Raw genomic sequence first — 56,225 nt, 5'->3', positions numbered from 1 at the left:
ACTGCGCCAAACACAATATTGAACTTTTCGGACTGGATGATCCGCGCCAGGGCATCGTGCATGTCGTCGGACCGGAACAGGGACTTACCCTTCCCGGCCTGACACTCGTCTGCGGCGACAGTCACACCTCGACACACGGCGCTTTCGGCGCGATTGCGTTCGGCATCGGCGCCTCCGAGGCGGCGCATGTCCTCATGACGCAGACGCTGTGGCAGATGAAGCCTAAACAGATGCGCGTCACAGTGGATGGCGCGTTGCCCGAAGGCGTTTCGGCGAAGGATATCGCGCTCAACATCATCGCCAAGGTGGGCGCTGACGGCGCGCGTGGTCACGCGCTCGAATACGCCGGCTCGGCGATCCGCTCGCTATCCATGGAAGGTCGGCTCACACTCTGCAATCTCTCGATCGAGAGCGGCGCGCGCTGCGGCATGGTGGCGCCCGACGAGACAACCTTCGAATGGATCCGGTCTCGACCGCTCGCGCCGGCCGCAGCGCTGCTCGAAAACGCCACTGAACACTGGCGAACGCTCTATTCCGATCCGGACGCCGCGTTCGACAGCGAAGTCTCGCTCGATGCGTCCAGCCTCACTCCGACGGTCACCTGGGGCACGAGTCCGGAGGACGCCCTGCCGGTGACCGCCAGCCTGCCTGATCCCGCCAAAACGAGTGACCAGGCGAAAGCCCAGCATCAGCGCGAGGCCCTAGACTATATGGGACTGCGCCCCGGACAGCTGATAGAAGATATCGCCGTCGACCGTGTTTTCATCGGTTCTTGCACCAATTCGAGGATCGAGGATTTACGCGCGGCGGCGAAGGTTCTGGCCGGCCGCAAGGCCGTGGTGCCGGGCTTGGTCTCGCCAGGGTCGAGTCTGATCAAGGCTCGCGCCGAGCAGGAGGGTCTCGATCGTATTTTTGTCGACGCCGGGCTCGAATGGGTCGAAGCGGGCTGTTCGATGTGCGTCGGCATGAACGGCGATCTGGTGGGCCCCGGCGAGCGCTGCGCGTCGACGACCAACCGCAATTTCCGCGGTCGACAGGGTCCGGGCGCGCGCACGCATCTCATGTCGCCCGCCATGGCGGCGGCGGCGGCCGTCACCGGGCATCTGACCGATCTGCGCAAACTCGAAACCGGGACGGCCGCATGACGCCCTTCACCGCAATTGCTTCCGCCGCCGTCAGGCTTCCGCTCTCGAATGTCGATACGGACCAACTGCTGCCAGCGCGCTTCATGAGCCAACCGCGCTCCGATGGCTATGGCGACTTCCTGCTCCACGATCTTTCGCGCGATGATGACGGCAATCTGCGGCCGGACTTTGCGTTAAACGCCCCTGAGGCCAAAGGCGCACAGGTGTTGGTGGCGCGTCGTAATTTCGGCGGAGGATCCTCGCGCGAGGGCGCCGTCTACGCACTCGTCGACCATGGTTTTCGATGCGTGATCGCGCCGAGCTTTGGCGACATCTTTTCGAACAACGCCGCCAATAATGGACTCTTGACCGCCCAGGCGGCCGAAGACGATGTGGAGTTTCTGCTGGCGGCGGAGGGAGACGTCACTGTCGACCTTCGCGACTGCACGATCCATGCGGCCAGCCAGCGCATCGCCTTCGAGATCAACCCGGTGAAACGCGAAAAACTCCTCAATGGCTGGGAGGACGTCGACCTTACCCTGTCTCGCAAGACAATGATTGACGCATTTTCCGACCGGGACATGCACAGACGGCCCTGGCTCGTGCCCGCGCAGCGGTAGTGCTCAGCTGTCCCGTCTGTTGCCCTGGATGACGGTCAGATCCCGATCCATTGTCGACCATTGCTCGCCCCCTGTTTTTTCACGCTCCATCGTCATCCGGTACTGGTATCGATCCGGTCGATAGAGTGAACGCAGGTATTCGACCGGCGCGCCGTCGCGCCCGTAAACGGTTCGCGTGAGAGCAAGGAGGGGAGAACCGACCGGCAAATCAAGCGCCGCGCCGACCTGGGGATCGGCGAGCGCCGCGCTGAAACTCTGTCGCGCGCTACCAATTTTCACGCCATTCTTTTCCAGCAATCGCATGAGCGACGTCACGGCAAGATCCGCCTCGTCAAACGCCTTGCCGATATCGCCGGGTATGTAGCTGGTCAGATAGGAAAAGGGAGCGCCCTTGCTGCTGCGAACGCGGACCGCCCGCTGCACCATGTCGTTTGGCCCGACCTGCAGTTCGGACTGGACATCGGGGCTCGGCATGACAAAACCGAATTCCAGGACCCTGACTTCCGTACTCTCGCCGATCTCGTTCAGCGTCTCGATGAGATCGTCGATATCTGCGGAAATGGGTCCGGGAATGTTCTGCGGGATGATGCGCGTTCCGGCGCCGCGACGGCGCTGGACCAGGCCTTGAGAAACCAGTTCGCGAATGGCGCGCGACACCGTGATGCGCGACACATCGAACTCCCGGCTGAGATCCTGCTCACTCGGCAGGTTCCCGCTCCGCCCGTAATAGCCCTGCTCGATCCGCTCTCTGAGCACCAGCTGGATCTGGTGATAGAGAGGCGTCGGGATCTCGTGCAGGGAATGTCTGGCGGTGGCGTCCGCCGGATGATCTATCATCGCGTCCTGTCGCTTTTCATGCTCCGGCCGGAACGTCGAGGTTCAGAATCCGCACCGCGTTGGCGCCCAGCAGGCCTTCCATCGATTCTTCCGAAATATCGAGCGCCCTGACTTCGCTGATCGACTGGCCAAGTTCCTGCACCGGCCAGTCTGTTCCCCACATTACTTTCTTGATTCCGTCCTTGTTCGCAAGGGACGGTCGGGAAAGGTAGTCGACAAAATGCGGCGACCAGGAGGATGGCGGATGCGCGTCGGCGATGATGAAGACATTCTCGTAGGACATCGCCGCGCTCGTCATTTCGAAATCGAACGGAATGCCGATGTGCAGTCCGATCAACTTGAGTTCCGGAAATTCGAACGCCGCGTCCTCGATCCATACCGGACGACCGCAAAGCTTGCCGCCGGATCGCGGCGACTGCCGTCCGACCTGCAGCGTGATCGGCACATCCAGTTCGCAGCATTTGGCGTAGATCGGCCAGTAGGTGCGGTCGTTGATCGGCACACCGAACCAGTGCGGATAGACGTGTACGCCCTTAAAGCCCAGTTCCTTCACCGCGTATTCGATGTAGCGCAACGTATCCATGCCGCCGAGCGGATTGATGCCGCACCAGCCGAAGAAGCGATCCGGATATTTCTGCAGGACGGGATAGACCTCGTCGACATGGGTCGCCAGCAACTCTCCGTGCACGCCATTCTGCACCACGTTTGCGATAAGCCCCGCCATCGCCACGCCGTTTTCGTCCATCTTGGCGATGTAGCCTTCCGGATCGACCGGCATCATCGTATCGCGATCGATGCCCAGGACATCGTACAGCTTCAGTTCCTTGTGCGGCTTGAAATTCACGCTCACATCGATGATCGGAGCCATTGTCGACTTTCCTCGCTTGCTATTTCCGGTTGGCGACCGACTCGTGCCAGGGCGTGACGAACCGGCGGAGAAACACCACCAGGAAGTACAGGACGAGGCCGAGGACGGTCAGGATGAGAATGACGGCGAACATCGCCTTCACGTCGAAGGCGTTGAGCGTGGCGACGGCCATGTAGCCGAGGCCCTCGCTGCCGCCGAGATATTCGCCGACAATGGCGCCGATCGTGGCGAGCACGATGCCGACTTCCATGCCGGTGAGAATATACGGAAGGGCGTTTGGCAGTTCGACATTGCGGAACGTCGCCCAGGCGCCGGCGTTCAGGCACTTCATGACGTCGCGGTGACCAGGATCGACGGATTTGATGCCGAGAATCGTGTTGGTCATGATCGGGAAGAAGGCGATGACCGCGGCGAGAACGACCTTCGACGTCATGCCGAAACCAAACCAGACGATAAACAGCGGAATCAGCGCCACCTTCGGCATGACCTGAAGTCCGACGATCAGCGGATTGAGAGCCTGTTCGAGGACACGCACCTTGCCGAACACGCCGCCGAAGAACACGCCAAGAATGACCGCAATCACGAAGCCGGCGACCGTCTCGAAGAGCGTCACCCACATGTTCCAGTAGGTCTTGGGCTCACCGAGAAGGATGACGAGCGAATCCCACACCTCGCCCGGAGGCGGCAGAATGAAGGGGGAAACGTTGAACGCCACCACATAGGCTTCCCACAGGAGAACAAGACCCAGGAGAACACCAGGCGTGATCAGCCATTTCAACTTGCCGGTCATCACGATCCGCTCCCTTCGTCAGTGGTTTCACCAAACGTGTCGAGACGCCGGCGCAAATCCGTTTCGATTTCCTGGAATTCCGCCGTCGACTGGACGTAAATGTCGCGCGGTCGCGCGATCGGTATGTCGCGGATCGTGTCCATGCGCCCCGGACGCGGTGATAGAAGGAGCACGCGATCGGCGAGGAACACGGCTTCGCGGATGGAATGGGTGACCAGAATGACGGTGCAGCCGCTGTCCATCCAGATCCGCTGCAATTCGCTGTTCATCTGATCGCGCGTCATCGCGTCAAGCGCGCCGAAGGGTTCGTCCATCAGCAGGATCTTCGGCCGGCAACTCAGGGCGCGCGCTATGGCCGCGCGCTGCCGCATGCCGCCGGACAGTTCCCGCGGCCACCGCTTCTCGAAACCGGTTATGCCGACCATCTCGCACAATTCGCGCGCTCTCTTCCGGCGCTCCGACTTGCCGACGCCCCTGAGCTTCAGCGGCAATGCGATGTTGTCCTCGATAGTCATCCACGGAAACAGGTTCGCTTCCTGAAAGACCACGCCCAGCTCCGCCATAACCGCGTCATTGCGCGAGGCGTTGCGCCACAGCGAGTTTCCACCGACCTCAACCGAGCCGCTCGTCGGCTGCTGAAGGCCTGCGATGATGCGCAGCAGGGTTGTCTTGCCGCATCCGGACGGCCCCAACAGCACCAGAAACTCACCGGCCGAGATCGTGAGATCTATTTCGGTCAGCGCCAGAACTTCCTGATCCTTCGTCCGGAACAGTTGTTCGATACCGGAAAGAACGATTCCGTCGCCCGTTGCCGAACCCGCCGCGTCAGACATGACTTCCATCCCGTTCAAACGCCTCTGCGGCTGATCGGAAATCGATAATTTCTGCAAATCCGAAACCCATGGTCCCTATTGAATTTTCATGACGTTGTGTGTCGAAATCGGCGCAGGCGTCCTCGACCACGCGCACGTGATAATCTCTCTGACCGAGGTCACGCACCGTGCTCTCGACGCACATCGACGTTGTCACGCCTGCGACGAATATCTCATTTGTTTGCCGCGCCCGAAGCATGGCTTCAAGGGGGGTGGCGTAGTGCGCGGAAAACCGCGCCTTGTCGATGATTGCGTCTCCTGCAGCCTGCTCGACCAGTTGCGACAGCTCTTCATCGCCGCTGCCGCGTTTCAGCGCGCCGATCCTGGCCAGATTTGGCCGCAGGGCCGATATGAGGCGGCCGCCGTCGGAGTAATCCGGTTCGAACATCATGCGGGTCCACACCACCGGCGCGCCGGCCCGGCGCGCGAGCAACGCCAGTTCGTTGCAGCGACGCGCCGCATCGCTCAGACCGGCGATGTCCCAGCCTTGCCGCGCCATCGATCCGTCAGGATCGCAAAAGGATTTCTGCAGATCGATGAGCAGCAGCAAGGAGACAATTCCAGCCGTCAGGAGAAGGCCATCGAGCGCGCCGTATCGTCGTAGAAGTTCTTCTCGTCGAGCGGTTCGATCAGCTTTGCCCCGATCATGAGATTATAGGCTGACTCCCACTTCTCAGGCGTCGAGAACAATCTGTCTTCAAAGGGGGCCTGATAGTTGCTGATGCTGTTCTTCAGTGTCGAGAGGCCCTTGTCGGGGCGTTTGGCTTCAAAGATGTCGTATTTCTGGGACATCGACTCGATCACTGGCGCCAGGTCTTCGGTCTGCAGAAGAACGCCGAGACATTCGTGAACGCCCGCGATGAACTTGGCGATGGTTTCCTTGTTGTCCTCATACTGTGCCTTGGACGTCATGTAGACCTGTCCAGGGCAGAGCGCGACGTCGTCGGTCGACCAGGCGAAAACCGGCTGTTTGTCGACATTGAGCTGGAATAGCGTGTCGTTGGTGGCGATAAAGGCTGCGATGCGGCCCTGCTTGACGAGTTCGAACGCAGCCGGCGCGTTGCCGACCACTTCACGGCTGACTTCGTCCTTCGGCACGCCGGTGGTGGCGAGCATCATGTCGAGGATATTCTCGACGGCGCCGCCGGCTGAAACAATGCCGATGGTCTTGCCGGCCATGTCTCCGGGCGTCTTGATCGGCGCGTCTTCGGCGCTGATCACGAAGAACAGGTCCTTCTGGTAGATTTCGGCAACCGCCACAACTGACGGATCTTTCGCATAGGCCTTGATCAGGTCCGTGCCGCCTGTGCGCGACAGCAAAGCGTTGCTTGCGGTGACCTGCTGAACGGCCATGGCCGATCCGCGACCGCCCTCGATGGTGACGTCGAGGCCGTGTTTCTTGAAGATGCCGCTTGTGTCGGCGTACATCGTTTCGGCGAAGCCGATCAGGTAGCCGAAGGGCGTCAGATAGGTCATTTTCGTCAGATCCTGGGCGAACGCCTTGCCGGCGAGACCGGGAAGCAGCGACGCTGCGCCCAGCGCCTGGGCGCCTGCAAGGAAAGTCCGACGATTGATTTCGAATTTAGCCATGGTTCCTCTCTCTTCTATTGTGGTTTGGATGTGGCGTAGGTTGAATTCAGATCAGGCTTGTCGCCGGACGGCGACGATGCGTGATAATCGTGAAGAAGGCGGGCGTTGCGCGCAGTCGTCCAGCCGCGCTCGTAGGAATAGCCGCCGGTTACCGTCACTTCCCCGAGTTCAGCCAGTTCCTCGTCCGGCGCCTTGCCGAAATGGAGACTGCCTGCCCCTTCCCGGATATTGCGCGTCACGACATTGTCGAGTTGAAGCTCGAAAAGCTGTTCGAGATCATCCACATCCGGGCTGGGGCTTGCGACATAGCGATACAGGAAGGTGGAGCCGCCATGACCCGGCAGCCGCTCAAGAGACTTCGGTTCCTCGTCGAACCGTATCGCCATCTCGACGATCGTGGCGCCATAGCGCGAGACTGTGCCGCCCAGGATGTAAGGTCCGCCAGCGAAATGCGGATTGGCGAGCTGATGGCGGGTTCGATCGACCTCGGCCAGTCTCTTGCTCCAGCCAAATATCGGCCCCATACCCATCGACCAGTCGCGATCGACCCACACGAGAGCGCTGTAGCGGCCCAGCTTCTCGCCAAATCGGCAGTAAAAGCCGAGCACACATTCATTGTAGGAGGACCGCGCCGGCGCTTTCCAGCCATTGTCCGGATCTTCCACGCTGACCTTCGCCATTTCGGCGATCATCACCCATCCCTCACCCGTCTCCAGCGGCTCCAGGCCGGGCGGCAGCAGATTGGCGATCTTCTGCGGGTCCGCCTTGAAGGACACGTGCAGGGAGTCGCAGCTAATGTGATGGGGAAGCGGTTCGACGAGCGCGCTGCGTCCCGTCATGGTCCGGGGCCAGGACTGGCCGCGCCAGGGTTTCATGCCTTTGCCGTGGTCGGAAACGTTCATGGGCCGATAATCACACAGGCTGCTACAGGTCGCTATTGATATATAAACATAACAATAGGCATAATTTACCATCTGCCGCAAGACCAATTGAACCGAATTCCACCCATGTGTCTGGACAAATCGTCTTGACAGAGCGCATCAAGTTTTTTGGCTGAGGGTCTGGCCTGCTGATATCAGGCGATGTGGCCGTAGATGGCCTGGCGCATGTTGGAGCGCATGATATCGCGCTGGGACGGCGCCTGCATCATGAGCACGGCGCACAGATCCTCGGCGGGATCGATCCAGAAATAGCAGCCAGAGATACCGGCCCAGAAGAAGTCGCCGACGGATCCCGGCAGCACATTTCCGCCGATCCGGTTGCGAACTGCGAAGCCGAGACCAAAGCCCTGCCTCATTTCCGGCGTGGGCGCCAGCGCGCCCAGATTTTCCAGGCACAGCCCGAATTTTACGTCTCGCGGCAGGTGATCGCTTGTCATCCATTCCAGGGTCTTACGACCGATGATCCGCGTCCCGTCGAGTTCGCCGCCGGCAAGCAGCATCCGGGCGTAGCGGGAGATATCGGAGACGGAAGCAAAGAGCCCATGCCCGCCGGACACCCAACCGGCCTCATAGAAATTTCTCGAACCGAATACCGGGATTTCGCCGGTCACTGGATCCGACTGCGTTTGCGCGATCCGCTCGATCTTGTCTGGGGATGGCCAGAAACCCAATGTTTCGAGCGATAGCGGACCGGCGACGATCTCCTGCACGAGGTCGTCCAGGCTGCGATCCGCGATGAGTTCGAGGAGCCAGCCCAGAACGTCGGTGGACATGCCGTACTCGAAGGTGGAGCCAGGCTGGTAGGCAAGCGGCAGTTCCGCGACCTTGTCGAGGAGATCGCCGGATGTCTGGTCGAAATCCGACATGCCGCATTCACGGTATTCCTTGTGAATGAGCGCATCCGAAAACTGCCCGTAGGTCAGGCCGGAGGTGTGACGCAGAAGGTCATAAACGAGTACCGGGCGCTCCGCCGGCACGCGTTTGAGAACGCGGCCTGAGGGCGTCTCGATCTCGACGCCCACCGACAGGTTCTCAAACTGGGGAAAGTAGCTGGAAACCGGTTCGCCAAGACGCAATTTTCCGCGCTCCACGAAATGCATGGCGATGATCGACGTGACCGTCTTTGTGATCGAGGCGATGCGGAAGATCGTGTCCTCGCGCATGGACGACGCCTCGCCACGATCCCGGTAGCCGCCATGCCAGCCGTAGTCCACGCCTTTCCACGTCACGATTGTCGAGGCGCCCGGTATCTCGCCAGACTCGATGGCTGCGGAAAGCAGGTCTTCGAACCTCGGGAACGCCGACGATAGCGATTCCATTGCTACAGGTCCTCCGGCAGGGGCGGCAGTTCGGATTTCAGCACCTTTCCGGCGCTGTTGCGCGGCAGTTCGGCCAGACGGATCAGGTCGCGCGGGATCTTGTAAGGCGCGAGCCTTTCGCGGCACCACACGACAAGGTCGTCGTCGGATATGTTGCGGGAGAGCACGACATATGCGGCTACCTCCTGGCCCATTATCTTTGAAGCGCGACCGACGACCGCTGCCTCGGCGACATTCGGATGCGACTGGAGCACGAACTCGATCTCGGTTGGATGGATGTTCACCCCTCCCCGAATGATCATGTCCTTGGCCCGCCCCCGCAGAAAGACGTAGCCTTCCTCGTTGATCTCAGCGAGATCGCCCGGATAGAACCATCCGTGCCGGAAGGCCGATTTTTCCGTCGCTTCCTCCCGGTAGAAACCGTCAGCCACGCCTGGCCCACGATAGCGCAAGTGACCGACCGCGCCGGCAGGAAGCGGTTTATCGTCTTCATCGACAACGTCCACCTCGACCGCAAAAACCGGCAAGCCGACCGAATCCGGATGGCGCCGCTGCGTGACGGCGTCCGAATAGGATACGCCGCCGCCTTCGGTCGAGGCGTAATATTCCACGAAATTTTCACAGAGGCGCGCGCCGATCTCATGTCGCTCGTCGCCCGTCAAAGGCGCGCCGCTTGACAGGAGAAGGCGCAGCCGCTTCATCGGCGCGGTTGCTTCGTCTGGCAAATCCAGCAGCTTGCGCAATTGCGCCGGCACCAGAAAGATGCTCGTCGCGTCGATGCAGGCGATCTCGCCCGGCAAATCGGCGACATCGAAAGGCGGCGGATACAGCACCACGGTTCCGCCGCTGAAGAGCACGGACATGGAGAAAGTGCGCCCGCCGCCGAAATAGAGCGGCGTCGCCGAGACATAACGGTCGGTGCTGTTGAGCCCGAAATTGATCCAGTGCGTCCAGAAGCGACGCAGCATGTGGCGATGGTCGATTCTCGGCCCTTTTGGCCTCCCCGTCGTGCCGGAGGAAAGCGACAGAAGCAGCGGCAAGGAGCCGTCGGGCGATTCTACAATCTCCCCCTCGCCATGCGAAGCGGCAGCCAGATCTGCCATGGTCCTGACAGCCACATCCGGAATGTCCTGCTGATCGTCTTCACAGAAAACTACCGCCGCTTCGAAATGCTTCGCAACGCTCTGTTTTTCCGCAACCGTCCAGCGCCAGTCGATCGGCAGCGTGACAATGCCGGCGCGCGCGAACGCAAACAGCAGAACGAGGTGATCAGTGGTGTCGCGCAGGCACAGCCCGATGACATCGCCACGCTTGACGCCCAGGGCCGCCAGACCCGCCGCGGCGTTGCGCACACGCTCTGCAAATTCGCCATGGGTGACCGTCAAATCGCCGGCGATGACCGCCGGGTGCAGCGGCCGCGCGCGGGCGTGGATTTCAAGCGCCTCGGCGAGATTCACGACGCGCTGTCCAGATTGTAGATTCGCAGCACATTGTCGCGCAGAAACTTGCGTCGCGGCCCCGGACGCAGATCGAGATCATCGATCTGCTTCATGGTCCTGGCGAAATCGAGCACCGGGAAATCCGTCCCGAAGATCACCTTGTCCTGACCGTAGGTGTTTATGTACTGGACGAAATTCGCCGGCCAATAGGCAGGCGCGTGCGCATCCGAACCGATGAACACATTCTCGTGCTTCCACGCCATGGCGATCATCTCGTCCGTCCATGGAATGCCAACATGAATGCCGATGAGCTTGAGTTCCGGAAAGTCGCAGGCGACAGTATCGAAGGTGATCGGGCGTCCTACGCTGCGACGCGGATAGCGGCGATCGTAGATCAGCGACTGGCCGACCTGCAACTGGATCGGAATACCGAGTTCGACGCATTTTGCGTAGAACGGATAGTAGCGAGCGTGATCCGGCGGCAATTCGAACCAGTGCGGGTAGCTGTGCGCGCCGATGAACCCGTATTCGCGCACCGCGCGTTCAAGTTCGCGAACCCCTGCCATGCCCTCGGTCGGATCGACGCCCGCGAGACCCAGAAACCGGTCCGGATATTTCTGCACTGCGTCCGCGACGAGCCCGTATGGCACGTGGTAGCAGGACGGATGACCGAGCGTCCCGACCTTGGCCGCAATCAGGAAAGATTGCTCAATGCCAGCCTCGTCCATGCGCTCGATCATCTCTTCAAGCGACACGCCTTCAAAGGACGCCTGATCGACCTTGACCTTGCGCCGGTAAAATTCCTCCCTGTCCGGACGCCCGCTCAGGGCCTCCTTGGTCCAGATATTCACCACGGCGTCGATTGCGAGAAAGTCTAGCGCGTCCACATTGCCTCCGATCAATCTTTATAATGTTATATCAATCGATCTTTTGCGAGGCAATCTGCCGATGACGCTTTATTTATAGCCTCATCAGAGAACGCGTTTGAGCTTCACCACCTGGCTTTTGCTGTGCTGCGAGCCGGAACGTTTCCGAACCAGTAGGCGCCACGTCCCGCGTCCATGAAATCAGCTGTGCACAAACGCGGGCCGAGAACAGTGCGCAGCTTTCCGGCGCAACGCCCTGCCTCCCCTGTGACTGCGTTGAGGCTACCAAGCCGACGATCACTCATTTGGACTGCATCGTTTTCTATTCGGCGGCCGCCATATCCCCTGGCGCGCCGATCGGGTGATGAACGATTTCGGTGCCCAGTAAGACTAGATATTCGCGTATGAAGGCCGCGAGCGCCGTCCAGCCCTCGGCGGTCACAAGATTGCCGTCACGCAGGGCGTCCTTGCCTCCGATCGGGACATAGGTTGCGTCTGTCAAGGCAATTTCCGGCTGCGTCGTGAACAATCCGGAAATCCGTTTGCCGGCGATGACCTCCGGTACGGCGACCAGCACCTGCACGCCATGACAAATTGCTGCGATCGGTTTGTCGTCGCGATGAAACTCGCGGACGATCTCCCGGACCCGCTCATAGGTGCGGATATACTCGGGTCCGCGACCGCCGGCGATATACACGGAGTCATAGCTCTCGGTTGTTGTGGTGTCGAAGTCCTGCGTCACCTCAATTGCGTGACCCTTGTGCTCCGTCCACGTCATGATGCCCGGTGCGAAGTCGTGGACGCTGGTGGTCACCCGATCGCCCTTCTTGGTCTCCGGACAAATGATATCGACCGTATGGCCCAGGGCCTCCAGCGCCTGTTGCACGACGAAGATTTCGTATTCCTCCGAATATTCGCCAATCAGCATCAGTATGCGTTTGCCATTCATGATATTCTCCTCCCTTGAACAATTTTGTTTGGAAAGCGATCGCTTTGCTCACGCCATATCGCCGCGGTTCCATCCACGGCCTTCGCTCCCGTAGAGCTCGAAACCGTTTTCGGTGACCGCCAGCGTGTCCTCCAGCTTGATGAAGCCCCTGCTCGGATGCTGCATCGTCGTTTCGACAGACAGGACCATCCCCGCTTTCAGCGGTTTGTCGGCGTCAACGCCTTCATAAGCCACCGGATGATTGGTCATCAGAAATGGCGCCTCATGGGTGATGACACCCATTCCGTGGGCAAAGAAATCCGTGCTGTCCCGGTTTGGCTGCTCTGCCAGCGCCTGCTGTCCGGCTTCAATCAGGTCGCCACCGAGAGCCCCGGCGCGCACCTTCGAGAATGCCGCCCTCTGAACGGTTTCGACTTCCTCAAGCAGATCTTCCAGTTCCGCATCTGGCTCGCCTAGAACGCCCATGCGACAGATATCGCCGATGTAGCCATCGAGATTGCCGCCGGAATCGATCGACAGCACCTCGCCTTGCGCCCATGCCTGACCTGAAGCGGACCGATTATGCGATGCGCCGAGCGTCAACAGACAGTATTCGAACTGCAATCCGCGCCCGGTCTCTTCCTGACGCAGCCTCTCGATGATCTCATGCTTGGTCGACCCTTCACGAGACGCCGCAATGGTCGCCTGCATGGATTTCCCAATACGCTCCGAGGCGTCCTTCAACAGGGCGAGTTCGGTTGGCGTCTTCACAGCCCGCAGCCGTTCTAGAACGCCACAAGCGTCCACAAGAGGCGCATTGGAATAGGCCGCTTCCAGATTTCTGGCGGCGTCAATCGGCAAAAACCCGGGCTCGATGCCGATCCGCGGCGAGGCTGGCGCCGCAGACTTCAGATGGCTGATCGCATCGGCCATGGCGTCAGTCGACCCCCATGCGACCGGCTTGAAGTGCGGGGTCCAGAACGGATTGTTGGCGTGCTCCATACCCTCCATCCTGTTCGCGATGTAAGCGGTTTTTTCTGGCGCGCCTCTGACGTAGGCGATGATGGGCAGGTAGCGGCTGTGTCCGATGGCGTCCATCGCCGAAAAGAAAATGAATTTATACCCGCCAAGCAGATACTGGACATTGTGCTTCGACGTGGCGAGAAGGACGTCGATGCCAGCCTCCTCCATCAGATCGTCCAGGTGGCCGAAATCGTAAGGCAATGTTTCGGTATTTTTCGCATCCATAGTTCACGCCTCCGCTGGAATAAGGTGGAAATCCGGCATTTCCTTCAACAGCTCTTCCGGACCCGCAGGCGAGTACACCACGAAAATCTGCATCTCTTCCGAACCAATGTTGAGCGTCGAATGGTATCGGCTTTCGGGAATGAACACCGAACAGCCGGCAGCGACCGTTTCGGTATGCGGATTGCCCGCCTCATCCTCGACCATCTGTTCGCCCTCTCCCTTGAGGATGAAGATGATTTCCTCGGAGCCGGGATGGTTGTGTCGTGCATGTCCCTGCCCCGGCGGCACGGTCACCACAGCCGCCGAAAACTGCTTTGCATCGTTCACTTTCGGTCCGAGCGTCACGGAGAGCTGTCCCCAGTCGAAACCGTAGGCGTCGACATCCCCCGGGTATTTGAAAAGATCCTTCACGTCCGTCATTCTCATCCTCTCTTAACATTGACCGCCTTGAAGGCGCGTATCTGGTCGGCGATCGCCCGTTCAGCCGGCAGCCGCTCGGCCGATGATGCGCCATAGAAACCGTGGATCCGGTCGGCGTGTGAAAGCACATAGGCCGCGTCCTCCGGCATCGAGATCGGGCCGCCATGGCAAAGCAGAATGACATCTTCGCGAACGCTCCGCGCGGCCCTGGCGATCTCGTCAATCTCCGAAACACACTGGTCCAGGCTCTTGGCCGACGTGGCGCCGATAGCGCCGCCCGTCGTCACGCCCATGTGCGCGACCACTATGTCCGCGCCAGCCTTCGTCATTTCGACGGCCTCATCGGCGTTGAAGACATACGGCGTCGTCAGCATGTCCTGCTCGTGCGCCAACGCGATCATGTCGACCTCGAGGCCAAAACCCATGCCGGTTTCCTCGAAGCTTTGCCGCATCGCGCCATCGAAAAGGCCGACCGTCGGGAAATTCTGCACACCGGAGAAACCCATATCCTTCAGTTCTTTGAGAAACTGCGGCATGAGGATGAATGGATCGGTGCCGTTGACGCCGGCAAGGACAGGCGTGCGCTTGACGACCGGCAGAACCTCCAGGGCCATTTCCTTTACGATTTCATTGGCGTTGCCGTAAGCGAGCAGACCGGCGGCAGAGCCCCGGCCAGCCATGCGGTAGCGACCTGAATTGTAGATAATGATCAGGTCGATGCCCCCGGCTTCCTCGGATTTGGCCGACAGACCGGTGCCTGCGCCGCCACCGATAATCGGCACGCCCTCCCCGATCATCGAACGGAAGCGTTCAAGTATGGTCTTTCGTGAGATCGCGGTCATCAGGTCTCCATCAGCGTCTTAAATATCTCGGCTGCCGCATCGGCAAATTCCGGGTCATTGATGTTGCAAGGCAGGAAAACCAGGCGGCTCTGATCATCAATGCTGTCGCGAATGGCGTCGAACAGAGCGGCGTCCGCCTGCGGGTCCCAGAACTCGCCGCCTTCGATATCGAGCCCCGACACACCCTTTTCAGGCAGCAGCAGCCGCACAGGACCACTGCATCTATTGAGTTTGTTCGCGATCCAGCGGCCCATTTCCGCGTTTTCCGACGGCGAAGTCCGCATGAGAGTCACATTGGGATTGTGTCGGTAGAACTTCCTGTCCCGATATGGTTCCGGAACGGTTTCCGGAGCCCAGAAATTCACCATGTCGAGCGCTCCGACCGAACCGACCCAGGGTGCGCCGGTTCGCGCCACGACATCCAGGCGGTCCGGGTCTGCGGCGAGGACGCCGCCGAAGAGCAGATCCGCAATCTCCGTCGTGGTTATGTCGACCAGACCGGAAATGAAACCCTGCTCGAGCAGTCGCTCCATGGAACGCCCGCCGGTTCCGGTCGCATGGAATACAAGACAATCGTATCGCGAACCCAACCGATCCGTAATGGCGTTCACGCACGGTGTGGTCACACCGAACATCGTCAGACCGATTGCGAGCTTTTCGTCATCGACCTCCGTCGGCGGAGAATTTACCGCTCCGACCAACGCATGGGCCGCATTCGAAAGGATCACCCGGCTCAGGCGGTTCAGCCCGGCAATATCGGTGACAGAAGGGACCATGATGATGTCGGACGTGCCGATGTATGGCGCCACGTCGCCGGAGGCGAGTGTGGAAACCATGAATTTCGGGACGCCGTAAGGCAGTTGCCGCATGCCCGCGCAAGCAATGGAGGTTCCGCCGCCGCCGCCGACCGAGATGATCGCGGCAATCTCCTCGGAATGACGCCGGCACCATTCCGCGAATGCAGTTCCCATCCCCGATACGGCGGTTCCGCGATCGTCGGCGCCAAATACGGCTTCCTCACCATCAGGATGAAGGGATGCGACGTCTTTCGCGCTAATGTCCGTCAGTGTCTGCGGGGTTCGGGTTCCCAGATCGACGATGACGGATTCCTGCCCTGCGGCGACGATGAGATCGCGCAGGTATGCAAGCTCTTCTCCCTTGGTGTCGGCTGTGCCGACAACATGAACTACGCGCAAAACGCATTTCTCCCTGAACCCAGCGGCCATTCTGATTGCGGCCTTCTGAAAAACCCACTTGACCGAAAATGGGACTGCAGTACCATATTGGGATGAATGTCCCACGTCAACGCAACGAAACCGGCGACCATCCAACTGCGCTCAAGGGCGCGTCGGCGAGGACCTGGGCTCTGATGGTGAACACAGCGAACGACATGATGCGCCGCGGACTGTCTCCTTCTGTCAGCGAAGTGGCGGAAGCCGCCGGCGTATCTCGATCGACCGCCTACCGGTATTTTCCGACACGCGCGGATATGCTTCGCGCGGTGGTGGCAGAAGCGCTTGGTCCGATCCTCGACTGGGACGACGGCGCATCGGGACGAGACCGCATCGACTCGCTTTTCTCGACGGCCTTTCCCAGACTCTACGAACATGAGGCGACCTTCCGGGCCGCTCTTCGGCAGTCGCTTGAATCCGATGGCGCGGACACTACTCTGGGCCGGGGACATCGCCGTCAGCTTCTGGCCAGCGCGATACGCGAACTCGATCTCCCCGAGGCGCAGAGAAAACGGCTCAATCAGGCTCTGTCGCTGACTTTCGGCATCGAAGCCATGGTTGTCCTGAAGGACATATGGGGCCTTGACGATGAAGAGGCCCGCGACACGGCGCTCTGGGCCGCGCAGGCGATGATAACGGCGGCCCAATGCGATGCGAAGGAGAACGCCGATGTCTGACACCACCCGATCTGGTCTGGCCAGTTTTGGCCTTTCCAACAACCTTCCGGGCATAGCACACGCACTGTTCGGAGACATGGTTGGACTAGGAAAATTGTTTATTTTGGAGGAAAGACACATCGACTGTCCAACATTTAAATCGTTTGGGAGGATTTAAACACCTCCTTGACAATCAAGGCAATCTGGTAATACCAAATTTATTATCGTAACGGTGACATTTCCGAAGCGACAGGCGGTGAGGATTGTTTGATGGTTCTTGGAACCGAGACCGCCATGCAATTAAATTGGGAGGAAATCGAAATGAGAAGTTATGCTTGCCGGCTCCTTGCCGGCGCCGCAGTGCTGGCGCTTTGGGCGCCTTCTGCAAACGCCCAGGAACTTACAATCTTCTGGGCTGAATGGGATCCTGCAAACTATCTGCAGGAACTTGTAAACGAATACGAGGAAGAAACCGGAGTGATGGTCACCGTCGAGACCACGCCCTGGCAGGACTTCCAGACGAAGGCCTTCACCGAATTCAACGCCCGCGGCAACGCTTACGACATGATCGTCGGTGACAGCCAGTGGCTCGGCGCAGCCTCTGAAGGCGGCCATTATGTCGACCTGACCGAGTTCTTCAAGGAACACGACCTCGGCAACGTCATGGCTCCGGCTACCGTAAAATACTATGCAGAGTATCCGGGCAATTCCGGCAAGTTCTGGGCAATTCCGGCCGAGGGCGACGCAGTCGGCTGGTCCTATCGCAAAGACTGGTTCGAGGATCCGGAGGAGATGAAAGCCTTCGAGGAGAAATACGGTTACCCGCTCGCCGTACCCGAGACCTGGCAGCAACTGATAGACATTGCCGAATTCTTCCATCGGCCGGACGAAAACCGCTACGGGATCGCCATCTATACTGACAATTCCTATGACGGTCTGGTAATGGGCGTCGAGAACGCCTTGTTCTCCTACGGCGCCGATCTCGGCGACTACGAAACCTATGAAGTCGAGGGCATCCTGAACTCCGACCAGGCGGTCGAAGCGCTCGAAGCCTATCGCCAGCTCTACCAGTACACGCCTCCGGGATGGTCGAAGACCTTCTTCGTGGAAAACAATCAGGCGATCACCGAAGGCCTGGCGGCTATGTCCATGAACTACTTCGCCTTCTTCCCGGCGCTGGTTAATCCTGCAACCAATCCGAATGCCGAGAACACGGGCTTCTTCGCGAACCCCGCGGGACCGGACGGCGACCAGTTCGCTGCTCTCGGCGGACAGGGCATCTCGATCGTGTCGTATTCCGACAACATCGACGAATCCTACAAGTTCCTGGAATGGTTCATCCAGGACGACGTCCAGAAGCGCTGGGCTGAACTCGGCGGATACACCGCGCACGCGAAGACACTGGAAAGTGATGAGTTCCGCAACGCGACCCCTTACAACGAGGCGTTCTACCAGACCATGTTCAAGGTTAAGGACTTCTGGGCCGTGCCGGAATACGCCGAGTTGCTGACGGCCGCCAACCAGCGTCTCTACCCATATGTCGTGGGAGGAGAAGGGACAGCCAAGGAAGTCCTGGATGCGCTGACGGAAGACTGGAAAGAGACGTTCAAGAAGTACGGTCGAACCAACTAACCATCAGAAAATCCGACACGCCGGCGGGTGCGCGAGCGCTCCCGCCGACTGTTTCATCCAGAAAGCGACATCGTGACAGACGTAATCACAAGGCTGGAGCCGGATAGCCGCGCCGCTTCGCGGGGACTTTCAGATCTCACTATTCGAAATCTGTTCATCATTCCGACGATCGCCTTTCTCATAATCTTCAACGTATTCCCGCTTTTGTATTCTCTGTGGACATCGTTCACGGATTTTCGGGCATCCACGACGGCTCCGGCCAACTGGATCGGTCTCGCCAACTATCGCGAGTTGCTGAATGATCCATTCATCTGGCGGAATTTCACCATTACGGCGAAGTACGTAATCATTTCGGTGACCGGACAGGTGGTCGTCGGCTTCGGTCTGGCGATGCTTCTCAACAGGGCCATCCCCTTCAAGGGTCTCGTCACAACGTTGCTGCTGCTGCCCATGATGCTTTCGATGGCTGTCGTGGGCCTGTTCTGGAAACTTCTCTATGATCCCTCGTTCGGAATCATCAACTACTTCCTGGGCCTCGGAAAATTTGAGTGGCTGGCCGATCCTCAAGTGGCGCTCTGGGCCGTCGCCATTGTCGACATCTGGATGTGGTCTCCCTTCGTGATGCTTCTGTCGCTCGCCGGCCTCTCGGCAGTGCCTAAACACCTCTACGAAGCCGCGGAGATAGACCGTGCGGGCCCGTTCTATACGTTCTTCAGGATAACGCTCCCGCTCGTAGCGCCGATCTTGATGATCGCCATCATCTTCAGGACAATGGAAGCCTTCAAGACATTCGACCACGCCTACATCCTGTCGTCACAGCCCACTACGGAGCTGATCGCGATCCGGCTATACAAGATGGCTTTCCTGGAATGGCAGACAGGCCTGAGTTCGGCATTCGCCTATATCGTGCTCATCATGGTCGTGGCGATCACCAACATCTATGTAAAATATCTCAACCGGGCAAAGGCGCGCTGACATGGCCGAGGTGAAAACCAAGAGCGAAGTCGTAATGAACCGCGTGGCGATCGTCGCCGTGTTCGTTGCGCTGATCATCATGCTGACGCCCATCTACTGGATCGCGTCAACCGCGTTCAAACCGCGCAGCCTTGCCACGACCGTGCCGCCGACCGTGATGTTCGAGCCCACGCTGACGCCCTTCGCAAAGCTTTTTGTGCGGCGATCGCAAATGCGCGAGCCTGTGGAGCAGGAAGTCTACGAGGCGGCTCCATGGTGGGAAAAGCTCATCTATGACGACGGCGAGAACGTGGTGCGCAACCGGAGATCCGGCGATATAACGCCCTCCGGCTATGCAGACCGGTACAAGAACTCGCTGATCATCTCGATCATATCGACCTTCCTTGCTGTTTCCATGGGGACGCTCACCGCATACGGTTTTTCGCGGTTCAAGGTGAAGGGCGAACAGGACTGGCTGTTCTTTATTCTCAGTACACGAATGCTACCGCCTGTCGTGGTCGCGATCCCGATGTTCCTCATGTATCGGACCGTCGGGCTGCACGACACCCATTTGGGGCTGATCATACTCTACACCGCGTTCAACCTCTCATTCGCCGTCTGGATCATGAAGGGATTCATCGACGAGATACCGAAAGAGTACGAGGAAGCGGCGCTGGTGGATGGTTATACGCGCCTCCAGGCGTTCTTGAAGATCGTTTTGCCGGAAGCCCTGACCGGCATCGCGGCGACGGCGGTGTTCTGTTTCATCATCGCCTGGAACGAGTACGCATTCGCGTTGATGATGACAAACCGCAATGCGCAGACCGCACCGCCATACATTCCGTCACAGGTCGGTTCGGGCCTGCCTGACTGGAGCGTCATTGCAGCCGGCGCCTTTTTGTTCCTGCTGCCGGTGGCGATATTCACCTTCCTTCTCAGAAATCACCTTCTGAGAGGCATGTCATTCGGAGCTATCCGGAAATGACCTTTCGAGAAATGAACGCAAAATGGTTCGAACCGGCTTCGCAGTGGATCATGATCTCCGGACTGATCTTCCTCTGCCAGCCGTGGATCGAAGTGCTGCACCGGTACGGATTGTCCATCACGATACTCGGCCTCATCGGCTTTCTCGTGACATCGCATATTCCACCGGAACCTGAAGTCGAGGACGACGAAGAGGAAGAACTCATCTGATGGCGCAGATCAAGCTTCAGAATGTCCAGAAGTTCTTCGGCGCCGTACAGGTGCTGAGGGATATCAACCTTGAGATCGAGGACGGCGAATTCGTTGTCATGCTCGGCCAGTCCGGTTGCGGAAAGACGACGACCCTGCGAGCGATCGCCGGGCTGGAAACCGTCTCCTCGGGCACGATCACGATCGATGGACGCGAAGTCCAGGATCTCAAGGCGGCGGACCGGGACATAGCCTTCGTCTTTCAGTCGTTCTCGCTCTATCCGCACATGACGGTTTACGAGAATATCGCATTTCCTTTGCGTGCAGTCAGGATTCCACAGTCCGACCGCGACAAGGAAGTGAAGGAGGTTGCGAAAGTTCTTGGTATCGAGCGCCTTTTGTCCAAACGGCCGTCGGCGCTTTCGGGCGGAGACATGCAGCGCGTAGCAATCGGCCGGGCGCTCGTGCGCCGACCGAAGGCGCTTTTGATGGACGAACCCATCGGCGCTCTCGACGCCAAACTGCGCGAGCAGATGCGCGCGGAAATAAAGCGGCTGCACATTGCCCGCAATTCAACCAGCGTCTACGTCACCCACGATCAGGTCGAAGCAATGTCGCTGGCAGACCGGATTGTCGTGATGCACGATGGCGTACTGCAGCAGGTCGATTCTCCCGAGCAGGTGTATCTACACCCCGCCAACCTTTTCGTGGCGCAATTCGTGGGCTCTCCCGTAATGAACATCACCGATGTGTCAGTCGAGGGATCCGGAACAGACGCTCTGCTCCGCATCGGCAAATCGGAAGGCTTTCGCGTTCCCTCCGCGATGGTCTCGCACCTGAACGGAGCGCCCGCGAAACTCGGCATCCGACCGGAGGCAATCATCCTGTCGCACAATGGCGGAGAGGGTTTCGTTGAAACCGAGACGACCAACGTCGAGCCGCTCGGCAGCCATGACATCGTCGATATCAGGATTGGCGACGAAACGTTGCGCGCACGATGCGAGTCAGGTTTCGCCCGCGGCGAAGGCGAGCGGATATGGGTATCACTGGATCACCATCGGGCGCATTTCTTCGACGCCGGCAATGGTCAGTCGCTGAGAAAGGAAGTCTGATGGCGCGGGTCGAACTCGAAAATGTTTCAAAGCGTTTCGGCGGGACCCGCGCGCTGAAGGAGTTGAGCCTCACCGTCGAGGACGGTGAGTTCTTCGTCTTGCTTGGCCGCACCGGCGCCGGCAAGACGACGACGCTCAGGGTCATCGCGGGGCTGGAAAAGCCGGACTCCGGCCGGGTGATCATTGGCGACACCGATGTAGTGGGCAAGACCGCAGCGGAGCGTGACGTTGCGCTCGTCCTGCAGCAATATTCCCTCTATCCCCGACTGTCGGTGCGCGGAAACCTGGAATTCCCATTGCGGCCGAAAGTCCGCAAGATGAAGGATGACGAGATTGCCCAGCGCGTGGAGCGCGCGGCAAACACGTTGCAGATAACCCACCTGCTTGATCGCAAGGTCGAGCGGCTGTCCGGCGGCGAGATGCAGCGCGTCTCCATCGGACGCGCCATCGTTCGCGATCCGCGTGTTTTTCTGATGGACGAACCGCTATCAGCCCTGGACGCGAAATTGCGCGAGACGTTGCGGGTCGAGTTGAAGAAGCTCCATCAGGATCTTGGAGCCACTTTCCTGTTCGTTACCCACGATCAGGTCGAGGCGATGTCGATGGGCGACAAGATCGGCGTGCTCAGAAGCGGCCGGCTGGTTCAGGTCGGCTCACCTTCCGACATCTACGAACGCCCCCGCAACACCTTCGTCGCGCGCTCCGTCGGATCTCCGCCAATGAACCTCATCGAAGGACGCTTTTCGGATGGCAATGCGGAAGTAAACGGATTCAGCCTGCCGGTCGCTTCCTCTGCTAGCGCCGGTCCGGCGGTAACCTTTGGCGTCAGACCAGAAAATCTCGTTCTGGAACCGGGCGCTCCGGCCGAAGCCAAGATATTCGACATCGAGGATCAGGGCGTCGTGAAGATCCTCACGCTCGATATGGGCGAGACGCGACTTCACGCAACAGTACCTGCCGGGCTTCATATTCAGCGGGATGAAACGGTCCGCTTTGGCTGGAAGCCGGATCGCGTGCTGACCTTCGATACAGAGACGGGCCAGAATCTGGCCGTCGCGTAGTCAGGCGAAGCGTTCGCGATATCTTGCAACGGCGTCCGGATTGACAAGTTGAACAGGCAACTTGCCTTCGGCGATTAGCCGCGCTTCAGTCACCACGCCCTCACCCATGCGTAGCATGCTCTCTTCCGTGATTCCGGCCATATGCGGCGTCAGAATTACGTTCGGAAGATCGAAAAACGCATGTCCATTGGGAAGAGGCTGCGTGTCAAAGACATCGATCGCCGCACCGCCGAGTCGACCGCTCTCCAATGCGTTTTGGAGCGCCTTCTCGACAACTACCGGACCACGGGCGACGTTGATCAGAATTGCCCCCTGCCGCATCGACTGAAGAGCGCGCGCGTCGATCAGGCCTCTGGTTTCATCGGTCAGCGGACAGCACAGGACCAGTACATCGGACAGGTCCAGAAGTTCTGAAAACCGCACGGCCTGCACCTCCTTCGGATTGCTGTCCGGTCGGCGCGTGTGACTGATGACCTTCATGGCGAAACCGTTATGCGCAATTCGGGCGATTTGCCTCCCGACATTCCCCATGCCGAGGACACCCATTGTTTTGCCCGACAAGTCGCATCCCGCGTCCGCATGCGCGCGCCCTGCCGACCACCCGTTGTCGCGAAGGTCGCGATTGACTTCCGGATAGCGTCTGAGGAGTGCAAGCGCCGACCATATGGCGTGCTCGGCGACTGTGACGGCGTTGGCGCCTGGAACATTCGCCACCAGCACCCCCGCCCGGGTTGCGATATCGACAGGGATCATGTCGAGACCTGCCCCATGGCGCACGAGCGCGCGCAGCCATTTTTCCCGTTCGATCAACTCCGGCGGGATCGGCGCCCTGACGACAATCAGTTCGGCGCCGCTGCTTTCGGTGAGGATGGCTTCCGGCGTCGGCGTGCTCGCCACCGTGTATTCGCCAAGCGTCAAAAGGGATTCGGTCACCTGCGGATGCAGAGGGTGCGTGGAAAAAATGGAAAGTGCAGACATTTCAGGAGCCGGGCGCGTGCGGTTCCAGCAACTCGGTCCAGTAGCTCATCACGCCGCGCAGATGCGACACCATGAGCGCCGACGTCAGCGCCGCGTCCCGTTTTACCAGAGCCTCGTAGATCTGCTTGTGTTCTTCATGCGATTTGCGATTGCGATCAGGATCGCGAAAATACACTTCAAGCCTTTGACGGCCGAGTTCGTAGAATGACGTGCAGATACTCAGAAAAAGCGTATTTTGCGTGGCGCGAACGATCTGCAGATGAAATTCCTGATCGAGCGCATCGATGCCCTCCCCGGCCGCGATCCGTTGCTCGGAACGCTCCAGCACATCCTGCAAACGCTTGAAATCCTCCTCTGTGGCGCGAACCGCCGCCAATTCCGCAGCCTTGATCTCATGAATCTTGCGAACCTCGACAGCTTCATAAATCTGTCGGCTCTCGAGCGGAATGCCGGCGCGCGCGAAAAACGCCATAGCCTCAAAGCCGGAATTGTCAGTGTTGACGTAGATGCCAGACTTGGCGCGGCGCTCGATCACTTGCATCGATTCCAGAATCGCCAGCGCTTCACGAACCTGGCCGCGGCTTACCGAGAAATGTTCGGCCAGATGTCTCTCGGAAGGAGCCTTGCCGCCATTGGCGCGCGCACTGTCCAGAAGGTGGGCGGCGATCGCCGGAAGGATTTCCTGTCCCTGCATTTTCACTCCATCAGCAAACCGTAAACCTGGACACGACGTCCTCGTCGATCTCGAGGCCAAGGCCAGGCCTGTCCGGGACCGCAATCGTTCCGTCCTTGACGACAACCTTTTCCCGGGAGAGATCGTGAATCATTGGATTCGCACCCAGTGAGAACTCCACTATAAACCCTGATGGCGCGGCTGCGACAACGTGCAGTCCTGCAAAAAATGCAGGGGCGCCAGCCCAGAGATGCGGTGCCAGCCGCAAATTGAAGGCAGAAGCCAGCGTCGCGATGCGCATCGCTTCGGTAATCCCTCCGCAATACGCCGGATCCGGTTGGAGAATATCGACCCCCCGCGAGACGATCAGATCCCTGAAATCGAAACGCGTGCACTCCGATTCACCTAGCGCCACTGGAATATCGGTGGCGGCGCGAAATTCCGAGACGCCCAAACGGTCGTCCCCCGTGATCGGCTCCTCGAACCAGGCGAGATCACAGTCGGCGACCATACTGGCGAACCGTTTAGCCTCTGCAACGGTATAGGTTCCGTGGGCGTCCACCATCAGGTCTACTGCTGGTCCGATCGCCTTGCGGGCGGCCTGAACACGCTCTGCCGAGACATATGGCGCCCCGTCCATCGAGCCCACCCGCATCTTGACCGCGCCAAACCCGCCGGAATCGATGTAACTTTTCAGCTGATCGCCTATGCCGTCCGCGTCCGCCCAGCCTCCTGATGCATAGGCCGGCAGTCTTTCTGCGGACCGGCCGCCAAGCAGGGACCAGACCGGCGCTCCAAGCGCCTTGCCGCGAATATCCCACAGGGCGATATCGATGGCGCTGATGGCCGCCACCGTCAGTCCGCGACGGGACAACTCAGGCATCACATGCCCTCTGGCGGCGGCGCTTTCGCACCGGCTGCCGTTGTAGAGGCTCTCCCAGATCGGCGTAATTTCCGACGCATCACGGCCGATGAGAACGGGGGCGTATTCCTCGTTGATGAGGTGAACCAGCGCAGCGTACTGACCAGCGCTGCCTGCGGCGTTCTTGCCTTCACCCCAGCCGACGACGCCATCTTCGGTTTCTATCCTGATGATGGCGGCGTCGAATGTCTGCAGACGACCGAAGTCACTGACATGCTGACGAGATTTCTCGATCGGTATCCGCACCCACCGAGCATTGACCGATTTTATCCGCATCGCATCTCCTTCAGCCGTCCGTATTCGCTCACTTCATTAGCGGGAGCAGTGTTTCAGCGGTGATCCGCATCTGATCCGCGTAGAATTTCTCGGTGAGAAGCGAGGAGCCGTGGTCCTGAATGAACTTCAGTTGCTCCGGCGAAATATCGACCGGATCGGTTTCGACCATGTCGGGGTACATCGTCGCCGGCGTCCGGTCGACCGGGGCGACGAACTCGTTTGTGAGAGCGCCGTCATAGCCGATTTCCTTTAACGTTCCCACGATCTTCGGCCAGTCGAGATGACCCAGACCAGCGGCGAAACGGTTGTTGTCGGCCACATGGAAATCGAACAGCCTGTCTCCAGCCAGGCGAATCGCATCGTAAATGTCGTTCTCTTCGATATTGAGATGGAAGGCGTCGAGACAGACGCCGCATTCCGGGCTGACCGCATCGGCGAGCGCCAACGCTTGTGCGCAGCGGTTGAAGACGTAGGTCTCGAAACGGTTCAGCGGTTCGATCGCTATTCTGACGCCTTTTTTCTGCGAATGATCGAAACATTCCTTCGTCGCATCGACGAGCCAGCCCCACTCCTCCTCCGGAGTGCCATCGGGCACGACCTTGCCAACGGTCGCTGGCACGAGCGTTATGATCTCGCCTTCCAGCTCCGAGACCATGGTGATGACAGACTTCACGTAGTCTACCGATTTCGCACGCTGACCCTCGTCTTTTGCCGCCAGGTTGCGCTCACCCAGCATGAGGGTTACTGCACCCCAACAGCGCATGCCGGTATCCTTGAGCAGGGCGCGTGTTTCCTTGACGTCATACTGTTCGGGCTCACCGGATATCTCGATGGATTCGTAGCCATACTGCTTGATGCGGCGCACGGTCGTCTCCAATGGTTCCGCACGCATCCAGTTGTGTGTCGACAGATGCATTAATCTCCTCCCGCACCATGTGCTGTTTCAAACTATTCCACAAAGCAAATTCTGGTTAGACCAGATTGATACAGTTCAGACAAGTGGTCAAGTGACATAACATCGCAGCGCACCGTCTATTTCACACGTTTCAGCGACTTACCAGTGTGTTCGGCAAGTTATCCGTTTTCCCGGCTGGCGGAGCTCAACTCGATCTGGTATTACCAAAAACAGGACGGGAGGGTCAGGTTCTTGAAAATCGGAATGTGTATGTTTCTCTGGACGGCGCGTGTCGGGCCGGAACATGAAGCCCTGCTGGAAGACATTCGCAAAACAGGGTTCGACGGGGTCGAGATACCCGTTTTCGAAGGCAATCCGGCGGACTACGAGAAACTTGGAAAAATGCTCGACGGCTTGGGACTGGAGCGAACGGCGGTCAGCGCGATCGGCGATCCGCAGTTCGACCTGATCTCGCCTTCGAAAGCGGTGCGAACCGCGGCTGTCGATCACATGCGCTGGGTTCTGGATTGCACTTCCGCCCTCGGCGCCAATACTGTGTCCGGACCGCTGCATTCCGTTTTGGGACAGTTTTCCGGCGCAGGCCCCACATCAGATGAAGTTTCACGGGCCGTCGAAAGTCAGAAGCTGGTGGCGGAGCACGCCGCGAAGGTTGGGGTGACGGTCGGGCTGGAGGCGCTCAACCGTTTCGAATGCTATTTGGCCAACACGATGGACGATCTGTGCTCACTCTTGCACATGGTCGATCATCCCAACATCAAGGCCATGTACGATACATTCCATGCCAATATAGAGGAGAAGGACCCGATCGGCGCTCTGACACGCAACGCCGGTGATGTGGTTCATATCCATATCTCCGAAAACGACCGGGGTACGCCGGGGAAAGGCAACATCCCCTGGCCAGAGACCTTTTCCGCAATCAATGCGATCGGTTACGATTCCTGGCTGACGATAGAAGCGTTCGGCCGGGGGCTTGCGGACCTTGCCGCGGCGACCAAGGTATGGCGCGACCTCGCCGACAGCCCCGAGCAGGTCTACCGGGACGGATACAGACACATCGTGGACACGATGAGCCTGGCGAGACAATCCTGAGCACAGGTCGCCTACGCCGGGCGATAGACCCGCGCCGCAGTGTCATGAAGGATGGCGGCCCTCGCCTTCTCGCCCAGTTTGTCGGCTGCCACCCTGTACGAATCCACCATGGTCTTGTGATCAGTCCAGAGCTTCTCTATCGGGAAATTTGAACCGAACATCAATCGGTCGCCGCCGAAAATGTCGACCGCTCTGGAAACGATGAAATCGATCATCTCCGGATCGTTTCTGTGGATAAAGGTACCGAGGCCTGACAGCTTCGCGAAAAGATTCGGTCGTGCCGCAAGGCTTTGCAATCCGTCCTCCCATGCCGCCACAGTTGCCGGATCCATATACGTCAGCATGCCGACATGGGTGAGGATGAAACTGGTGTCCGGATTTTCCTCGACAAGCGTCGCGCCGTCTGCCATCTGCGCCGGAAACAGCTGAAGGTCAAAGGAAAGCCCGTACTCCTGTAGAAACGCAACGTTTTTCCTGACATTCGGATCCAATACCTGCGTGGCCGAGGCAGCGAAACAATAGTCCGGGTTTTCATGCCAGTGAAGCTGCATACGGACGCCTCGCAACAGGGGATATTTCGCGAGGCGGTCCAGTTGCGGGCGCACGTCGTCAACCGTCATGTCAGCGTAACCTACGATCGCGTGCGGCCAGCCGGTACGATCCGCAGTTTCCTGCACCCAGGCCGTTTCCTTCTCGAAGTCTTCCTTCGCCCAGTTGGTCTGTACGTAGACCGCTTTCTCGACGCCAGATTCAATCTGGTCGGCGAGAAACTCTTCGATCGGATAGTCACGTCGGATTGGATCGTACGGACCGAAGATGCGCGGAACCATGGGGCCAATCAGCCATGGCAGATCCTGCTGACGCCAGATGTGAAAATGAGAATCGATGATCGGCTGCATCAGGAAGCCCTCTGCCAGATGGATTTTGCAGCAGGCGCGGGTCGCGCCAGCGACAAGAGAAAATCGGTTACGCTCGCCACCGACGAACCGTCTATGAGATCGTCAAGCATAGGAAGGATAGCCTTCATCGCAGCGGTTTCGGGACTAAAGCGCGGATCGCCAGCCAATGGCGTCACGAACGTCAGTCGCCTGGCCCTGCCGCGCAGGCGGCTTATTGCGAGCTCCATTGGCGCCGGATCGCCGCGCTCCAAACCGTCGGACAGGATGACGACGCACGCTCCATTCGCAAGAGCGGCAAAACGCGGTATCGACAGATAGGCGAGCAGCGATGGTCCGATACGCGTCCCGCCGTCCCAGTCGTCAACCAGCGACGCAGCCCGGGCTAACGCCATTGATCTGTCACGGACACGCAATGCCGCTGTCAAGCGAGTCAGCCGTGTGCCGAAGGTAAAAACCTCAACACGCGTCGCCCCATGAACGGCCGCATGCGCCATTTCAAGATAACCGGGTGTAAACTGCTTCATCGACCCGGAAACATCGATCAGCAACAAAAGCCTGCGCGGCTCCTCACGCCGCTTGCGCCATACGGGCGACGGGATATCGCCGCCGGTTTGAACAAACGAACGCAGCGATCGGCGCAGGTCAAGCGCGCCGGGAGATGTCGCAACCTCCGTCCGGAAAGTTCTCCGTTTCGGCAGAGCCTGAGCGATATGTCGCTGGAACGTTTGCAAACTGTCTACCCGGTCCGAAAATTCACGCCGGGCCAGCCGTTCCTTAGCCGAGGCATGCTTACCGCCCGCTTCGCCTTGTTCTGGAGCCACATGCTCCAGGCCTGGACCGTTCTCCTTGACGCCAGTTTCCTCGTCCTCGCCTTCCCCATCATGCGGAACCTGCTCTTCACCATGCAGCCACATGCGATAGAGCACGTCGAACTCGTCACGCCGGTCAGGCCGCGGCGCCAGAGTGGCGAGCGCAGCCTCGCGGATATGATCGACCGATCTCGGGCCCAAAAGGGCGATGGCCTGCATGAAGGTCGTCGCCTGCTCCGACGACGCCACGAATCCGTGACGCCGTAGAAGTCTCGCAAAACCGAGGAACGGCGCGGCTGCGCGCGGCAGATCCGAGTCAGCTGGCGGAGTCACGATAGCGCCCCTTCAAGAATGGCTTCGAGTTCGGGTTCGATCGTGGCAAGGTCGTCTTCGTCCTTGATCAGAAGGCCCACGGCGCGGCGCAATGCGATCGGCCATGGGCTGCCGCCTTTTTCCAGGATCGTCGCGGCATTGGCCCAGTCGACCGCCTCGGCAATGCCTGGCGGCTTGGCTAGCGGCCGCGCCCGTATATCGCGCACCGCAACGGCGACCGCAGCTGCTGTTACCCTTGCCACGTCGCCACTGCGAAGCATGATGATCTGAGCTTCGCGTTCGGCGTCCGGGTAGTCTATCCAGTGATAGACACAACGCCGCCGTAGCGCTTCCGCCAACTCCCGGGTGCGGTTGGAGGTCAAGATCACAAGGGGTCGAGAGACCGCCCGGATCGTTCCGCGCTCGGGAATGGAAATCTGAAAGTCCGCCAGGAATTCGAGCAAAAGGGCCTCGAATTCGTGGTCAGACCGATCGATCTCGTCGACGAGCAGCACGCAGCTCTCGGGTGATCTCAGTACTTGCAGCAGCGGACGCGCGATCAGAAAGCGGTCGCCGTAGAGATCGATCTCTGCGTCGCCGGCCTGTCGAATAGCTAGCAACTGGCGCTGGTAGTTCCACTCATACAGCGCCTGGCTCGCGTCGATGCCTTCGTAGCACTGTAGCCGGATCAGGTCGCGTTCGAGAGCCCCGGCCATGGCCTTGGCCGCCTCGGTTTTTCCAACGCCGGGAGGGCCTTCAATCAGAAGTGGTTTGCCGAGCTGGATTGCAAGAAAAATGGCGGTCGCGAGGCTTTCGTCTGCAACGTAGTGCAGCCCTGACAGTTGCCTGGCGACCTCTTCCGGAGATTCCATGATTTCGGAACCTGCAACAACCATCAGCCGGTCGGCGCCTCATGCAATTGCGCCTTTAGGGCCCGCAACACCCTCTCCGGCGTGATCGGCATGGTGTCGACCCGAACGCCGACCGCATCGAAAATGGCGTTCGCGACCGCCGGAATCTGCGGATTGGCGCACATCTCGCCAACGCCTTTGGCGCCATACGGACCGTCGGCCGCCGGACGCTCGATCACGATTGTCTCGGTATCCGCGAGATTTCCGGGCCCCGGCATCAGATACTGATTGAAATCGGTCCCGCCGTAGTCGCGATCCGGATAATAGGGTTCGGTCGTTTCATAAAGCGCGTGGCTGACGCCCATCCACGACCCGCCAACGAGCTGCTGCTCGACCATCTTCGGGTTCAGCGCACGACCTACATCGTAGACATTCTTGACGGAAAGCACCGTAACCTCACCGGTCTCGTCGTCGACCTCGACTTCCGCGACGACACAGGCATGGGCGTAGCACGTCGCCGGCTTCATTGCGCCGGTCTCGATCTCCGGAAACGACCGCGGGACAAGGAACATGCCGCGTCCCGATATCGATCTGCCGTGCTTGAAGTGCGCTGCGAGCGCGGTATCGAAAACAGATATCGACTTCTGTGGCGCGCCCTTCACGTGAATATTGCCCGTCCCGTCGGTGTCGAGATCGCCGGCGTCGACTTCGAGTTCTTCCGCCGCGACTTCCAGCATGACATCACGGGCTTCCCGGGCCGCCTGCACAATGGCGTTTCCGATGCGGTGGGTTCCGCGCGATGCGAATGTTCCCATGCAATGCGGACCGGTATCCGTGTCGGCCGTATCGATGGTGACGGCCTCGGTCGGCACGCCGATCGTTTCTGCGCAGATCTGCGACATCACCTGCCTCAGTCCCTGACCCAGGTCGACGCTCGACAGGGTCACCATGAAGCTGCCTGTCGGAGTGGAATGGACCAGCGCCTGGCTCGGATCGCCGCCCAGATTCATGCCGGTCGGATAGTTGATGGCGGCAACGCCGCGACCCCGTTTCAAAGCCATGTCACCCCTCCCCGTTTCGCGAGGACATCTCGTAAAAGCGTTCGGCGACCGGCCAGTCAGCAATGCGCGACGCCTCCTGCATGCATTCGATCAGCGCCGCCCCCTCGGTCGGCTGTCGATGCGCCTTCATGTCCCCGTCGCGATAGGCATTGATGAAGCGGAATTCCAGAGGATCCATGCCGATCAGCCGGGCAAGCTTGTCCATCTGCACTTCGAGGGCAAAATCCGCGATTGTCACGCCAAATCCGCGCATCGCGCTCGACGGCGTCCGGTTGGTGTAGACGCAGTAGGTGTCGATCCAGACATTTTCGACCGTATAGGGACCGGGATAGTGGGCAGCCCCTTTCTGGGCGCCGTAGGGCGAATGGCGCGAATATGCGCCAGCGTCGGTATAGCCGGTGACCTTGCGGGCGACAAGGCGACCGTCATTCATCACCCCGTCCTTGATCACGATCCTTTCGGCGGCGCGTGGCGAGGAAATCTGCATCTCCTCCTCCCGGCTATAAATGAATGAGACCGGTCTGCCGGTCAATTTCGCGGCGAGAATGGCGATCGGCTCGACGATCACATCGACCTTCCCGCCGAAGCCTCCGCCTACGGTTCCGCCGACCATGTGCAGCTTGTGGCCGGGCATCTGAAGTATGATGGAAGCGTTGTCGAGCGTAAAGAACATGGCTTGGGTATCGGTGTAACAGGTGAACCGGTCGTTTCCGTCAGGTGTGACGATGCAACCGGTTGTCTCAAGTGGCGCCTGCTCGATCGGTGATGAATTGTATGTCTGCTCGAGAATGTGGTCGGCCTTGGCGAAGCCAGCTTCCACGTCGCCGAAGCGGACCTTGCGATGGTCGCCGCTGTCGTAGAGATAGTAATTTCCCGGATGGTGTTCGTTGACCAGCGGCGCGTCCGGCTTGAGCGCTTCTTCCATATCGAAGACGGCCGGCAGGACTTCGTAATCCACCATGACCTTCGCCGCCCCTTCCTGGGCGGCGCGCTCGCTTGTGGCGAGCACCGCCACAACCGCTTCGCCCTTCCAGCTCACCTTCTTGTCGGCAAGAACAGTCTCGTCCTCCGGACCGACCTGGATGAGGATAAGGATCGTGTAAAGATTATGCGGAACATCCTTGGCGGTGAGCACGCGGACGACGCCCGGATGTTTTTCCGCTTCGGAAACATCGATGGAACGGATTTTGGCGTGATGATGCGGACTGCGCACCATCTTGAGATGCAGAAGACCCGGGAAGGTCCGGTCTGCGAAATAAGCCGTCTTGCCGGTGACATGGCCCGGCGTGTCCGAACGCGTCCGCGAGTGACCGATCTCATGCAGGTTATCGTTGCGTTCGTCCGAGAAATAGTCTTTCCGAATTTCCATCGTCGATCCTCAACCGGCCTTTTGGGAGTTTGATCTCGCCGCTGACAGCACAGCCTGGATGATCGGCTCGTAGCCGGTGCAACGGCAGATGTTCCCGGAGATCGCCTCGATGACATCCTCGCGGGTCGGATTGGGCGTATGGTCGAGCAGGGTTTTCGCAGCCATGATCATGCCGGGGGTGCAGAAGCCGCACTGGGCGGCGAAACCGTCGACGATGGCGCGTTGCAACGGATGCAGGACGCCTTCAGTGGCGAGACCGGCGGCGGTTTCGATGGAAGCGCCCTCGCAGGTTTCAGCCAGGGTGAGGCAGCTCAGCCTCAGTTCGCCGTCGACGATCACGGAACAGGCGCCACACGTCCCTTGCTGGCAGCCGGCTTTCGGCGACGTATCGTCCATCGTGTCGCGCAACGCGTGCAGCAACGTGACGCCGCTTTCCACAAACTCGGCCCTCTCCTGGCCGTTGAGCGTGAAGTGAACGGGAACTCTGGCCATTTCTCCTCCTTGTGGTCCGGCAGCGAACCCGCCGGACTCCTCCAACTGCTTTAGCCGAGCAACAGTCGACTGAAATGCACCGGCAAAACCTCGCTGCGATACCAGGCGCTGGCGACCGGATCGGTAATCGGATTCGTTCCCTCCCCGACTACCGCGACCGCCTCCCGAATTTCTTCCTTCACCAGTTTGTGACCAATCAGAGCCTGTTCGGCGGCGTGAGCGCGTATCGGACGGTCCGCCATGCAGCCAAGCGCGACCCGGGCGGACTTGACCTTGCCTGCGTCATCCAGCGCCAGCGCGGCGGCTATGGTGACGACGGAAACACCTCTGGGTTTGACCCTCGAGATTTTCAGAAAACGCAGAGCACCATCAGACGGGACACCAAGGCTGACGGCCTTAACGATGCCGCGCTTCCCCCTGTCATGACGGCCGGCGAGAAAGTCCTCGATCGGCGCATCGCCGTCAGTGCTGTGAACCGTTGCATCCTGGGCCAGCAGCCCAACGGTGAAATCGCCATAGGGCGCCGGTGCGAACAGGTTGCCGCCGACCGTCGCCATGTTGCGAACGGCCGGGCCTCCAACGGCTTTCGCAACGGGATGGAGACCGGCAAGTTCTGCGTTCGCCAATATGGCGGCCATTGTCACCGAAGCACCGATGGTCGCCCTGCCATCTGTTATGTCGATGGTCTGTAGCGTCGGGGCCGTTGAGCGCACATATCCCGTGATGGAGAGGTCGCCCTCGTTGACCGCCCGCACCACCAGCGTACCGCCGCCGAGATAACGTATTCCGTCTGGCTTCACAGCGTTGGACGCGTCTCGAACCGATGAGTATGTCTGAACAGCCAGCGACATGTCGCTCCCTTCCCAGAAATCAGGATTTGCCGGTGAAATGGTCTTGCAACGCGTTGAACCCGCCCTGGAAGACATTGGCGCCCATTCCGGCCGCGACCTTGTCGGCCTCTTCCTCGGGCGCGTCGAACGTGGCCGTCCATTCGGCGAAGGTCCGATCGCCGTCGGTGACCCTGCGCAATTGCAGCGTGGCGCTGTGGTTGGCTATCGGCTGGGGCGTTTCGAGAATCGCATAGCTCACCAGATAGTCGTCGTCCGAGAAGGCGGTCAGTTGTTCACGCAGCTTTGGACCGCTCGCCAGCGTGAAGTTGCGCACGCAGCCAATTTCGGCGGCGGATTTTCCATCTTCGATATGGCTCTCCACCATGCGCGGATGCCACTCGGGCAGTCCGTTGAAATCGCGGATTCGCGCCCAGACCTTTTCGACCGGCGCATCGATGATGCTGGAGACAGTGACTGTTGCCATGGATTCTTGCCCTCATGAATTCACATTGGCAAAACCATAGCGCTCCCACATGGCGGCGCTTATCAATGCGTCTTCGCGCCTTATCAATCAGTCGGAAAATCGAACCACTCTAAACTAGTGGTCCGATTCCGACATTTGCATCACGATGCGCCTCGTCCTGCAGCAAATGTCGGAATCTTCCGGACCACTGGCTGGATTATGTTTCTAGTGGAGCGCTAACAATGACACTTGAAAACGAGTTCGCGTCTTGCGGGACACAAATGTCAAATTTGCTCCACTAGTGCTGGCTGCGCGCCGCCTCCCGGTACTGGATTGGCGGAACGCCCACGTGATCCCTGAAAAACCTTGAAAAATTGCCCTGCGTCGTGAAACCGAGATTGCAGGCGACCGAAATGAGCGGATCCGGCGAGCTCTGCAACTGGCGTCGCGCCTCTTCCATGCGCAGCATGTTCCAATAGACATTCGGCGTCAGCCGGGTCTGTTCCTTGAAGAGGGCAAAAAAGTGAGCCCGCGACATGCCAACCTTTCGCGCGACATCATCGAAGCAAATACGCTCGCAAATATTCGCTTTCATCAGTTCGACCGCCTTGCGGACGCGAAAATCATGCGCGGACACAGGACCGCCCGCCCTCCGCGCCCGGTTGCGCGCACACCGGGCGGCGGCGACCACCTTGTCGATCAACCTCGTGATCTCGCTTTCAACGCCGTCGTTTTCCGGAGCATCAATGCGCAGACGCCGTTCGAGATGAACCGCGTCTAAATAAAGCCAGTCGTCCAGATCGATCGCGGTATTGGTGAACAGCGGCGCCCCGTCTGCCAAATCGTACTGGCGCTCCGCCCATTTGGGGTTGATGTAGAAGGCAAGGAATACTCCCGGACATTCGGCATTGGAAAAAGCATGACTGTGCGGAACAAGAGAATTGACGCCGGCGGCGACGCCGGGTCCAAGCAGCACGGTCTCGCCGCCAATGGTCATCGTGCCGGCTGCGCCTTCGAGCCAGATGATGATATGGGCTTCCGGATGAGCGTGGGTCACCAGATCGCTGGCGACGTTAAGCACAGAGACATGGCCGAACCGGCCCCGAAAGAGCTTAATCGAAGTCATCGCGATTTCCTCCCGAAACGCCTCCCAGGCGCTTCGAAAAGAAATCTTGGTCCGTGCTGAAGGCGGCGTCAAGGTCATGTCGCTACAGGTCGGCCAGAAAAGCCGGGTTACGTGGAGAGGCGACGTTGTAAATCGATGTTCGATGGCTTGGGATATATCGCTTTGGAGCAAAGAACATTGCAAACAATCGACACACCGTTCGGCACGAGGTTGTCACCTACGTCTTAGGTACGATTTGTTACCCATATCTCCGGGCTGTACAGACGATAACGCGACTAACGGTATCATTCGACCTTTTAGCTGCTCGCGATATGAGTAACGACATGTCGGCGCAGATGGGCCTTGAAGTCGCCGATCAACTTGGCTTCGTAACGGTCGGCAAGGCTGACCATCGCGATTGTCTGGTCCGCGGTCGGAAGCGAGATCGGCAGCGTCACAAGGCCGTTGTCCCTGCCGGCGCGTACGACAAAGCTCGGCAGAACTGTCAGGCAATCGCTCCGTCGCACGAGCTCTATCACCGCGCCCGCCGACTCGCTCTGAAATACGAAACGCAGATTGCGCACGCCCAACAGGCGCAGCGCGGTTTCCATGTCGTGTCGCAGCATGCTGCGATCGGAATGCCCGATCCAGGTGACGGAATTCAGGTCTCGAATAGAAATGTCTTTCGCCAAAAGTGGATGTCCAGCGCGACCAACGATAACGTTGGAATCCTCGAACAATGGCTCCAGCGTAATATCGGAGTGAGTCGGGTCCGCAGACTTCGCTGGTCCCACGATGATGTCGATCTGGTTCTGAAACAGACGCTGGTGAAGCCCGGGAAAATAGTCCGGCACAAGGTCTATGCGTATGGAGGGACGCGACGCCAGAAAGTCCGCGATCACCTCAGAAACGAGACGTTCGCAAAGAAATGGCGGCGCACCGATCTTCAGCACACCGAAGGAGCCCTTGCGACCATCGTCGACCAATTCGACCGCGCGCTTGCGCGCAACCAGTATCGCCCTGCCCTGATTGGCCAGTTCCAATCCCAGCGGAGTGGCCCGCAAGGGCCGGCGACTGCGTTCGAACAGGGGGGAGCCAACCCTGCTTTCCAGCGTCCGGATCATTCGGCTCAGCGCCGGCTGCGAAGTCCCTATCCTGTCGGCGGCAAGTTGCAACGTGCCAGCGTCGACAATTATCGAGATTTGTTCGAGGTGCCGTGGATCGATTAACATATCATAACGCTATAATACATTATCGAAATATCATTAGACTGTTATGTTCAGGCCGTCAATTATCGGTTGAAAGCATGCAAGACTGCTTTGGGAGGAAATCATGAATATGAGAACGCTCGCCGTCGGCGTGTTCGTGACCGCCGCATTTTGCGCCGTCGGATCCGCTGCATTCGCCAAAACCCGACTGATCGTCAATTGCTTCTGGCCGCCGCAGCATTTTGTCTGCCAGAAGGTTTTGCCGGGCTGGCTCGACGCCGTCGAGGAGGCAACGGAAGGCCGTGTGGTTGGGAATATCCCGCCGAAATCCGTCGCGCCCCCACCGGAACAGCTGGCCTCGGTCGAAAAGGGCATCGTCGACGCCTCTGTCCAGTTCAACGGGTTGATCGGCAATCGCGTCAATGGCGCGCTGACAGCCATGCAGCCATTTTCAGGAAACATGAATGGCCCGGCGATGACTCAGGCCGCCTGGGAAACGCGCGAAAAATTCTATCCGGATGAATTCGACACGGTAGAGCTGCTGTCCCAGTGGGTCATCACCCCTGGACAATTGTTCTCCAACACAGACGCGCCCATCGTAACAGTCGACAACTTTAAGTCACGCAAGATGTGGGCCCTTCCAGGACCGCTCGCCAACATGGCCAAGGACATAGGCGCGGCCGTTGTCGCCACTCCAGCCGTAAAGTCGAACGAAGTCATCGCCAATGGTGTGGTTGATAGCCATATGGGACTTGGGGGCGACGCCATTCAGTCATTCCAGGTCATTCCCTACACCAAGTCCATGACGCGCTTCACGTCGCCGGTCTACACCACCACTTTCTCTTTCGTAATCAACAAGGACAAGTGGGCGGAAATATCGCCCGAGGATCGGGAAGCGATCCGTGCGCTTTCACAGGAGAAGGTCGGCATGGTGGCGACTGGTCTCTGGGATTCGGTCTCGGCCGATGTCTATTCCCGCTTCGACGATCTTGGCATCGAGGTTGTCGACGCCGATCCCGAGCTGGAAGCAACGCTGATCGAAGCAGCAGGCCCGACCACTCAGGCTTGGAAGGACAAGGCAAAGGCGGCGGGAATTGACGCGGATGCGGCGCTCGATTTCTATCGTGCACGTGTGAAAGAACTTTCGAAATGAACATGGCGCCCGCAAAGCAGGGCGCCGTCCGCACCATTCTCAACCGAATTGTCGCCACGCTTGAGACGATTTCAAGCGTGGTGATTTTCATCATGATGGTGCTGACCTTCGTCGACGTTGTCGGCCGCTATGTCTTTCACAAACCGATTTTCGGCGGAACAGAAATCATCTCGGCGCTGCTCGCGCTCACCATTTTTTCCGGCCTCGGCGTGATTAATGCGCGAGACGATCATATTACGGTGGAACTCTTCGAGGATATCTTTCGCCGGACACTTTCTCCAGTTGTTTACGAGGTCATCATCCAGGTATTTTCCGTACTGGTGATGACGCTCATCGCCGCCGTTCTGTTCGAGCATGCCTGGGAGAACTACCGGCTCGACAAGCTGACAGAAGTGCTGGAGATGCCGGTCTACTACATCTCCGGAACAGTGGCGATTTTTGCCGTGATCAGTGTTCTTTCCCAGATCGCCGGGGTTGTTCTGAAGGTTTTCGACCTTTCTAACGGCCAAAGGCGCGAAGAATCATGACGACTGCTCTCATCGGCTTCGCAATCCTTCTTGGCCTGTGCTTTTTTGGCTTTCGGGTGGGCTTTGCTACACTGGTCGTCGGATTCGTCGGTTTCGCACTGGAACGCGGATGGTTCGCCTCGCTGGCAATGGTGGCTCAGCAGGTCACGGAAGACGCACGGAATTACAATCTCTCTGTCATCCCACTGTTTATCCTTATGGGCGTCTTCATCTACCGCTCGGATATCAGCGCGGATCTTTACGATGCGGCCTACGCTGCGCTTGGCCGGTTCAAGGGCGGGTTAGCGCTGGCGACAGTACTGGCATGCGGCGGATTCTCGGCCGTTTGCGGTTCCACCCTGGCCACTGCAGCGACGATGTCGAAAGTCGCAATGCCTCAGATGAAGGCGCACAATTATTCGGACCGTCTGGCGGCCGGCACGATCGCGGCCGGCGGCACGCTCGGCATCATGATTCCACCCTCGGTTCCACTGGTCATCTACGGCATCATCGCCGAACAGGATATCGGACTCCTGTTCATTGCAGGGATCCTGCCCGGCATCATGCTGATGCTATTATTTCTGCTCGCCGTGGTGGTGATGGTCCGCATTGATCCCAGTGCTTCCCCGGATGCGTCCGATCTCGATGCCGAACGGAAGCGCAAGGCGATCCGCGGGACAACCCCGGTGCTAGCCCTGTTCGTTATCGTTCTCGGAGGCATCTATGGCGGCGTATTCACACCGACCGAAGCCTCAGGCATCGGGGCAAGTGGCGCCGCCGTAATTGCCCTGCTGCGCGGCCATCTTCGCACACTCGCAGAGTGGCGTTTCTGTCTGGTCGACGCAGCCATGACGACTGCAAAGATCTTCATCGTGCTTTTTGGCGCTGTTGTTTTCACCCAGTTTATCAACCTATCCGGAATGCCTTACGATCTCCTCGATACGGTCGATGAATGGAGTCTGAACGGCGGGCAACTGGTTATCTTCATTTGCATAATTGCCTTGCTCATGGGCATGGTCTTCGAGAGCATCGGCATCATCGTTCTGCTCGTCCCGGTCTTCCTTCCGGCTCTTTACGCCACTGAAGTCGATATGATCTGGTTTGGGATAATCGTTGTCCTCGTCACCGAGATCGGTCTGATAACACCGCCGATCGGAATGAACGTCTTCGTGGTGAAATCGGTTCTGCCGCAGGTCCGGCTTGGCGACATTTTTCACGGCGTCGTCTTCTACATCGCCGCGCTCGGCATCGGACTGATCGCCGTCTACCTGTTTCCGCAGATCGCGACTTTTCTCCCCTCAATTGCAAGGTAGGCCTCATGCCCGACATAAAGAACATTCTCTTCATTATGGCCGACCAACTCCGGTGGGATTATCTTTCGTGCTATGGTCACCCGCACTTGAAAACTCCAAATATCGACCGTTTGGCCGAACGCGGCGTCCTGTTCGATCGAGCGTATGTGCAATCGCCAGTGTGCGGTCCATCGCGCGCGTCATATTACACGGGTCGGACGGTGTTCAGTCATGGCGCCACCTGGAATCATGTGCCGCTGCCGATCGGCGAACTGACGATTGGGGACTATCTTCGCCCCCGGGGAGTGACGACGGCTGTCGTGGGCAAGACTCACATGATCGCCGACAAGGACGGCATGGCGCGCCTGGGTCTGAACGAGGGCACAGATATCGGTTGTCTCGTGGGCCAACCGGGCTTCGATCCCTATGAACGCGACGACGGGTTGCATCCCGACAGAGGACTTGCCCGTCGCGGCGGAAAACTTCGCTACAACGACTGGCTTCGCGAACTCGGATACGACAGCAAGAATCCGTGGAATGATTTTGCCAATGCCGGCGAAGGACCAGACGGCGAAATCCTTTCGGGCTGGTATCTGAAGAACTCTTATCTGCCAGCCCGGGTCAAGGAAGAGCATTCCGAAACCGCATACATGACGATGCGGGCGCAAGAGTTCATTACGGAGATGGGAGATGCGCCCTGGCTCTGCCATCTCAGTTTCATCAAACCGCACTGGCCCTACATTGCGCCTGCGCCCTATCACTCCATGTACGGACCCGAGACGTTTCTTTCTGTCGTGCGGAACGAGTGCGAGAAACGCGACCCCAATCCGGTCTTTGACGCATTCATGAAAATGGAAGTCAGTGAGACGTTTTCGAGACAGGGAGTGCGCGAAGTGGTGCTGCCGGCCTATATGGGCCTTATCCGCCAGATTGACGATCATCTTGGTCGGCTTTTCGACTGGCTTGAAAACACTGGCCAATTGGACGACACCATGATTGTATTCACGTCAGACCATGGCGACTATCTCGGCGATCACTGGATGGGCGAAAAGGAGCTGTTTCACGAGGTTTCCGTGCGGGCGCCGCTAATCATCTGCGACCCCAGATCAGAAGCCGACGCCACCCGCGGCGCGACGTGCAGCGATTTTGTCGAGGCGATCGATCTCGTGCCGACTTTCATCGAAGCAACCGGAGCAGCGCCGTCTCCGCATCGCCTCGAAGGCTGCTCCCTGATTCCGATACTGCATGGAAACACGCCGCATGAATGGCGCGATTGCGTATTTTCCGAGATCGATTACGCCTTCTATGCCGCGCGCGAAACACTTGATGTCGGACCTTCGGACGCACGCGGCTACATGATCCGGACGGAAAGATGGAAGTATGTCCATTTCAAAGGATACCCCCCACAACTTTTCGATCTTGAGACGGATCCGGACGAATTTGTCGATCTCGGTCGCAATTCGAACTATGAAAATATCCGGCGGGAACTGCACCGCAAATTGACCGACAGACTCATCGATCGGAAGAACCGCGTAACAATGTCCGACGAAGAAGTGCTGGCAATGCGAGCGGGTGAGAGTTCCAGCGGAATAGTCATCGGCCGTTGGGAAGAAACAAACACTTCTGTGTGACACAGGTTCGTAGTGAGAGCCTATAGGCTGGCCCCATCGCAACCCGAGCCAAAGGCGCTAACGATGAGAATTCCTATTCTATCGTCGCGTCATTCAACACGAACATGATGATGCATGGCTCGTCACCGCGGTTGGCCCAGGCGTGATTGGTGCCCTGCTGAATGACCACATCACCGGCTTTCAGGTGAACGTCTTCCTCATCCATAAGCATCCAGATCTCGCCTTGCAGAACAATCGAATAATCCAGCGAATCCGTCCGGTGCATATAGGGGTGACGGGCATTCTCAACCACGTTTTGGCTGGCGCCCATGGCTTCAAACGCCTTCTTTCCGTCAATCCTGGAAATCACTTCCGGATCTTCCGGGTCGAACTGCACGACGCGAAAGACGGCTCCGTTTTCCGGCGGATGAAGAACAAGCGGTCCTTCGACCGGATCATCATGACGCTCCATGGCAGCAGGTGAGCGATTGTGTTGCCAGAAATTTGTCAAGGTGACACCCGGTCGTGTCGGTCTCTGCAATACGCAGCTTGCGGTATCGTCGCGAATGACCTTCGCAACGCCTGCTTCATCATGTCCTGTCACCACCCGGCGGAATTTTCTCGCTTCGAACGCCATACTGCATTTATCTCCTTGATGGTTGCATTTTCTGTTGCGGTCTGAAGATCAGCCATGCGCCGATCAAAAGGCCGCAACCTGCCAAGTCGCTGACGAGCCCCTGATGCAGCAAGAGCAGACCCGCCATACCCATGACGAGCCTTCGATGCGGCGAAAGCGATTGCTGAAGGAAACCGACAACTGCCGATGCAACGCAGTACACGCCGATGGCGCCGCTGATCACAGCAAGCAAAACTTGAGGCGCCGAAGCCTCCATCAGCAATGCCGGACCGTAAAAGAACATGAAGGGCAGGATATAACAGGTAATGCCGTAGAAGAAAGCAGTCCAGCCGACCTTGTTGATGTCTGCTCTTGCAATTCCTGCAGCGACATAAGAGGCCAAGGCAACTGGAGGTGTGATGGTTGAGACGCAACCGAAGAAGAACACGAAAAGGTGAGCAGTCAATAGCGGCACGCCCATATTCGCAAGAGCCGGCGAAACCACAGTGGCGAGGATTAGATAGGCGGCCGTCGTTGGCAGTCCCATGCCGAGGACGATCGCCGTCAACATTGTGAACACCAATGCAAGGAACGTGAAGCCACCCGAAGCCGTAATGATCAGGCTGGAAATTTTCGAGCCAAGTCCAGTCACGCCGAGTGTGCCGGCGATAATTCCGGCTGCCGCGCAGGCGATCGCAATCGGGATCACCGCCTTCGTCCCATCGGTAATGGCCGCGGCGCTTTTTCGCAGCAGATCGAAATCAATCCTGCGGCTCCAGATAATATGGGTCGTCAGCAACAACACGATCGAATAGAAGGACGCCTTGAACGGCGAATACCCATTCACCATCAACAGGATCAAGGTCAGGAACGGAATAATGAACTGGCCGCCGCGGGCCAGAATGAGCCAGATGCTCTCCGTATCCGTCTCATCTGACGCAAGTGGCTCAATACCGTTTTTTCGCGCCTGGAGATGAACGACAAAGAAGAGCGACGTAAAGAACAGCAGCGCAGGAATGAGCGCAGCCTGCATGATGCTGGCATAGGGCACGCCGACTATCTCGGCCATTATAAATGCGGCTGCTCCCATGACCGGCGGCATGATCTGGCCTCCAGTCGAAACAACCGCCTCGATGGCTCCGGCCTGATGAGGCTGATAGCCCTCCCGCTTCATCATCGGAATGGTCAGGGTCCCGGTGACGGCGACGTTGCCGGCGGCGGATCCCGAGATCATGCCAAGCAGCGTCGAAAATATAACCGCCGTTTTGGCCCCTGCGGCCCGCATTCCCCGGGTCAAACGGTTCGCTAGAGTGAAAAAGAAATCTCCAGCCCCGAACCGGGATAGAAACGCGCCGTAAATCGAAAACAGGATAATGTAGGTGGCCGACACCCCGATGGGGATGCCGAATATGCCCTTGGAATCTATCGTCAGCAACTCAGAGACGCGACCGACAGTATATCCTCGCGCACCGAGCGCGCCGGGAAGATATTTCGAGAAGAACGGATAGGTGAAGAAGAACAGGCAGATCAGCGCGAGCATCAGGCCGACCCCGCGGCGCGCGCCTTCCAGAACCAACAGGATCAGCAAAAATCCCACCCATACATCGGTGGGGCCAGGGCTATCGAGACCGAACGCCAGCGTTTTCCAGCGCGAAAGCAGAAAGAGACAGGCGCCGAGCGCAGCCAGCGCCAGAACGATGCCGGCCAAACGGTCTGACACCGCCCCTCTCAACGATTCAAAAGCCGGGCGCGTCAGGAACAACAGCGTCAGCATCATCATCAGATGCAGGATGCGGATATCCTGAGTAGATACATTGTACAATCCCAGGCGCGCAGGGACGCCGGACACTTCCAGAATGTGGAAGAGCCCGAGCGCAAACGCCATGACATTGACCAGCCGGTCCATGAATATGTCAAAGCGGCTTTGCATGAATGATCCCGTCAACGCCGCGACGCGAGTACGCGGCCGGCAGACGCGTAACCGAACCGGCCAGGTCCGGCCGCACGATTGTCTATTTGGTTTCTTCGAAATACCTTTGAGAACCCGGATGCAGCGGCGTGTTCAGTAACATCGAACGCTCCGGATCGATCTGGTTCGCCAATGCATTTTCCGCACGGAATTCATTCAGGTTCCCGTAGATCGCCTTGGTGATTTCATAGGCCATGGTGTCGTCCATATCCGCATCCACTATCAGCATATTGTTGACGCCGAGTACGACGCCTTCCGCGTCGGTGCCGTATGTGTCGGCCGGCACCCTCACTTCGTTGTAGTTGGGATATTTTTCCAGCGCCGTTTCAAGTTGCTTTTGAGTGAGCGGAATGAATCTCAGCTTTTTGTTGGCCTGCGCCTGCATGACCGCGCCTGCGGGAAAGCCCGACAAGGCAAATGCCGCATCCACATTGCCATCGGCCAGTTGGCTGAAACCGTCTCCATAGGACAGGAAGCTTGGCGTAATATCCTCGATGGTCAACCCCGCAAGCCCAAGCACCTGCGTCAGAAACGGGATGGTGCCCCCGCCAGCCGGCCCGACCGCAACCCGCCTTCCCTTCAGATCGGCGATAGACTCGATGTCGGAACCATCCAACACCATCATATGGAGAATTGAATAATGCAGCGAACCGATCGCCCGCAAATCCATGGCTCCAGCGGCTTTGTAAGGCCCGACACCCTTGTTGGCGAGAACTGACAAATTGTTGTTGGTGATGGCGATATCGACTTCCCCGTTATTGACGAGACGGGGATTTTCCACCGATCCGCCTGTGACGATCGGCACCATAGTCAAACCGTCTGCATGCTTCGAGACAAGTGTCGAAATGGATTGACCCATGGGATAGAAGGCTCCGCCCTGACTGGCGGTGCCGATGCGTAGCTCCTCGGCGTTCGCCACAAGGGCGGCCAAAGAGATAATTGACCCGAGACCAATCGCGGTCAGGCTTCTCAACAGGTATCCTGCTTTTGCGGACATAAGCTCCTCCCAAAATTTCACCCCAGCTAGGGTTGAAGAGAACCTATTTCAGTTGCAAGATACGCGCAAGAATAATATCGATATTATTATGCCTTCAAACAAATCATGCTTATTTTTGTATTTTCAGATGATAGATCACAATGGAAAACCGTAGCGCAGGTGACGCAGGACGCCGTCCGACTTAGATCCTGACTGGACACGGTCCGACCTGTCAGACCAGGAAAACTCAAACGCTTAGATCGACATGCGCTAATGCATGAACTAAGTGGACGCGGCCTCGCCCATCGCACGGTAAGCGCGCTTCATGGCGTCAGGCCGCTTCGCGCGACAGTACGGCGTTTGCGATCTTCCTGAACTCGTCGTTGGTGAGAATGTCCTTCTTGCGAATTCCCGCTTGCTTCACCTCATCGAGGATTTCAGCATTTTGTTCGTCAGTCGCATCGCCCATTCCAAGCTCTTTCAGCTTATAGGTTATGGAGGCCTTGCCACTCTTCTTGCCGAGCACCACTTCGCCTTCGCGACCCGTGAATCCGGGATGCGTGCCGAACATCACGAGAGGGTCGTTCATAACGTACTGAATTCCAATGCCGGATTCACGTGTAAAATTACCCGATCCCAGCACCGGCTTGTTGCGATGGATCGGGACGTTGGCGACACGTGACACCAGTTCGGCCAGCTCCGGAAGCATTTCGAATTTGTAACCGGTTTCATAACCGTAGAGAAGATCCAAGGAAATCATCAGTTCTTCGAGCGCAGCATTACCTGTGCGTTCACCCAGTCCATTCGCACAGGAGTGGACGCACACTGCGCCTGCAGTAACAGCCGCAATTTCTGTCGCGACGCCCATGCCGAAATCATTGTGCGTGTGAATCTCCACTGGTAATCCCGTCATGCCTTTGACCCAGCGCACCATATACTTGATCGCTTCAGGCGTAGCGCAGCCCATGGTATCCACAATACCGATGGAATCCGGCACAGCTTCCGCCATAACACCCTTGCAAAGATTTTCCAGATCTTCCGGCAACGCCCGGGTCGTATCGTATGGGAAGAACACGGCATATAGCCCGTTTTCCCTTGCATAATTGATTACCGGCACGCTCTTTGCCAGAACATCCCTCCAAGTCCAGCCGAATTGTGTCTTGAGTTTCGGATAACCAATCGGAACCTCGATGATAACGCCGTTTGCACCGCACTCAAGCGCCATGTCGATGTCAGCTTTCATCGCGCGGGCAAATGTGAAGATCTTCGATTTCAAACCAAGTCGAGAAATTTCCTTGATAGCTTGCTGATCCTGTGGCGACACTGCCGGCATACCGGCTTCTATGCGCTCGATACCGATTTCGCTGAGCTTTGAGGCGATCGCGATTTTGTCGTCGACAGTCATGACGACGCCAGGCGTTTGTTCCCCATCCCGCAAGGTTGCGTCGTGAATCTCCACTTTTTCGGGCAATTCAAGCGACGCGCGCACTTCCGGAACGAAATTGTACGGGCTGACCCAGAACTTTCCTTCTTCGATATGATTATTGCGCATGGGTTCCTCCAATACTTGTCGAATTCCGGCCCGTGTGAGTGAGAAGCCGCCTTGGATACTGCCTACAAACATACGATAAAAATATCAATATTTTTCTTATAGCAATTGATGTTCAAGCGGAAAATTCTCAGAATTCCAGATTTATGAAACTATCTAACGGCAATCTTATAATATTGATTATTATACACAATTTAAACAATTCTACGGACACTCAGAGGATTCTCTCCTGTCAATCAAAATCCGTCTTGCTAAAAAAAATATCGATATTATTATTTTCTCATGTCTAACTCAGCGCCCTTCAGCCAATTCCTCTCTGTCATCGCTGTACGCGGTCGATCCATCATTGGGTTGAACCGCAGGAATTCGACCGAGAATACAAGCACAGGCATTGTAGAACTTTGCCACATGCTTCTGTCGAGCAGAGGCGATGCATCGGGAATAGCGCTATCAAATGAAATACTCACTCGATATGGGAGTTTGGACGAACAAGAAAAGCTGATATTTTTCCAACGCTTATATCGAGATTTTGCGCCAGACGCGGATGCATCACGCAAAATGGCTGAACACTATCTGGTCGAGCCATCTATTGAACATCTGGCCAAGCTGCATGCCGCTACCGAACCCCGGCGCCGACGGTTGATCATCAGGTTGAACCAGGCGCCAGACGCCACGTTGCAACTCATCCGCATGCGGAGTGATCTTCTTAAGCTTTCAAGTAGCCACCTGGAGTTGAAGGAGGTTGACAGAGATTTCGCCAAGCTTTTCGCTTCGTGGTTCAACGGCGGATTTCTGCAACTCGAGCGACTGGGATGGTCAAGTCCCGCCGCCATTCTGGAAAACATCATCAAATACGAGGCGGTCCACGGCATGGCGGACTGGAGAGATCTGCGCGCGCGATTAGATCCGCCCGACCGCAAGATATATGGTTTTTTTCATCCGCGGCTAGGACATGAACCCCTAATCTTCATTGAAGTGGCGCTGATGGCCGCCATGCCGACGAATATCCAGGACGTACTTACTGATGAACGGCAAAGGCTGCGCCCATCCGAAGCAACGACCGCCGTGTTCTACTCAATTTCGAACTGCCAGTACGGATTGCGTGGCGTCCCGCTCGGCAGTTTTTTGATCAAACGGGTGGTAGAGGATCTTCGATCCATCTTTCCGCACCTTTCGAAGTTCGTGACACTTTCGCCGGTTCCAGGTTTCTCCGACTGGCTCCGAGGCTGGATTGACGACGTCAATGAATGTGTATCGCCTGAAACAAGGCAGCGCGTATCGGACAGTCTTGCTTTGCTGCAAGATCCCGCTTCGGCTAGTGACAACACAACGAAACGGGAGGTGCGTGATTTGCATGCGTCGGCAGTTGGCCACTACCTGACCAACGTCAAGAGTGACGACGGATTGCCGCGGGATCCCGTTGCGCGTTTTCATCTCGGCAACGGAGCAAGACTGGAACAAATCAATTGGCCGGCGGATATCTCACCCAAAGGGATGGCAAAATCCTTTGGCGTAATGGTCAACTACCTCTATGATCTGGACGAAGTGGAGCGTTATCACGAAAATTTGGCGACGCATCGCAAGATTGCGGTTTCCAATCGGGTGTTACGCGACATCGGCAAAACATCTTTCTTCGCTGGCCCAGCGCCTGACACATTTTCAGAAGCCAGTTAAAAGGAATCGGCGGAGCCTGGATACGTTTGCAAACATGTAAATCGGAACAAACGAAGTAATGGACATCAAGAACGATACGGGTACGTTTCGCGACGATCTGGCGGAGGCGGCGGACGAGAATAAATCAAGTACCGGATCCATCACGAGACAGGCCTATGTCCGGCTACGCGACGACATTATTTCAGGAAAGTTGAAACCTGGCCAAAAACTCAAGATCGAGGAGTTGCGTAAAAGTTATAGTGTAGGTTCCAGCCCTATCCGAGAAGCTCTCAGCCTTCTGACTTCAAACTATTTCGTTGAACGAATTGACCAGCGCGGCTTCAAAGTTGCTGAAGTCAGCGCGGAGGAGTTCGACGAATTGCTCAAGACGCGTTGCTGGCTCGAGGGCACGGCTCTACGAGAATCAATACGCAACGGTCTGAGCAATTGGGAGGAGAAAGTCGTCTTGGCGGCTTACCGCCTGACACGTGTTCCGCGTTCCGATTCCGGCGATCATTTCATTGCAAACCAGGAATGGGAAAAGCGACATAAACATTTCCATATGACACTGATCTCTGCTTGCGGTTCCTCGTATCTCATGCAGTTTTGCGATCAGCTCTACGATCAGAACATACGCTATCGACAGCTTGCTGGAAAGATAGCTTACCCGTCACGCGACATCACAGCGGAGCATGGCGCTATCGTCGACGCAGCGCTAGCGCGCGATGAAGAACTGGCTACAAAGCTGCTGACCGCACATTACACCAATACCGGTGATTTTCTCAAAAATCAGTTCACACAGGCGGTACGCGAATAGCGGGCGTCAAAGCCGCCGCTTGAGGTTTCGAACCTCTATTCTCGGGCAAGGACGAAATCGAAATCAACAGTGAAAAAGGGCGACGTCAGTCGTTCCTTTGCCTTAAAATTGTCCTCGACCGAGTCGGGATTGTCCTCTTGCACATAGCGCATGATCAGATCCTCGCGCACGCCAAAGACCGGATCCTCATCGAGATACGGGTCATCGCTGGGGAAGACTTCCGTGACGAGATCGCGGTAGCCCGGGGCCATGACTGTGAAATGCAGATGCGAGGGGCGCCAAGGACGTCGACCAGTAGCGCGCAGGAGATCGCCAACCGGCCCATCATCCGGAACGGTGTAGGGCGCCGGGCGGATCGTGGTGAAGCCGTATTTTCCATCCTGATCTGCCTTCAACCGGGCTCTGAGATTGTATTCCGGCTGAGTCTCGTCTTGATTTGAATACAGTCCATTGTCTGCAGTCTGCCAGATTTCGATCTCGGCCTGTGGAACCGGATTACCTTCCATGTTCCTCACACGCCCTTTCACGACGACAGTCGCTCCGTCATTGTCCTGCTTAAGATCACCGCCATAATCCAGCGGAGGCGCTCCGAGTATATGAAATGGCCCTAGCACGCTCGATGGGGTTGCGCCAGGTACGGTCCCTACCATATCGACCAGCGAGGACAGCCCGAGCACGTCGGAAATGAGCACAAACTCATTGCGCTCCGGATCAGTGATCTCGCCGGCGCGGGTCAAAAACTCGATGGCGTATTGCCATTCGGCATGCGTCAGGCCGGTTTCACGGATAAAGGAGTGGGCATGGCTCGCAAGGCTGGTCAGAAGTTCACGTAAGCGGGGCGGCGTATCCGGACCGCAATACTCCAGAAAGGTCTGCGTAATATTGTCTTTGGTGACGTTTCTCATAATGCAACTCCCATAATCATTGCAGCAGCCAGATCGACAGTTCCGGGAAGCGAATCAGCAGGATAAGCACGACCAACATCACGCACGCAAAGGGGAAGGCTCCCAAGAACACATCCTTGAGGGAAATGCGATCGTCATTCAGCGTCGCCTTGATCACGAAGCATGAAATTCCGAGAGGCGGAGTCAGCAGACCGATTTCGGCGCCGATGACGGTAACAATTCCAAACCAGATCAAGCTCATGTTCAGCTCTTCGATGATGCCGATGAAGAGCGGAACAACGATAAGTATGATCGAGGCCGTGTCGAGCAGTGTCCCGAGAAACAGCATCAGGATCACGTATCCAACCATAATCCAGACAAAACTCAAGTCCTGCGCCTCCAGAAAGAAGCGCAGTTCGTTCGGCAGGTCGACATAGCCCAGCATGCGCGCATAAAGCGATGCCGTGGTGATGAGGAACAGGATTGCAGCGGTTATGTGCCCGGTCTCGAGCAATGCCTCCCAGAAGCCTCTCAGCGTCATGCGTCGACGTCCGGCGGCAATCGCTATCGCCATGGCTGAGCCGACCGCGCCCGCCTCCACAGGCGTCATCCATCCTGTGTAAATACCTCCGAGCACGACAAATATCAGGGCTCCGATCGGCAGCGTATAGGCTAGAAGTTGGGGAACGCCCAGCATTTCATGCTTGGGCGTTTCCAGCGTCCTGCCACCTACTGCGCCCGGGATGAAACGGCCCATCAATGCGATCTGGATGATAAAAGCGCCTGCAAGGATAACGCCGGGAATGATTCCTGCGATGAACATATGGCCAATGGAGACCTCGGCCACAAAGGAATAGATGATCAGCATGGCGCTTGGCGGGATAATCATGCCAAGCACGGAAGAGCCGGCGACAACGCCGACAGCAAAGCGACGATTGTAATCGAGTTTGAGCATCTCGGGCACCGAGACGCGTGCGAAGACGGAGGCGGAGGCAATTGATGACCCGGTCACCGCCGCGAAAACCGCGTTCGCCCCCACCGTCGCCATTCCAATGCCGCCTCTAATCGAGCGGAACAGCTGGTTCATCACCTGGTAGATGTCGGTCCCGATACCTGCTTTCGAGACCAGAAGTCCCATGAATGTAAAGAGCGGTATGGTCGCAAACTCATACTCGGTTACGCTATCGACAACCGCCGTACGAAGAAAGTTGACGGCGAGAATCGGCCTGTCGCTCACAAGCCAAATCGTCACGAAGGAAACACTCGCAAGGGCGACAGGAATGTAGACGCCGAGATAGATCAGGGCGACTATCGCGACAACTGACAGAGCGCCGATCTCGACCGGACTCATTGCCCGGCCTCGCGCTCTTTCTCGATCTGTTCATCAAGGCTGGAGTCCGATGTCGGATTCTCATGGCCGTCGCCGAACAGGGTCTTGAGGAAATACAGCGATGTGCACATGACAGCGCCAAAGGTTATCGCCAGATGTGCTGGCCACCAGGGCAGCGTGAAAACTCCCAACGTGCCAAAATAGTGACAGCGCGCGGTCGCCTCTCGCAGATCCGTAAACAGATTTCCGGTAGGCGGAGGTCCGAATTCCGGCTGGCTGAAATAGTGGCAAGATTCGAGGGATTCGACTAGCTCCGGCCAGACTGCATAGGTGATCATGCCCATGACGATCATAGCGAGAGCGTCTACAAGCCTTGAAAGAGCCCTAGCCAAGCCGGGATTTCTTCCGGCGAGGATGATCAGAAACCCATCTGATCGGGTAAGCCGGTTGACCCGCACGACATCCGGCAATTGCAGAAAAACGATCAGGATCATCGAAAAAACGACAATCTCGACAACGCCCGGATAGGGAGAATTGAATCCATTGCGCGCCACGACATCGAGGTTCATGGCGAATACGAGAAGCAGAACCATCAATGTACCGATCGCATTTGCGCCGATAGCAATGGAGCGCATAACCCCGGAAAGTGGCGGGGCAACCCTGTTATGGGAATTATTGATCATGGAAAGGGCTGCCCCGGAGCGATCTAGTTCTTTGTCCAGTCGCGCACCGGCACCGCGCCGGCGTCTTTCAGCTTCTGAACGTAGGACCCCAGCATCGCCGTACCTGGAGCGCCTTTTTTGTCGAGCGCCGCCGCCCACTCCTGGGCAATGTTCGGCATGGCGTCCGCCCATGCTGAACGCTGATCCTCGGCAATGACGGTGACTGTGCCGCCTGCAGCCTGGAAGGCCTCAAGTGATGACGCTGCTTCGTCCATTGCGACCTTTGCGACCTGGTCGCGATACTCGACAGCAACTGCCTGAAGAACGTCCTTCACCTCGTCCGGAAGCTTATCCCAGACGGCCTTGTTGATCGTCACCGTCTTTGTGTTGACGGCGCCTAGATCGACCTTGAGCATATTGGGCGCAACTTCGTGGATCTTGTATGTCATCGCCGCTTCAGGCCACAGCATGGCCGCCTGTACGACGCCGGTGTCGATCATGTTGTAAAAATTCGGCAGTCCGCCGCGAACGCCGGCGACACCGTCCAGTCCCTCCAGATATCGCAGATTGTATCCGGCTCCCGCGATCTTGAGGCCAGACAGCTGGTTGAGTGAAGTGACCGGATCCTTGGTAAAGATCTGATAGCTGTCGAGGACGACGCCGGTCGCCAGGTACACCTGGTCCTCGGCAGTAAACTCCGCCTGCATCTGCGGGTATTCCTTGGCAATCTCGTCGACCGCTTTTGCAACAATCCGCGCATCCGACGAAATCATCGGAGTCGCAGCCGATATCGCCTGGCTCGGAAGTGCGGAATTGTGGAAAATCGTCGTAACGATGCCAATATCGCCGAGGCCCAGCTTGATGCCTTCCAACACTCCGCGCGGCTTCACGATCTGGCCGCCATAAGCCTGCTGCCATTCGATCTTGTAATTGCCAGTGCGCGCCAGTTCCTCATCCACACGCGGGATGAAGAAATTGGCGAACTCCTGGACCCACATGGAACGTTCCGGATAACCGTCAATGGCAATCATCTTGATGGTTTCCGTCGCCGAGACGGATGAAATCGTCGCGGCTGACATCAACCCTCCAGCGGCAAACGCCGCCAACAGGGTTCTACGGTATAGTCTGCTCATAGCTTCCTCCACTATTGCGACCGGCCTCCTGCCGGCCCATCTTGTCAGACGGGCTGACGCTCCGTCCACGAAATATAACCGATGCTCCCCACCGCGTGATCGCGTCAAACCTGCTGCCTCGCGCGCGTCTCCATCCTTGGCGCATCGCATCATTCTCAGGCAAAGCTGCACACATCATCGAATTCAAAACGGGGCAAACGCTGAAACAGAGCGCTTTCGTCCGCGTGACCGATATTGACCAGAAAATTCGATCTCAGCGTTGTGCCTTCGAAGAACTCCTCATCGACAAACTTGTTGGAAAATCCTGACATCGCCCCGACATCCAGACCGATGGCCCTGGCAGCTATCATCAGATAGCCGCCTTGCAGCGTGGAATTCCGGTATGCGGTGTCCAGAGTATACTCAGGATATCCCTCGAAGAGATGCCTCCGGTCCTCATGAGGAAACAGCTTTGGCAACTCCTTCCAGAAATCCAAGTCGTACGCGACGATGACGGTGACCGGAGCTGCAAGAACTTTGGGTACATTCTTCGGCTTCAGCGATTTGACGAGACGTTCCTTGCCGGCTTCGCTACGAACCCAGACAAATCGGGCCGGACAGGAGTTCATGCTCGTCGAACCCATCTTGACGATTTCATACATCCGGTGAATTTGATCGTCGGTTACCGGCCTGTCTTTCCAGGCGTAATGCGAACGCGCTTTTGTCAGTATCAAATCGAGAGACTTCTGATCTAGCTGCGCTATTTGGGAACGCAAATCACTCACCTCCTCCTGCGCCTGCGTCCGCAGGTCCCCAAGCTTTTCAACAGTTGCGTTCGTCGTCATGCAGTGGAAATCCTCTTCGGCGCTATCCTGCGCCGTTGATTAGAAATACCCATATTTATGATGTTGCGTCAATAATTATCGATATTTATTTGCGATCGTTTCACACCCGCAGTATAGTCCCGACAGGAGGAGGAGATAGACCATGCCAAAATGGGCTGACTACAAACGCGAAGCTGCTGAACGCGGCTCCCTGGCGCTTGAGCTGTTTGTGATTTCCACTATTCCGTCGGATACACCGGAGGCAATGCGGAAGATTCTGCCAGACCATCTCGCCTACCAGACCAAACTCGAAACTGAAGGCGTACTATTTCTTGCTGGTCCGCTGTCGGATGAGGCAGGTGATGAGATGAGCGGCGCCGGACTGATTGTTTACCGAGCGAATTCTATTGAAGAAGCTCGGCAAATTGCTGAAGCTGATCCGATGCATGCCAAGGGAGGCCGAACATTTTCAGTTCGTCGCTGGCTGGTCAATGAAGGTTCCCCTCACATCGAGACCGGGCTGTCGACTGGAAAAGTAAAACTCCGCTAGTATCGAATTTGAGGAAATACATGGATATCACACTCTACCATTCTCCCGGCGCCTGCTCGACGGCAAGTTACATTTCGCTGCTGGAGGCTGGCGCGGATTTCGGAGTTGAAATCGTAAATTTGAAAACAGACGATCACTTGAGCGCTGAATATTCAGCACTCAATCCAAAGCAAAAAGTACCCTATTTGGTCTGTGACGCCAAAGGCCTGAGCGAGACTGTCGCCATCCAATACTGGATTGCCGAGACTTACCCGGAAGCAAGGCTGCTGCCGGCGGATCGCTGGGATCGCGCCACCGCAATATCGCACATGGGGTGGTTTGGTTCAGGCATACACCCGCACATTACGCGTCATTTCAAGACAGCAAAGTTTTGCGGAGTCGACAACGCTTTCCCAGACATCAGGGAAAAGGCGAAAGCCATGCTTTTTCAACAACTTTCCATTGTCGATGAAGTACTGGCGGATAGAATTTGGTTTTTCGATCATTACACCGCCTGCGACTCATATTTTTTCTGGGTGTTCGATCGAGCTCTGCGCGAAGGTTTCGCTCTTGAAAATTTCAAGAATTGCTATTCCCACAACGACCGTATGCGCGAACGGGCTTCAGTTCAGAAAGTTCTAGCTCACAAGGCGGTTTAGACTGGAGTGTCAAAGAGGCTATCCGTTCGGGAGTTATGACACGTCCGGAACGGGTGTATCTAGCCACTACGCCCGCCCCCTAAACCCCGAGCAGACGCGGTAGTGTGAGCGAAATTGCCGGAATGAATGTGATCATCATCATCGCCACGAGAATCGCCAGATAAAACGGCCAGATTGTCCGCACCGCCTTCTCCATCGGCAGTTTACCAACGGCACAGCCGACGAATAGGCATGTTCCCACGGGTAGCGCGCACAAACCGAGACCCAGATTCACCATGATCATGATCATGCCGAGCACGAGCAGCACCACATTGATCATCAGCAAGATGAGTATCGGATACTCGGTCAGACCAGTCATCAGGGTCACCGTTCGGCCCGGCTGTTGATTTTCACCGAGAACTGACCCGGTAGAGCCCGATTTTTCCACTGAGAACTGACCCATGTTCAAACCCACCCCTGCATGATTTCAGCGGGGGAATATGGAGTGTCAACAAATAAAATTGTATAATATATTGTTTTTGTTTCTACTTATAATTCATATTTGTTTTGAAACCATTTTGGTTACATTGTATGTGGTATGCAACCAATTTGGTTACAGCCTCCAACTCAAAGATCATGATGCTGACATGATTAAACGTGTACACATCATACTGCCAGCCGCAGGGATTCTCGCAACAATACATCTACCTGCTTATGCTGGCTCGGCGTCCTATTACTGCGAGCTGACCGGGATATTCGAAGTAGATCAGAACGGCAGTCTTGCACCATGGAGCCATCCTTGGTCCGATCAGGCAAAGGAAGGACAGTTCACTATCGACCGCGAGAGCGGAAAGGTGATCAATCCAGTCGTGAATACCAATGCATATGGTTCGGTGGAGGTGCTTGATCCTGGATCTGGTGCTCAGTGTCTGTCCAAGAATGGCCGGTTCGGTTTCGGGGGTTGAGTGAAGGGCGGCAATCAGATTCTTTGTATTTTGCGACAAATACGGAGAGATCGAATGGCCTGGACACCCTTCACCCGCCGTCACCATGACAGAAGCGGGCTGCGTTATGCAAGTGACCTGACTGACCGGGAATGGAGCATGATCGAGCCCTTCATGCCGCCCCAGCCACAGCGGGGTCGCAGGCGCAAGACGTCACTGCGCTCCGTAATGGACGCCATCTTCTATCTGCTGCAATCGGGTTGCCAATGGGCGTTGCTGCCGCACGATTTTCCGCCGAAAAGCACGGTCCATTACTATTTCAAACGGTTCTGCCGGGACGGGACGTGGCGGCGTATTCATGACGCGCTTTACCGCAGGACGCGG

General features: G+C 57.6%; 59 protein-coding genes (1 of these 59 running past the window's edge). 20 read left to right on the top strand and 39 right to left on the bottom strand.

Translation table 11 applies throughout. The features are described 5' to 3' along the window. Window positions 1–1,145: the 3' portion of a 3-isopropylmalate dehydratase large subunit gene (gene leuC, locus AAFN47_RS00295; protein WP_499807152.1), read on the top strand. Its footprint begins 262 nt before the window's first position; 1,145 of the gene's 1,407 nt are visible here — the last part of the coding sequence; its start codon lies beyond the left edge, outside the window; it ends in the stop codon at window positions 1,143–1,145. After that, entirely contained in the window at window positions 1,142–1,744 is a 603-nt protein-coding gene (gene leuD / locus AAFN47_RS00290; RefSeq protein WP_499807151.1) for a 3-isopropylmalate dehydratase small subunit, read from the top strand. Before leuC ends, leuD begins: the two co-directional genes overlap by 4 nt. Window positions 1,745–1,747: 3 nt before the next feature. Here leuD and AAFN47_RS00285 read toward each other — a convergent pair whose 3' ends face one another. The 15 genes from AAFN47_RS00285 to AAFN47_RS00215 form a co-directional block, all read right to left on the bottom strand. Continuing rightward, window positions 1,748–2,581 (bottom strand): GntR family transcriptional regulator, encoded by an 834-nt coding sequence (locus tag AAFN47_RS00285; RefSeq protein WP_499807149.1) that lies wholly within the window; start codon window positions 2,579–2,581, stop codon window positions 1,748–1,750. 16 nt (window positions 2,582–2,597) lie between these two features. Beyond that, entirely contained in the window at window positions 2,598–3,449 is an 852-nt protein-coding gene (locus AAFN47_RS00280) for an amidohydrolase family protein (protein ID WP_499807148.1), read from the bottom strand. A 19-nt stretch (window positions 3,450–3,468) separates the two neighbouring features. Further along, the gene (locus tag AAFN47_RS00275) at window positions 3,469–4,239 is read right to left on the bottom strand and encodes an ABC transporter permease (protein ID WP_499807147.1); all 771 of its coding nucleotides are present in this window, start codon (window positions 4,237–4,239) and stop codon (window positions 3,469–3,471) included. Further along, window positions 4,239–5,072 (bottom strand): ABC transporter ATP-binding protein, encoded by an 834-nt coding sequence (locus AAFN47_RS00270; RefSeq protein ID WP_499807146.1) that lies wholly within the window; start codon window positions 5,070–5,072, stop codon window positions 4,239–4,241. Before AAFN47_RS00270 ends, AAFN47_RS00275 begins: the two co-directional genes overlap by 1 nt. Further along, on the bottom strand, window positions 5,065–5,661 hold the full coding sequence (locus AAFN47_RS00265; protein WP_499807145.1) for a cysteine hydrolase family protein: 597 nt from the start codon (window positions 5,659–5,661) through the stop codon (window positions 5,065–5,067). The genes AAFN47_RS00270 and AAFN47_RS00265 overlap by 8 nt, the downstream gene beginning before the upstream one ends. A gap of 17 nt (window positions 5,662–5,678) precedes the next feature. Continuing rightward, entirely contained in the window at window positions 5,679–6,701 is a 1,023-nt protein-coding gene (locus AAFN47_RS00260; protein WP_499807144.1) for an ABC transporter substrate-binding protein, read from the bottom strand. A 14-nt stretch (window positions 6,702–6,715) separates the two neighbouring features. Further along, window positions 6,716–7,603: an acetoacetate decarboxylase family protein gene (locus AAFN47_RS00255; protein ID WP_499807142.1), complete on the bottom strand. Its 888-nt coding sequence runs from the start codon at window positions 7,601–7,603 to the stop codon at window positions 6,716–6,718. A 173-nt stretch (window positions 7,604–7,776) separates the two neighbouring features. Beyond that, window positions 7,777–8,961, bottom strand: a complete 1,185-nt coding sequence (locus tag AAFN47_RS00250; protein WP_499807140.1) for a serine hydrolase domain-containing protein — start codon at window positions 8,959–8,961, stop codon at window positions 7,777–7,779. A 2-nt stretch (window positions 8,962–8,963) separates the two neighbouring features. After that, window positions 8,964–10,418, bottom strand: coding sequence for a class I adenylate-forming enzyme family protein (locus tag AAFN47_RS00245; protein WP_499807139.1), 1,455 nt, complete (start codon window positions 10,416–10,418; stop codon window positions 8,964–8,966). Further along, window positions 10,415–11,287 carry an amidohydrolase family protein gene (locus tag AAFN47_RS00240; protein ID WP_499807138.1) on the bottom strand — a complete coding sequence of 291 codons (873 nt, stop codon included), beginning with the start codon at window positions 11,285–11,287 and terminating at the stop codon, window positions 10,415–10,417. The genes AAFN47_RS00245 and AAFN47_RS00240 overlap by 4 nt, the downstream gene beginning before the upstream one ends. Window positions 11,288–11,588: 301 nt before the next feature. Then, window positions 11,589–12,215, bottom strand: a complete 627-nt coding sequence (locus tag AAFN47_RS00235; RefSeq protein ID WP_499807137.1) for a DJ-1/PfpI family protein — start codon at window positions 12,213–12,215, stop codon at window positions 11,589–11,591. A gap of 48 nt (window positions 12,216–12,263) precedes the next feature. Then, the gene (locus tag AAFN47_RS00230) at window positions 12,264–13,442 is read right to left on the bottom strand and encodes a M24 family metallopeptidase (protein ID WP_499807136.1); all 1,179 of its coding nucleotides are present in this window, start codon (window positions 13,440–13,442) and stop codon (window positions 12,264–12,266) included. Between the two features lie 3 nt (window positions 13,443–13,445). Beyond that, window positions 13,446–13,862 carry a cupin domain-containing protein gene (locus AAFN47_RS00225; protein WP_499807135.1) on the bottom strand — a complete coding sequence of 139 codons (417 nt, stop codon included), beginning with the start codon at window positions 13,860–13,862 and terminating at the stop codon, window positions 13,446–13,448. A gap of 2 nt (window positions 13,863–13,864) precedes the next feature. Next, window positions 13,865–14,704 (bottom strand): phosphoenolpyruvate hydrolase family protein, encoded by an 840-nt coding sequence (locus tag AAFN47_RS00220; protein ID WP_499807134.1) that lies wholly within the window; start codon window positions 14,702–14,704, stop codon window positions 13,865–13,867. Further along, window positions 14,704–15,900, bottom strand: coding sequence for a Tm-1-like ATP-binding domain-containing protein (locus tag AAFN47_RS00215; protein WP_499807133.1), 1,197 nt, complete (start codon window positions 15,898–15,900; stop codon window positions 14,704–14,706). Before AAFN47_RS00215 ends, AAFN47_RS00220 begins: the two co-directional genes overlap by 1 nt. Before the next feature lie 173 nt (window positions 15,901–16,073). On the opposite strand from AAFN47_RS00215, the gene AAFN47_RS00210 reads away from it, so the two are divergent. The 7 genes from AAFN47_RS00210 (at window position 16,074) to AAFN47_RS00180 (ending at window position 22,524) form a co-directional block, all read left to right on the top strand. Beyond that, on the top strand, window positions 16,074–16,613 hold the full coding sequence (locus AAFN47_RS00210; RefSeq protein WP_499807131.1) for a TetR/AcrR family transcriptional regulator: 540 nt from the start codon (window positions 16,074–16,076) through the stop codon (window positions 16,611–16,613). Window positions 16,614–16,913: 300 nt separating this feature from the next. Beyond that, window positions 16,914–18,224, top strand: a complete 1,311-nt coding sequence (locus AAFN47_RS00205) for an ABC transporter substrate-binding protein (protein WP_499807130.1) — start codon at window positions 16,914–16,916, stop codon at window positions 18,222–18,224. A 69-nt stretch (window positions 18,225–18,293) separates the two neighbouring features. Further along, entirely contained in the window at window positions 18,294–19,199 is a 906-nt protein-coding gene (locus AAFN47_RS00200; protein WP_220230604.1) for a carbohydrate ABC transporter permease, read from the top strand. A 1-nt stretch (window position 19,200) separates the two neighbouring features. Then, on the top strand, window positions 19,201–20,163 hold the full coding sequence (locus tag AAFN47_RS00195; RefSeq protein ID WP_499807129.1) for a carbohydrate ABC transporter permease: 963 nt from the start codon (window positions 19,201–19,203) through the stop codon (window positions 20,161–20,163). Further along, complete coding sequence (locus AAFN47_RS00190; RefSeq protein ID WP_499807127.1) at window positions 20,160–20,372, top strand: hypothetical protein; 213 nt, start codon at window positions 20,160–20,162, stop codon at window positions 20,370–20,372. Before AAFN47_RS00195 ends, AAFN47_RS00190 begins: the two co-directional genes overlap by 4 nt. Then, window positions 20,372–21,463: an ABC transporter ATP-binding protein gene (locus AAFN47_RS00185; RefSeq protein ID WP_499807126.1), complete on the top strand. Its 1,092-nt coding sequence runs from the start codon at window positions 20,372–20,374 to the stop codon at window positions 21,461–21,463. The genes AAFN47_RS00190 and AAFN47_RS00185 overlap by 1 nt, the downstream gene beginning before the upstream one ends. Then, entirely contained in the window at window positions 21,463–22,524 is a 1,062-nt protein-coding gene (locus AAFN47_RS00180) for an ABC transporter ATP-binding protein (RefSeq protein WP_499807125.1), read from the top strand. The genes AAFN47_RS00185 and AAFN47_RS00180 overlap by 1 nt, the downstream gene beginning before the upstream one ends. Here AAFN47_RS00180 and AAFN47_RS00175 read toward each other — a convergent pair whose 3' ends face one another. The 4 genes from AAFN47_RS00175 to AAFN47_RS00160 are packed head-to-tail and all read right to left on the bottom strand — an operon-like array spanning window position 22,525 to window position 26,289. Next, window positions 22,525–23,502 (bottom strand): NAD(P)-dependent oxidoreductase, encoded by a 978-nt coding sequence (locus AAFN47_RS00175; RefSeq protein WP_499807123.1) that lies wholly within the window; start codon window positions 23,500–23,502, stop codon window positions 22,525–22,527. 1 nt (window position 23,503) lies between these two features. Continuing rightward, window positions 23,504–24,196, bottom strand: a complete 693-nt coding sequence (locus AAFN47_RS00170; protein ID WP_499807122.1) for a FadR/GntR family transcriptional regulator — start codon at window positions 24,194–24,196, stop codon at window positions 23,504–23,506. A gap of 10 nt (window positions 24,197–24,206) precedes the next feature. Then, window positions 24,207–25,373 (bottom strand): mandelate racemase/muconate lactonizing enzyme family protein, encoded by a 1,167-nt coding sequence (locus AAFN47_RS00165; protein ID WP_499807120.1) that lies wholly within the window; start codon window positions 25,371–25,373, stop codon window positions 24,207–24,209. A 28-nt stretch (window positions 25,374–25,401) separates the two neighbouring features. Next, entirely contained in the window at window positions 25,402–26,289 is an 888-nt protein-coding gene (locus AAFN47_RS00160; RefSeq protein ID WP_499807118.1) for a sugar phosphate isomerase/epimerase family protein, read from the bottom strand. 231 nt (window positions 26,290–26,520) lie between these two features. On the opposite strand from AAFN47_RS00160, the gene AAFN47_RS00155 reads away from it, so the two are divergent. After that, complete coding sequence (locus tag AAFN47_RS00155) at window positions 26,521–27,378, top strand: sugar phosphate isomerase/epimerase family protein (protein ID WP_499807116.1); 858 nt, start codon at window positions 26,521–26,523, stop codon at window positions 27,376–27,378. 11 nt (window positions 27,379–27,389) lie between these two features. Here AAFN47_RS00155 and AAFN47_RS00150 read toward each other — a convergent pair whose 3' ends face one another. From AAFN47_RS00150 to AAFN47_RS00105, 10 genes are all read right to left on the bottom strand, one after another. Further along, a complete protein-coding gene (locus AAFN47_RS00150) occupies window positions 27,390–28,277 on the bottom strand; it encodes an amidohydrolase family protein (RefSeq protein WP_499807114.1) in 888 nt (295 codons plus the stop codon). Next, entirely contained in the window at window positions 28,277–29,419 is a 1,143-nt protein-coding gene (locus tag AAFN47_RS00145; protein ID WP_499807112.1) for a vWA domain-containing protein, read from the bottom strand. Before AAFN47_RS00145 ends, AAFN47_RS00150 begins: the two co-directional genes overlap by 1 nt. After that, window positions 29,416–30,294, bottom strand: coding sequence for an AAA family ATPase (locus tag AAFN47_RS00140; protein ID WP_499807110.1), 879 nt, complete (start codon window positions 30,292–30,294; stop codon window positions 29,416–29,418). The genes AAFN47_RS00145 and AAFN47_RS00140 overlap by 4 nt, the downstream gene beginning before the upstream one ends. Beyond that, the gene (locus AAFN47_RS00135) at window positions 30,294–31,310 is read right to left on the bottom strand and encodes a xanthine dehydrogenase family protein molybdopterin-binding subunit (RefSeq protein ID WP_499807109.1); all 1,017 of its coding nucleotides are present in this window, start codon (window positions 31,308–31,310) and stop codon (window positions 30,294–30,296) included. The genes AAFN47_RS00140 and AAFN47_RS00135 overlap by 1 nt, the downstream gene beginning before the upstream one ends. Before the next feature lies 1 nt (window position 31,311). Further along, the gene (locus AAFN47_RS00130; RefSeq protein ID WP_499807108.1) at window positions 31,312–32,679 is read right to left on the bottom strand and encodes a xanthine dehydrogenase family protein molybdopterin-binding subunit; all 1,368 of its coding nucleotides are present in this window, start codon (window positions 32,677–32,679) and stop codon (window positions 31,312–31,314) included. A gap of 9 nt (window positions 32,680–32,688) precedes the next feature. Beyond that, window positions 32,689–33,171 carry a (2Fe-2S)-binding protein gene (locus AAFN47_RS00125; protein ID WP_499807107.1) on the bottom strand — a complete coding sequence of 161 codons (483 nt, stop codon included), beginning with the start codon at window positions 33,169–33,171 and terminating at the stop codon, window positions 32,689–32,691. A gap of 50 nt (window positions 33,172–33,221) precedes the next feature. Then, window positions 33,222–34,022, bottom strand: a complete 801-nt coding sequence (locus tag AAFN47_RS00120) for an FAD binding domain-containing protein (protein WP_499807106.1) — start codon at window positions 34,020–34,022, stop codon at window positions 33,222–33,224. A gap of 19 nt (window positions 34,023–34,041) precedes the next feature. Next, window positions 34,042–34,485 (bottom strand): SRPBCC family protein, encoded by a 444-nt coding sequence (locus tag AAFN47_RS00115; protein WP_499807104.1) that lies wholly within the window; start codon window positions 34,483–34,485, stop codon window positions 34,042–34,044. A gap of 277 nt (window positions 34,486–34,762) precedes the next feature. After that, complete coding sequence (locus AAFN47_RS00110) at window positions 34,763–35,590, bottom strand: helix-turn-helix domain-containing protein (RefSeq protein WP_499807103.1); 828 nt, start codon at window positions 35,588–35,590, stop codon at window positions 34,763–34,765. Window positions 35,591–35,886: 296 nt separating this feature from the next. Then, the gene (locus AAFN47_RS00105; protein ID WP_499807102.1) at window positions 35,887–36,801 is read right to left on the bottom strand and encodes a LysR family transcriptional regulator; all 915 of its coding nucleotides are present in this window, start codon (window positions 36,799–36,801) and stop codon (window positions 35,887–35,889) included. Window positions 36,802–36,901: 100 nt separating this feature from the next. On the opposite strand from AAFN47_RS00105, the gene AAFN47_RS00100 reads away from it, so the two are divergent. From AAFN47_RS00100 to AAFN47_RS00085, 4 genes are read left to right on the top strand one after another with little or no spacing between them, the layout of a single operon-like run. Next, window positions 36,902–37,930, top strand: coding sequence for a type 2 periplasmic-binding domain-containing protein (locus tag AAFN47_RS00100; RefSeq protein ID WP_499807101.1), 1,029 nt, complete (start codon window positions 36,902–36,904; stop codon window positions 37,928–37,930). Continuing rightward, window positions 37,927–38,457, top strand: coding sequence for a TRAP transporter small permease (locus AAFN47_RS00095; protein ID WP_499807100.1), 531 nt, complete (start codon window positions 37,927–37,929; stop codon window positions 38,455–38,457). The genes AAFN47_RS00100 and AAFN47_RS00095 overlap by 4 nt, the downstream gene beginning before the upstream one ends. Further along, window positions 38,454–39,749, top strand: coding sequence for a TRAP transporter large permease (locus AAFN47_RS00090; protein ID WP_499807099.1), 1,296 nt, complete (start codon window positions 38,454–38,456; stop codon window positions 39,747–39,749). The genes AAFN47_RS00095 and AAFN47_RS00090 overlap by 4 nt, the downstream gene beginning before the upstream one ends. Window positions 39,750–39,754: 5 nt before the next feature. Then, window positions 39,755–41,359, top strand: a complete 1,605-nt coding sequence (locus AAFN47_RS00085; protein WP_499807098.1) for an alkaline phosphatase family protein — start codon at window positions 39,755–39,757, stop codon at window positions 41,357–41,359. Window positions 41,360–41,432: 73 nt separating this feature from the next. On the opposite strand, the gene AAFN47_RS00080 is transcribed toward AAFN47_RS00085, so the two are convergent. From AAFN47_RS00080 to AAFN47_RS00065, 4 genes are all read right to left on the bottom strand, one after another. Further along, window positions 41,433–41,975, bottom strand: a complete 543-nt coding sequence (locus AAFN47_RS00080) for a cupin domain-containing protein (RefSeq protein WP_499807097.1) — start codon at window positions 41,973–41,975, stop codon at window positions 41,433–41,435. A 7-nt stretch (window positions 41,976–41,982) separates the two neighbouring features. Beyond that, window positions 41,983–43,884 (bottom strand): TRAP transporter permease, encoded by a 1,902-nt coding sequence (locus AAFN47_RS00075; protein WP_499807095.1) that lies wholly within the window; start codon window positions 43,882–43,884, stop codon window positions 41,983–41,985. Between the two features lie 82 nt (window positions 43,885–43,966). Further along, complete coding sequence (locus AAFN47_RS00070; protein WP_499807094.1) at window positions 43,967–44,920, bottom strand: TAXI family TRAP transporter solute-binding subunit; 954 nt, start codon at window positions 44,918–44,920, stop codon at window positions 43,967–43,969. 310 nt (window positions 44,921–45,230) lie between these two features. Next, window positions 45,231–46,463, bottom strand: coding sequence for a LeuA family protein (locus tag AAFN47_RS00065; protein ID WP_499807093.1), 1,233 nt, complete (start codon window positions 46,461–46,463; stop codon window positions 45,231–45,233). A 465-nt stretch (window positions 46,464–46,928) separates the two neighbouring features. On the opposite strand from AAFN47_RS00065, the gene AAFN47_RS00060 reads away from it, so the two are divergent. Together AAFN47_RS00060 and AAFN47_RS00055 are read left to right on the top strand one after the other, a co-directional pair. Continuing rightward, window positions 46,929–48,122 carry a malonyl-CoA decarboxylase domain-containing protein gene (locus tag AAFN47_RS00060; RefSeq protein ID WP_499807092.1) on the top strand — a complete coding sequence of 398 codons (1,194 nt, stop codon included), beginning with the start codon at window positions 46,929–46,931 and terminating at the stop codon, window positions 48,120–48,122. Between the two features lie 58 nt (window positions 48,123–48,180). Continuing rightward, on the top strand, window positions 48,181–48,918 hold the full coding sequence (locus AAFN47_RS00055; protein ID WP_499807091.1) for a GntR family transcriptional regulator: 738 nt from the start codon (window positions 48,181–48,183) through the stop codon (window positions 48,916–48,918). A gap of 35 nt (window positions 48,919–48,953) precedes the next feature. Here AAFN47_RS00055 and AAFN47_RS00050 read toward each other — a convergent pair whose 3' ends face one another. The 5 genes from AAFN47_RS00050 to AAFN47_RS00030 form a co-directional block, all read right to left on the bottom strand. Beyond that, window positions 48,954–49,823, bottom strand: coding sequence for a dioxygenase family protein (locus AAFN47_RS00050; RefSeq protein WP_499807090.1), 870 nt, complete (start codon window positions 49,821–49,823; stop codon window positions 48,954–48,956). A 16-nt stretch (window positions 49,824–49,839) separates the two neighbouring features. Next, complete coding sequence (locus AAFN47_RS00045; RefSeq protein WP_499807089.1) at window positions 49,840–51,153, bottom strand: TRAP transporter large permease; 1,314 nt, start codon at window positions 51,151–51,153, stop codon at window positions 49,840–49,842. After that, window positions 51,150–51,815, bottom strand: a complete 666-nt coding sequence (locus AAFN47_RS00040) for a TRAP transporter small permease subunit (RefSeq protein WP_499807087.1) — start codon at window positions 51,813–51,815, stop codon at window positions 51,150–51,152. Before AAFN47_RS00040 ends, AAFN47_RS00045 begins: the two co-directional genes overlap by 4 nt. A 23-nt stretch (window positions 51,816–51,838) precedes the next feature. Next, complete coding sequence (locus AAFN47_RS00035) at window positions 51,839–52,927, bottom strand: C4-dicarboxylate TRAP transporter substrate-binding protein (RefSeq protein ID WP_499807086.1); 1,089 nt, start codon at window positions 52,925–52,927, stop codon at window positions 51,839–51,841. Between the two features lie 155 nt (window positions 52,928–53,082). Further along, the gene (locus AAFN47_RS00030; RefSeq protein ID WP_499807085.1) at window positions 53,083–53,751 is read right to left on the bottom strand and encodes a malonic semialdehyde reductase; all 669 of its coding nucleotides are present in this window, start codon (window positions 53,749–53,751) and stop codon (window positions 53,083–53,085) included. Window positions 53,752–53,893: 142 nt separating this feature from the next. On the opposite strand from AAFN47_RS00030, the gene AAFN47_RS00025 reads away from it, so the two are divergent. After that, window positions 53,894–54,280, top strand: a complete 387-nt coding sequence (locus AAFN47_RS00025; protein ID WP_499807083.1) for a YciI family protein — start codon at window positions 53,894–53,896, stop codon at window positions 54,278–54,280. Between the two features lie 20 nt (window positions 54,281–54,300). Next, complete coding sequence (locus AAFN47_RS00020) at window positions 54,301–54,918, top strand: glutathione S-transferase family protein (protein ID WP_499807082.1); 618 nt, start codon at window positions 54,301–54,303, stop codon at window positions 54,916–54,918. Between the two features lie 79 nt (window positions 54,919–54,997). Here the strand turns inward: AAFN47_RS00020 and AAFN47_RS00015 are convergent, their stop codons facing one another. Further along, window positions 54,998–55,276 carry a TRAP transporter large permease subunit gene (locus AAFN47_RS00015; protein ID WP_499807080.1) on the bottom strand — a complete coding sequence of 93 codons (279 nt, stop codon included), beginning with the start codon at window positions 55,274–55,276 and terminating at the stop codon, window positions 54,998–55,000. Between the two features lie 268 nt (window positions 55,277–55,544). On the opposite strand from AAFN47_RS00015, the gene AAFN47_RS00010 reads away from it, so the two are divergent. Further along, window positions 55,545–55,862: a hypothetical protein gene (locus AAFN47_RS00010; RefSeq protein ID WP_499807079.1), complete on the top strand. Its 318-nt coding sequence runs from the start codon at window positions 55,545–55,547 to the stop codon at window positions 55,860–55,862. 54 nt (window positions 55,863–55,916) lie between these two features. Beyond that, window positions 55,917–56,225, top strand: a 309-nt coding sequence (locus AAFN47_RS00005) for a transposase (RefSeq protein ID WP_499807078.1), incomplete at its 3' end; no start/stop codon positions are given.

The sequence above is a fragment of the Hoeflea sp. CAU 1731 genome, assembly GCF_039888615.1.
GTDB lineage: Bacteria > Pseudomonadota > Alphaproteobacteria > Rhizobiales > Rhizobiaceae > Flavimaribacter.
Note: the sequence above shows the minus strand (reverse complement) of the source record. Positions and strands in the feature narration are given on the sequence as shown.

Excerpts from the sequence above, each read along its gene's own strand:
- AAFN47_RS00210 (WP_499807131.1), top strand. The coding sequence starts at position 16,074 with ATGGTGAACACAGCGAACGACATGATGCGCCGCGGACTGTCTCCTTCT.
- AAFN47_RS00150 (WP_499807114.1), bottom strand. The coding sequence starts at position 28,277 with ATGCAGCCGATCATCGATTCTCATTTTCACATCTGGCGTCAGCAGGAT.
- AAFN47_RS00260 (WP_499807144.1), bottom strand. The coding sequence starts at position 6,701 with ATGGCTAAATTCGAAATCAATCGTCGGACTTTCCTTGCAGGCGCCCAG.
- AAFN47_RS00100 (WP_499807101.1), top strand. The coding sequence starts at position 36,902 with ATGAATATGAGAACGCTCGCCGTCGGCGTGTTCGTGACCGCCGCATTT.
- AAFN47_RS00030 (WP_499807085.1), bottom strand. The coding sequence starts at position 53,751 with ATGACGACGAACGCAACTGTTGAAAAGCTTGGGGACCTGCGGACGCAG.
- AAFN47_RS00280 (WP_499807148.1), bottom strand. The coding sequence starts at position 3,449 with ATGGCTCCGATCATCGATGTGAGCGTGAATTTCAAGCCGCACAAGGAA.
- AAFN47_RS00125 (WP_499807107.1), bottom strand. The coding sequence starts at position 33,171 with ATGGCCAGAGTTCCCGTTCACTTCACGCTCAACGGCCAGGAGAGGGCC.
- AAFN47_RS00085 (WP_499807098.1), top strand. The coding sequence starts at position 39,755 with ATGCCCGACATAAAGAACATTCTCTTCATTATGGCCGACCAACTCCGG.
- AAFN47_RS00235 (WP_499807137.1), bottom strand. The coding sequence starts at position 12,215 with ATGAATGGCAAACGCATACTGATGCTGATTGGCGAATATTCGGAGGAA.
- AAFN47_RS00220 (WP_499807134.1), bottom strand. The coding sequence starts at position 14,704 with ATGACCGCGATCTCACGAAAGACCATACTTGAACGCTTCCGTTCGATG.
- AAFN47_RS00285 (WP_499807149.1), bottom strand. The coding sequence starts at position 2,581 with ATGATAGATCATCCGGCGGACGCCACCGCCAGACATTCCCTGCACGAG.
- AAFN47_RS00040 (WP_499807087.1), bottom strand. The coding sequence starts at position 51,815 with ATGATCAATAATTCCCATAACAGGGTTGCCCCGCCACTTTCCGGGGTT.
- leuD (WP_499807151.1), top strand. The coding sequence starts at position 1,142 with ATGACGCCCTTCACCGCAATTGCTTCCGCCGCCGTCAGGCTTCCGCTC.
- AAFN47_RS00175 (WP_499807123.1), bottom strand. The coding sequence starts at position 23,502 with ATGTCTGCACTTTCCATTTTTTCCACGCACCCTCTGCATCCGCAGGTG.
- AAFN47_RS00270 (WP_499807146.1), bottom strand. The coding sequence starts at position 5,072 with ATGTCTGACGCGGCGGGTTCGGCAACGGGCGACGGAATCGTTCTTTCC.
- AAFN47_RS00120 (WP_499807106.1), bottom strand. The coding sequence starts at position 34,022 with ATGTCGCTGGCTGTTCAGACATACTCATCGGTTCGAGACGCGTCCAAC.
- AAFN47_RS00045 (WP_499807089.1), bottom strand. The coding sequence starts at position 51,153 with ATGAGTCCGGTCGAGATCGGCGCTCTGTCAGTTGTCGCGATAGTCGCC.
- AAFN47_RS00035 (WP_499807086.1), bottom strand. The coding sequence starts at position 52,927 with ATGAGCAGACTATACCGTAGAACCCTGTTGGCGGCGTTTGCCGCTGGA.
- AAFN47_RS00105 (WP_499807102.1), bottom strand. The coding sequence starts at position 36,801 with ATGTTAATCGATCCACGGCACCTCGAACAAATCTCGATAATTGTCGAC.
- AAFN47_RS00015 (WP_499807080.1), bottom strand. The coding sequence starts at position 55,276 with ATGACTGGTCTGACCGAGTATCCGATACTCATCTTGCTGATGATCAAT.
- AAFN47_RS00275 (WP_499807147.1), bottom strand. The coding sequence starts at position 4,239 with ATGACCGGCAAGTTGAAATGGCTGATCACGCCTGGTGTTCTCCTGGGT.
- AAFN47_RS00090 (WP_499807099.1), top strand. The coding sequence starts at position 38,454 with ATGACGACTGCTCTCATCGGCTTCGCAATCCTTCTTGGCCTGTGCTTT.
- AAFN47_RS00230 (WP_499807136.1), bottom strand. The coding sequence starts at position 13,442 with ATGGATGCGAAAAATACCGAAACATTGCCTTACGATTTCGGCCACCTG.
- AAFN47_RS00250 (WP_499807140.1), bottom strand. The coding sequence starts at position 8,961 with ATGGAATCGCTATCGTCGGCGTTCCCGAGGTTCGAAGACCTGCTTTCC.
- AAFN47_RS00010 (WP_499807079.1), top strand. The coding sequence starts at position 55,545 with ATGATTAAACGTGTACACATCATACTGCCAGCCGCAGGGATTCTCGCA.
- AAFN47_RS00050 (WP_499807090.1), bottom strand. The coding sequence starts at position 49,823 with ATGAGAAACGTCACCAAAGACAATATTACGCAGACCTTTCTGGAGTAT.
- AAFN47_RS00225 (WP_499807135.1), bottom strand. The coding sequence starts at position 13,862 with ATGACGGACGTGAAGGATCTTTTCAAATACCCGGGGGATGTCGACGCC.
- AAFN47_RS00025 (WP_499807083.1), top strand. The coding sequence starts at position 53,894 with ATGCCAAAATGGGCTGACTACAAACGCGAAGCTGCTGAACGCGGCTCC.
- AAFN47_RS00095 (WP_499807100.1), top strand. The coding sequence starts at position 37,927 with ATGAACATGGCGCCCGCAAAGCAGGGCGCCGTCCGCACCATTCTCAAC.
- AAFN47_RS00255 (WP_499807142.1), bottom strand. The coding sequence starts at position 7,603 with ATGAACGTTTCCGACCACGGCAAAGGCATGAAACCCTGGCGCGGCCAG.
- AAFN47_RS00080 (WP_499807097.1), bottom strand. The coding sequence starts at position 41,975 with ATGGCGTTCGAAGCGAGAAAATTCCGCCGGGTGGTGACAGGACATGAT.
- AAFN47_RS00140 (WP_499807110.1), bottom strand. The coding sequence starts at position 30,294 with ATGGTTGTTGCAGGTTCCGAAATCATGGAATCTCCGGAAGAGGTCGCC.
- AAFN47_RS00185 (WP_499807126.1), top strand. The coding sequence starts at position 20,372 with ATGGCGCAGATCAAGCTTCAGAATGTCCAGAAGTTCTTCGGCGCCGTA.
- AAFN47_RS00055 (WP_499807091.1), top strand. The coding sequence starts at position 48,181 with ATGGACATCAAGAACGATACGGGTACGTTTCGCGACGATCTGGCGGAG.
- AAFN47_RS00190 (WP_499807127.1), top strand. The coding sequence starts at position 20,160 with ATGACCTTTCGAGAAATGAACGCAAAATGGTTCGAACCGGCTTCGCAG.
- AAFN47_RS00070 (WP_499807094.1), bottom strand. The coding sequence starts at position 44,920 with ATGTCCGCAAAAGCAGGATACCTGTTGAGAAGCCTGACCGCGATTGGT.
- AAFN47_RS00165 (WP_499807120.1), bottom strand. The coding sequence starts at position 25,373 with ATGCGGATAAAATCGGTCAATGCTCGGTGGGTGCGGATACCGATCGAG.
- AAFN47_RS00180 (WP_499807125.1), top strand. The coding sequence starts at position 21,463 with ATGGCGCGGGTCGAACTCGAAAATGTTTCAAAGCGTTTCGGCGGGACC.
- AAFN47_RS00135 (WP_499807109.1), bottom strand. The coding sequence starts at position 31,310 with ATGGCTTTGAAACGGGGTCGCGGCGTTGCCGCCATCAACTATCCGACC.
- AAFN47_RS00110 (WP_499807103.1), bottom strand. The coding sequence starts at position 35,590 with ATGACTTCGATTAAGCTCTTTCGGGGCCGGTTCGGCCATGTCTCTGTG.
- AAFN47_RS00075 (WP_499807095.1), bottom strand. The coding sequence starts at position 43,884 with ATGCAAAGCCGCTTTGACATATTCATGGACCGGCTGGTCAATGTCATG.
- AAFN47_RS00170 (WP_499807122.1), bottom strand. The coding sequence starts at position 24,196 with ATGCAGGGACAGGAAATCCTTCCGGCGATCGCCGCCCACCTTCTGGAC.
- AAFN47_RS00020 (WP_499807082.1), top strand. The coding sequence starts at position 54,301 with ATGGATATCACACTCTACCATTCTCCCGGCGCCTGCTCGACGGCAAGT.
- AAFN47_RS00205 (WP_499807130.1), top strand. The coding sequence starts at position 16,914 with ATGAGAAGTTATGCTTGCCGGCTCCTTGCCGGCGCCGCAGTGCTGGCG.
- AAFN47_RS00130 (WP_499807108.1), bottom strand. The coding sequence starts at position 32,679 with ATGGAAATTCGGAAAGACTATTTCTCGGACGAACGCAACGATAACCTG.
- AAFN47_RS00115 (WP_499807104.1), bottom strand. The coding sequence starts at position 34,485 with ATGGCAACAGTCACTGTCTCCAGCATCATCGATGCGCCGGTCGAAAAG.
- AAFN47_RS00160 (WP_499807118.1), bottom strand. The coding sequence starts at position 26,289 with ATGCATCTGTCGACACACAACTGGATGCGTGCGGAACCATTGGAGACG.
- AAFN47_RS00195 (WP_499807129.1), top strand. The coding sequence starts at position 19,201 with ATGGCCGAGGTGAAAACCAAGAGCGAAGTCGTAATGAACCGCGTGGCG.